At 68.0% G+C, this 54,449-nt stretch carries 61 protein-coding genes and 1 riboswitch (1 of these 62 running past the window's edge); of the genes, 42 read left to right on the top strand and 19 right to left on the bottom strand.

Annotated elements, in window-relative coordinates; all coding sequences use genetic code 11:
* On the bottom strand, positions 1 to 438 hold the 5' portion of the coding sequence (locus ACLML9_RS04785) for a TetR/AcrR family transcriptional regulator (RefSeq protein ID WP_411944327.1). It extends 135 nt beyond the left edge of the window; only the first 438 of its 573 coding nucleotides appear in the window; its start codon is at positions 436 to 438; the stop codon falls past the left edge of the window.
* Positions 438 to 860, bottom strand: a complete 423-nt coding sequence (locus tag ACLML9_RS04780) for a VOC family protein (RefSeq protein ID WP_411944326.1) — start codon at positions 858 to 860, stop codon at positions 438 to 440. Before ACLML9_RS04780 ends, ACLML9_RS04785 begins: the two co-directional genes overlap by 1 nt.
* Before the next feature lie 289 nt (positions 861 to 1,149).
* Between ACLML9_RS04780 and ACLML9_RS04775 the strand changes: the two genes are divergently transcribed.
* Positions 1,150 to 1,827, top strand: a complete 678-nt coding sequence (locus ACLML9_RS04775; protein WP_411944325.1) for an NPCBM/NEW2 domain-containing protein — start codon at positions 1,150 to 1,152, stop codon at positions 1,825 to 1,827.
* A gap of 223 nt (positions 1,828 to 2,050) precedes the next feature.
* Positions 2,051 to 2,914, top strand: a complete 864-nt coding sequence (locus ACLML9_RS04770) for a hypothetical protein (protein ID WP_411944324.1) — start codon at positions 2,051 to 2,053, stop codon at positions 2,912 to 2,914.
* Between the two features lie 21 nt (positions 2,915 to 2,935).
* Here ACLML9_RS04770 and ACLML9_RS04765 read toward each other — a convergent pair whose 3' ends face one another.
* Positions 2,936 to 3,235 (bottom strand): DUF1540 domain-containing protein, encoded by a 300-nt coding sequence (locus tag ACLML9_RS04765; protein ID WP_411944323.1) that lies wholly within the window; start codon positions 3,233 to 3,235, stop codon positions 2,936 to 2,938.
* A gap of 399 nt (positions 3,236 to 3,634) precedes the next feature.
* Here ACLML9_RS04765 and ACLML9_RS04760 point away from each other — a divergent pair, with 399 nt between their 5' ends.
* Both ACLML9_RS04760 and ACLML9_RS04755 read left to right on the top strand, forming a co-directional pair.
* Positions 3,635 to 4,858, top strand: a complete 1,224-nt coding sequence (locus tag ACLML9_RS04760) for a cytochrome P450 (protein ID WP_030525665.1) — start codon at positions 3,635 to 3,637, stop codon at positions 4,856 to 4,858.
* Positions 4,855 to 5,589 (top strand): TetR/AcrR family transcriptional regulator, encoded by a 735-nt coding sequence (locus tag ACLML9_RS04755; protein WP_411944322.1) that lies wholly within the window; start codon positions 4,855 to 4,857, stop codon positions 5,587 to 5,589. Before ACLML9_RS04760 ends, ACLML9_RS04755 begins: the two co-directional genes overlap by 4 nt.
* A 15-nt stretch (positions 5,590 to 5,604) precedes the next feature.
* Here the strand turns inward: ACLML9_RS04755 and ACLML9_RS04750 are convergent, their stop codons facing one another.
* On the bottom strand, positions 5,605 to 6,225 hold the full coding sequence (locus ACLML9_RS04750; protein WP_411944321.1) for a putative quinol monooxygenase: 621 nt from the start codon (positions 6,223 to 6,225) through the stop codon (positions 5,605 to 5,607).
* Positions 6,226 to 6,472: 247 nt separating this feature from the next.
* Between ACLML9_RS04750 and ACLML9_RS04745 the strand changes: the two genes are divergently transcribed.
* From ACLML9_RS04745 to ACLML9_RS04735, 3 genes are all read left to right on the top strand, one after another.
* Entirely contained in the window at positions 6,473 to 7,276 is an 804-nt protein-coding gene (locus ACLML9_RS04745) for a lipase family alpha/beta hydrolase (protein ID WP_411944320.1), read from the top strand.
* 59 nt (positions 7,277 to 7,335) lie between these two features.
* On the top strand, positions 7,336 to 7,800 hold the full coding sequence (locus ACLML9_RS04740) for a GntR family transcriptional regulator (protein ID WP_411944319.1): 465 nt from the start codon (positions 7,336 to 7,338) through the stop codon (positions 7,798 to 7,800).
* Between the two features lie 142 nt (positions 7,801 to 7,942).
* The gene (locus tag ACLML9_RS04735; RefSeq protein ID WP_411944318.1) at positions 7,943 to 9,142 is read left to right on the top strand and encodes a cytochrome P450 family protein; all 1,200 of its coding nucleotides are present in this window, start codon (positions 7,943 to 7,945) and stop codon (positions 9,140 to 9,142) included.
* Here the strand turns inward: ACLML9_RS04735 and ACLML9_RS04730 are convergent.
* Entirely contained in the window at positions 9,139 to 10,110 is a 972-nt protein-coding gene (locus ACLML9_RS04730) for an AraC family transcriptional regulator (RefSeq protein WP_411944317.1), read from the bottom strand. The genes ACLML9_RS04735 and ACLML9_RS04730 overlap by 4 nt on opposite strands.
* Before the next feature lie 309 nt (positions 10,111 to 10,419).
* On the opposite strand from ACLML9_RS04730, the gene ACLML9_RS04725 reads away from it, so the two are divergent.
* The 4 genes from ACLML9_RS04725 (at position 10,420) to ACLML9_RS04710 (ending at position 13,187) form a co-directional block, all read left to right on the top strand.
* Positions 10,420 to 10,995 (top strand): RNA polymerase sigma factor, encoded by a 576-nt coding sequence (locus tag ACLML9_RS04725; RefSeq protein ID WP_411944316.1) that lies wholly within the window; start codon positions 10,420 to 10,422, stop codon positions 10,993 to 10,995.
* Positions 10,976 to 11,308 (top strand): hypothetical protein, encoded by a 333-nt coding sequence (locus tag ACLML9_RS04720; RefSeq protein WP_411944315.1) that lies wholly within the window; start codon positions 10,976 to 10,978, stop codon positions 11,306 to 11,308. The genes ACLML9_RS04725 and ACLML9_RS04720 overlap by 20 nt, the downstream gene beginning before the upstream one ends.
* Before the next feature lie 162 nt (positions 11,309 to 11,470).
* Positions 11,471 to 12,133 carry an O-methyltransferase gene (locus ACLML9_RS04715; protein WP_411944314.1) on the top strand — a complete coding sequence of 221 codons (663 nt, stop codon included), beginning with the start codon at positions 11,471 to 11,473 and terminating at the stop codon, positions 12,131 to 12,133.
* Between the two features lie 610 nt (positions 12,134 to 12,743).
* The gene (locus ACLML9_RS04710; protein WP_063130795.1) at positions 12,744 to 13,187 is read left to right on the top strand and encodes an NUDIX hydrolase; all 444 of its coding nucleotides are present in this window, start codon (positions 12,744 to 12,746) and stop codon (positions 13,185 to 13,187) included.
* Positions 13,188 to 13,639: 452 nt separating this feature from the next.
* On the opposite strand, the gene ACLML9_RS04705 is transcribed toward ACLML9_RS04710, so the two are convergent.
* The 3 genes from ACLML9_RS04705 to ACLML9_RS04695 form a co-directional block, all read right to left on the bottom strand.
* Positions 13,640 to 13,972, bottom strand: a complete 333-nt coding sequence (locus tag ACLML9_RS04705; protein WP_411944313.1) for a DMT family transporter — start codon at positions 13,970 to 13,972, stop codon at positions 13,640 to 13,642.
* 2 nt (positions 13,973 to 13,974) lie between these two features.
* Positions 13,975 to 14,289 (bottom strand): DMT family transporter, encoded by a 315-nt coding sequence (locus tag ACLML9_RS04700; protein ID WP_411944312.1) that lies wholly within the window; start codon positions 14,287 to 14,289, stop codon positions 13,975 to 13,977.
* A 10-nt stretch (positions 14,290 to 14,299) separates the two neighbouring features.
* A riboswitch (guanidine-III (ykkC-III) riboswitch) is annotated at positions 14,300 to 14,366 on the bottom strand.
* 56 nt (positions 14,367 to 14,422) lie between these two features.
* The gene (locus tag ACLML9_RS04695) at positions 14,423 to 15,478 is read right to left on the bottom strand and encodes a DMT family transporter (RefSeq protein ID WP_411944311.1); all 1,056 of its coding nucleotides are present in this window, start codon (positions 15,476 to 15,478) and stop codon (positions 14,423 to 14,425) included.
* On the opposite strand from ACLML9_RS04695, the gene ACLML9_RS04690 reads away from it, so the two are divergent.
* Positions 15,477 to 16,925, top strand: coding sequence for a PLP-dependent aminotransferase family protein (locus ACLML9_RS04690; RefSeq protein ID WP_411944310.1), 1,449 nt, complete (start codon positions 15,477 to 15,479; stop codon positions 16,923 to 16,925). The two genes, ACLML9_RS04695 and ACLML9_RS04690, sit on opposite strands and share 2 nt — an antisense overlap.
* A gap of 99 nt (positions 16,926 to 17,024) precedes the next feature.
* Here the strand turns inward: ACLML9_RS04690 and ACLML9_RS04685 are convergent, their stop codons facing one another.
* On the bottom strand, positions 17,025 to 17,231 hold the full coding sequence (locus ACLML9_RS04685; protein WP_411944309.1) for a FitA-like ribbon-helix-helix domain-containing protein: 207 nt from the start codon (positions 17,229 to 17,231) through the stop codon (positions 17,025 to 17,027).
* 286 nt (positions 17,232 to 17,517) lie between these two features.
* Here ACLML9_RS04685 and ACLML9_RS04680 point away from each other — a divergent pair, with 286 nt between their 5' ends.
* From ACLML9_RS04680 to ACLML9_RS04655, 6 genes are all read left to right on the top strand, one after another.
* On the top strand, positions 17,518 to 18,690 hold the full coding sequence (locus ACLML9_RS04680) for an aminoglycoside phosphotransferase family protein (protein WP_411944308.1): 1,173 nt from the start codon (positions 17,518 to 17,520) through the stop codon (positions 18,688 to 18,690).
* Positions 18,691 to 18,983: 293 nt separating this feature from the next.
* Positions 18,984 to 20,267, top strand: coding sequence for a cytochrome P450 (locus tag ACLML9_RS04675; RefSeq protein ID WP_411944307.1), 1,284 nt, complete (start codon positions 18,984 to 18,986; stop codon positions 20,265 to 20,267).
* A gap of 173 nt (positions 20,268 to 20,440) precedes the next feature.
* Positions 20,441 to 21,667, top strand: coding sequence for an acyl-CoA dehydrogenase family protein (locus ACLML9_RS04670; protein ID WP_411944331.1), 1,227 nt, complete (start codon positions 20,441 to 20,443; stop codon positions 21,665 to 21,667).
* Between the two features lie 364 nt (positions 21,668 to 22,031).
* Positions 22,032 to 22,376: a hypothetical protein gene (locus tag ACLML9_RS04665; protein WP_411944306.1), complete on the top strand. Its 345-nt coding sequence runs from the start codon at positions 22,032 to 22,034 to the stop codon at positions 22,374 to 22,376.
* Between the two features lie 376 nt (positions 22,377 to 22,752).
* Positions 22,753 to 23,403, top strand: a complete 651-nt coding sequence (locus tag ACLML9_RS04660) for a TetR/AcrR family transcriptional regulator (RefSeq protein ID WP_411944305.1) — start codon at positions 22,753 to 22,755, stop codon at positions 23,401 to 23,403.
* Positions 23,404 to 23,436: 33 nt separating this feature from the next.
* A complete protein-coding gene (locus ACLML9_RS04655) occupies positions 23,437 to 23,655 on the top strand; it encodes an SAM-dependent methyltransferase (protein ID WP_411944304.1) in 219 nt (72 codons plus the stop codon).
* A gap of 51 nt (positions 23,656 to 23,706) precedes the next feature.
* On the opposite strand, the gene ACLML9_RS04650 is transcribed toward ACLML9_RS04655, so the two are convergent.
* Positions 23,707 to 24,570 (bottom strand): SDR family oxidoreductase, encoded by an 864-nt coding sequence (locus tag ACLML9_RS04650; RefSeq protein WP_411944303.1) that lies wholly within the window; start codon positions 24,568 to 24,570, stop codon positions 23,707 to 23,709.
* Between the two features lie 136 nt (positions 24,571 to 24,706).
* On the bottom strand, positions 24,707 to 25,108 hold the full coding sequence (locus ACLML9_RS04645) for a hypothetical protein (RefSeq protein ID WP_411944302.1): 402 nt from the start codon (positions 25,106 to 25,108) through the stop codon (positions 24,707 to 24,709).
* 488 nt (positions 25,109 to 25,596) lie between these two features.
* Between ACLML9_RS04645 and ACLML9_RS04640 the strand changes: the two genes are divergently transcribed.
* From ACLML9_RS04640 to ACLML9_RS04610, 7 genes are all read left to right on the top strand, one after another.
* Positions 25,597 to 26,205, top strand: coding sequence for a hypothetical protein (locus ACLML9_RS04640; RefSeq protein ID WP_411944301.1), 609 nt, complete (start codon positions 25,597 to 25,599; stop codon positions 26,203 to 26,205).
* On the top strand, positions 26,202 to 26,927 hold the full coding sequence (locus ACLML9_RS04635; RefSeq protein WP_411944300.1) for a hypothetical protein: 726 nt from the start codon (positions 26,202 to 26,204) through the stop codon (positions 26,925 to 26,927). Before ACLML9_RS04640 ends, ACLML9_RS04635 begins: the two co-directional genes overlap by 4 nt.
* Positions 26,928 to 27,012: 85 nt before the next feature.
* Positions 27,013 to 27,519 (top strand): PhoD-like phosphatase N-terminal domain-containing protein, encoded by a 507-nt coding sequence (locus ACLML9_RS04630; RefSeq protein WP_411944299.1) that lies wholly within the window; start codon positions 27,013 to 27,015, stop codon positions 27,517 to 27,519.
* Positions 27,516 to 27,752 (top strand): hypothetical protein, encoded by a 237-nt coding sequence (locus ACLML9_RS04625; protein WP_411944298.1) that lies wholly within the window; start codon positions 27,516 to 27,518, stop codon positions 27,750 to 27,752. Before ACLML9_RS04630 ends, ACLML9_RS04625 begins: the two co-directional genes overlap by 4 nt.
* 99 nt (positions 27,753 to 27,851) lie before the next feature.
* Complete coding sequence (locus ACLML9_RS04620) at positions 27,852 to 29,633, top strand: GMC family oxidoreductase N-terminal domain-containing protein (protein WP_411944297.1); 1,782 nt, start codon at positions 27,852 to 27,854, stop codon at positions 29,631 to 29,633.
* A 240-nt stretch (positions 29,634 to 29,873) separates the two neighbouring features.
* Positions 29,874 to 31,244 carry an MFS transporter gene (locus tag ACLML9_RS04615; protein WP_411944296.1) on the top strand — a complete coding sequence of 457 codons (1,371 nt, stop codon included), beginning with the start codon at positions 29,874 to 29,876 and terminating at the stop codon, positions 31,242 to 31,244.
* A gap of 24 nt (positions 31,245 to 31,268) precedes the next feature.
* Positions 31,269 to 31,730 (top strand): PaaI family thioesterase, encoded by a 462-nt coding sequence (locus ACLML9_RS04610; protein ID WP_411944295.1) that lies wholly within the window; start codon positions 31,269 to 31,271, stop codon positions 31,728 to 31,730.
* A gap of 69 nt (positions 31,731 to 31,799) precedes the next feature.
* Here the strand turns inward: ACLML9_RS04610 and ACLML9_RS04605 are convergent, their stop codons facing one another.
* Positions 31,800 to 32,168, bottom strand: a complete 369-nt coding sequence (locus tag ACLML9_RS04605) for a hypothetical protein (RefSeq protein ID WP_411944294.1) — start codon at positions 32,166 to 32,168, stop codon at positions 31,800 to 31,802.
* A 110-nt stretch (positions 32,169 to 32,278) separates the two neighbouring features.
* Between ACLML9_RS04605 and ACLML9_RS04600 the strand changes: the two genes are divergently transcribed.
* Positions 32,279 to 33,385 (top strand): CobW family GTP-binding protein, encoded by a 1,107-nt coding sequence (locus ACLML9_RS04600; RefSeq protein ID WP_411944293.1) that lies wholly within the window; start codon positions 32,279 to 32,281, stop codon positions 33,383 to 33,385.
* Here ACLML9_RS04600 and ACLML9_RS04595 read toward each other — a convergent pair.
* From ACLML9_RS04595 to glp, 3 genes are read right to left on the bottom strand one after another with little or no spacing between them, the layout of a single operon-like run.
* Positions 33,337 to 33,807, bottom strand: a complete 471-nt coding sequence (locus ACLML9_RS04595) for a molybdenum cofactor biosynthesis protein MoaE (RefSeq protein ID WP_411944292.1) — start codon at positions 33,805 to 33,807, stop codon at positions 33,337 to 33,339. The two genes, ACLML9_RS04600 and ACLML9_RS04595, sit on opposite strands and share 49 nt — an antisense overlap.
* On the bottom strand, positions 33,800 to 34,897 hold the full coding sequence (gene moaCB, locus ACLML9_RS04590; protein ID WP_411944291.1) for a bifunctional molybdenum cofactor biosynthesis protein MoaC/MoaB: 1,098 nt from the start codon (positions 34,895 to 34,897) through the stop codon (positions 33,800 to 33,802). The genes ACLML9_RS04595 and moaCB overlap by 8 nt, the downstream gene beginning before the upstream one ends.
* On the bottom strand, positions 34,894 to 36,117 hold the full coding sequence (gene glp / locus ACLML9_RS04585) for a gephyrin-like molybdotransferase Glp (RefSeq protein WP_411944290.1): 1,224 nt from the start codon (positions 36,115 to 36,117) through the stop codon (positions 34,894 to 34,896). Before glp ends, moaCB begins: the two co-directional genes overlap by 4 nt.
* A gap of 177 nt (positions 36,118 to 36,294) precedes the next feature.
* On the opposite strand from glp, the gene ACLML9_RS04580 reads away from it, so the two are divergent.
* The 3 genes from ACLML9_RS04580 to ACLML9_RS04570 all read left to right on the top strand — a co-directional run bounded on the left by ACLML9_RS04580 (position 36,295) and on the right by ACLML9_RS04570 (position 38,658).
* On the top strand, positions 36,295 to 37,197 hold the full coding sequence (locus ACLML9_RS04580) for an IS5 family transposase (protein WP_411944289.1): 903 nt from the start codon (positions 36,295 to 36,297) through the stop codon (positions 37,195 to 37,197).
* 167 nt (positions 37,198 to 37,364) lie between these two features.
* On the top strand, positions 37,365 to 38,423 hold the full coding sequence (moaA, locus tag ACLML9_RS04575) for a GTP 3',8-cyclase MoaA (protein WP_411944288.1): 1,059 nt from the start codon (positions 37,365 to 37,367) through the stop codon (positions 38,421 to 38,423).
* Positions 38,416 to 38,658, top strand: a complete 243-nt coding sequence (locus tag ACLML9_RS04570; protein WP_411944287.1) for a MoaD/ThiS family protein — start codon at positions 38,416 to 38,418, stop codon at positions 38,656 to 38,658. Before moaA ends, ACLML9_RS04570 begins: the two co-directional genes overlap by 8 nt.
* Positions 38,659 to 38,838: 180 nt before the next feature.
* Here ACLML9_RS04570 and nadE read toward each other — a convergent pair whose 3' ends face one another.
* Together nadE and ACLML9_RS04560 are read right to left on the bottom strand one after the other, a co-directional pair.
* Positions 38,839 to 39,663: an ammonia-dependent NAD(+) synthetase gene (gene nadE, locus ACLML9_RS04565; RefSeq protein WP_411944286.1), complete on the bottom strand. Its 825-nt coding sequence runs from the start codon at positions 39,661 to 39,663 to the stop codon at positions 38,839 to 38,841.
* Between the two features lie 11 nt (positions 39,664 to 39,674).
* Complete coding sequence (locus ACLML9_RS04560) at positions 39,675 to 40,280, bottom strand: TetR/AcrR family transcriptional regulator (RefSeq protein WP_411944330.1); 606 nt, start codon at positions 40,278 to 40,280, stop codon at positions 39,675 to 39,677.
* A gap of 211 nt (positions 40,281 to 40,491) precedes the next feature.
* Between ACLML9_RS04560 and ACLML9_RS04555 the strand changes: the two genes are divergently transcribed.
* The 6 genes from ACLML9_RS04555 to ACLML9_RS04530 all read left to right on the top strand — a co-directional run bounded on the left by ACLML9_RS04555 (position 40,492) and on the right by ACLML9_RS04530 (position 45,345).
* Positions 40,492 to 41,061, top strand: a complete 570-nt coding sequence (locus ACLML9_RS04555; RefSeq protein WP_411944285.1) for an NAD(P)H-dependent oxidoreductase — start codon at positions 40,492 to 40,494, stop codon at positions 41,059 to 41,061.
* Between the two features lie 533 nt (positions 41,062 to 41,594).
* Complete coding sequence (nrdH, locus tag ACLML9_RS04550) at positions 41,595 to 41,825, top strand: glutaredoxin-like protein NrdH (RefSeq protein WP_030521995.1); 231 nt, start codon at positions 41,595 to 41,597, stop codon at positions 41,823 to 41,825.
* Between the two features lie 121 nt (positions 41,826 to 41,946).
* The gene (gene nrdI / locus ACLML9_RS04545; protein ID WP_411944284.1) at positions 41,947 to 42,396 is read left to right on the top strand and encodes a class Ib ribonucleoside-diphosphate reductase assembly flavoprotein NrdI; all 450 of its coding nucleotides are present in this window, start codon (positions 41,947 to 41,949) and stop codon (positions 42,394 to 42,396) included.
* Positions 42,393 to 44,552, top strand: coding sequence for a class 1b ribonucleoside-diphosphate reductase subunit alpha (nrdE, locus tag ACLML9_RS04540; protein WP_411944283.1), 2,160 nt, complete (start codon positions 42,393 to 42,395; stop codon positions 44,550 to 44,552). The genes nrdI and nrdE overlap by 4 nt, the downstream gene beginning before the upstream one ends.
* A 126-nt stretch (positions 44,553 to 44,678) precedes the next feature.
* Positions 44,679 to 44,933, top strand: coding sequence for a type II toxin-antitoxin system Phd/YefM family antitoxin (locus tag ACLML9_RS04535; protein ID WP_411944282.1), 255 nt, complete (start codon positions 44,679 to 44,681; stop codon positions 44,931 to 44,933).
* Positions 44,926 to 45,345, top strand: a complete 420-nt coding sequence (locus ACLML9_RS04530) for a type II toxin-antitoxin system VapC family toxin (protein ID WP_411944281.1) — start codon at positions 44,926 to 44,928, stop codon at positions 45,343 to 45,345. The genes ACLML9_RS04535 and ACLML9_RS04530 overlap by 8 nt, the downstream gene beginning before the upstream one ends.
* Positions 45,346 to 45,418: 73 nt before the next feature.
* On the opposite strand, the gene ACLML9_RS04525 is transcribed toward ACLML9_RS04530, so the two are convergent.
* Positions 45,419 to 46,414: an LLM class F420-dependent oxidoreductase gene (locus tag ACLML9_RS04525; RefSeq protein ID WP_411944280.1), complete on the bottom strand. Its 996-nt coding sequence runs from the start codon at positions 46,412 to 46,414 to the stop codon at positions 45,419 to 45,421.
* A gap of 183 nt (positions 46,415 to 46,597) precedes the next feature.
* Between ACLML9_RS04525 and ACLML9_RS04520 the strand changes: the two genes are divergently transcribed.
* The 4 genes from ACLML9_RS04520 to ACLML9_RS04505 all read left to right on the top strand — a co-directional run bounded on the left by ACLML9_RS04520 (position 46,598) and on the right by ACLML9_RS04505 (position 50,937).
* Positions 46,598 to 47,392, top strand: coding sequence for a MerR family DNA-binding transcriptional regulator (locus ACLML9_RS04520; protein WP_411944279.1), 795 nt, complete (start codon positions 46,598 to 46,600; stop codon positions 47,390 to 47,392).
* Complete coding sequence (locus tag ACLML9_RS04515) at positions 47,389 to 47,988, top strand: hypothetical protein (RefSeq protein ID WP_411944278.1); 600 nt, start codon at positions 47,389 to 47,391, stop codon at positions 47,986 to 47,988. Before ACLML9_RS04520 ends, ACLML9_RS04515 begins: the two co-directional genes overlap by 4 nt.
* A gap of 299 nt (positions 47,989 to 48,287) precedes the next feature.
* A complete protein-coding gene (gene mgtE / locus ACLML9_RS04510) occupies positions 48,288 to 49,652 on the top strand; it encodes a magnesium transporter (protein ID WP_411944277.1) in 1,365 nt (454 codons plus the stop codon).
* Between the two features lie 166 nt (positions 49,653 to 49,818).
* Positions 49,819 to 50,937, top strand: coding sequence for a Fic family protein (locus ACLML9_RS04505; RefSeq protein WP_411944276.1), 1,119 nt, complete (start codon positions 49,819 to 49,821; stop codon positions 50,935 to 50,937).
* Positions 50,938 to 51,016: 79 nt separating this feature from the next.
* Here ACLML9_RS04505 and ACLML9_RS04500 read toward each other — a convergent pair whose 3' ends face one another.
* Complete coding sequence (locus ACLML9_RS04500; RefSeq protein WP_411944275.1) at positions 51,017 to 51,964, bottom strand: hypothetical protein; 948 nt, start codon at positions 51,962 to 51,964, stop codon at positions 51,017 to 51,019.
* Between the two features lie 355 nt (positions 51,965 to 52,319).
* On the opposite strand from ACLML9_RS04500, the gene ACLML9_RS04495 reads away from it, so the two are divergent.
* From ACLML9_RS04495 to ACLML9_RS04485, 3 genes are read left to right on the top strand one after another with little or no spacing between them, the layout of a single operon-like run.
* Positions 52,320 to 52,871, top strand: coding sequence for a DUF3558 domain-containing protein (locus ACLML9_RS04495; protein ID WP_411944274.1), 552 nt, complete (start codon positions 52,320 to 52,322; stop codon positions 52,869 to 52,871).
* A gap of 39 nt (positions 52,872 to 52,910) precedes the next feature.
* Complete coding sequence (locus ACLML9_RS04490; RefSeq protein WP_411944273.1) at positions 52,911 to 53,381, top strand: hypothetical protein; 471 nt, start codon at positions 52,911 to 52,913, stop codon at positions 53,379 to 53,381.
* The gene (locus tag ACLML9_RS04485) at positions 53,378 to 54,409 is read left to right on the top strand and encodes a hypothetical protein (RefSeq protein ID WP_411944272.1); all 1,032 of its coding nucleotides are present in this window, start codon (positions 53,378 to 53,380) and stop codon (positions 54,407 to 54,409) included. Before ACLML9_RS04490 ends, ACLML9_RS04485 begins: the two co-directional genes overlap by 4 nt.
* Positions 54,410 to 54,449: the final 40 nt, after the last annotated feature.

Genomic DNA, 54,449 nt, shown 5'->3' with positions numbered 1-54,449 from the left:
GGTGCCCGGGTCGATCTCGCCGCGGTCGATCGCGGCGCGCAGGGCGCGGGCCGTGGTCTCGCGGCGCGGGCCGAACACGGTGGACCACAGCTGTTCGCGCAGTCCCGGATCGGCGGCGAGGTCGGCGACCAGGGCGGGCAACACCCGGCCCAGCGAGGTACTGCGCAGGGCGGTCACCAATTCCCGCATGGAGCGGGTCAGATCGGCGCGGAGCTCGCCGGTGTCCGGGGTCGGTTCGAGCCCGAGCAGATCGGCCACCACCGCGGCCACCAGATGTCGTTTGGACGGCCAGCGCCGATAGATCGCCGGGCGATGGATACCGGCGCTCGCGGCGACCTGCCCGATGGTGAGGCCCGTGTAACCCTTGGTGTCGAGCAGGGTTCGCGCGGCCGCCAGGACGGCGATGTCGATCCGTTCGTCGCGGGTGCGTCCCGGCATCAGAACACCGGCCGCGGGACGAGTACGACCTGCCAGCCGTCCGGGTCCGGGAACGCCAGGGCTCCGTGGGCGGCCCAGTAGGGGTTCTCCGTGGGGACCGGTTCGGCGCCGAATTCGCCGAGTCGTCGGACTGTCTCGAACATCCGCGCCTCCGATTCGAAGTACAGCACCAGCAAATTCTCGTTGCTCGGCGCGTCACCGGGGCTGCCGTCGGCGTGGGTGGTGAATTCCAGGTGGTAGCCGGTGCCGGGGAGGCCGAGCATCACCCCGTCGTAGCCGGCGTGATTAGCGAACCGGTAGAGCTCGCGCAAGCCGAGCCCTTCGACGTAGAAGCGGATCACCTCATCGAGCCGGTCGGTGGGGCGGGCGAATCTGACCTGGGCCACCCCCAGGTTGCCGGGCCAGGCGTTGTCAGCGATCACGACGGATAAAAGTACGGTACGTACCGTATCGAATAGCGGTGTAGTGGTCCGCCGGTTTCCGGCGTGGGGTGTGCGGCCGCGGGGTTCATCCGGTCCGGACCGGATGAAAACTCGTAGGTCGCCGCTATTTTCGGAATCCCATGGTCGAGCACCGGAAATTCGAATCACGCACCGGCGGGCAGAACAATCCGGCGCAGCGCTCCAATTCCATCACCCCGCCCGGCGTGGTATATCTCTGCTGCGGCGCCCGGCCGGGCTCCGTCGAGTTACGTCGAAGAAGAGTGTGCGCGTGTCCAATCCAACCGAACCCACTCGCGGGCCGAACCCGCGCTCCCATTCGCCGGCGACCGGCATCACGACTTCCAGGAGTGCCCGGGACGCCGAGCGTGGGGTGATGCTCGTCTCGGGGGCGGGTATCGCGCTGGCCGTCGTCGGATTGGTGGTCACCCTCCTCGTCGGGTCCGGTTCCACGGACGCGGAAGCCGATAGCGCACAGGCGATTACGACGAGCGAGAGTGCGGCACCGCCCGTGGCGCCGGCACCGGCCCCCGCGTCGCTGCCCAAGCGGTACCTGGCCGATATGTCGCCCACCACCGGTACCGCGTATACCGGCACGATATCGGTCAACGGCGTCTCCTACCCGCATTCGATCTATCAGCAGTTCAGCGGCTGCGATACCGAGGTCGGCCACACCTACAACCTGAATCGGGAATGGTCGCGGTTCAGCTCGACTATCGGTATCGCCGACGGCGGCAATTCCCAATCGGTGCTCCAGTTCGAGGTGATCGCCGACGGAAAATCGATCTATTCCTCCGGCAACGTTCCGGTGGGGCAATCGCCGACGGTGGATGTGCCGGTCGCGGGTGTCCAGAACCTGACGATCAGTTTCCTGTTCGTCGGCGGGAATATGGAGAGCTGCAGTCAGGCGGGTAACGGCGTGTGGGGTGACGCGGGGCTCACGAAGTAGGCGACCCGGGTGGCCCGCCCTGTGCGGGTCATCGCAGCCCGGCGGCCGGACGGCTGCCGACCGGGCCCCGGTAGGGGGGAAGCCGGGCCGGGCGCCGACGGTCGCGGGCGGGAATCGGACAGTTCGTTTCGGCGGCCGGCGCTGCGAAACCTGTCTACTATGCGGTGGTCCCCATCGCACCGGGCCGCGGTCGGGCCTATATCGGAGCCGGAGGACCGAGTTGTTGCGCCGGGTTCTTGCCGAGATGCACAGGCGCGGGCATGCGGCCGTAGCCGGTTTCGGGCGTGCCTCCGAGCAACCCCTTCGGAAGACGAGTGATGCTCTCGATCTGGCGGCCGACACGCTGGAAGGCAGCGCACGCGGGATCCCGGGCAGTGGACCCGGACGGCAGGATGACGCTCTGGAGGGGGCGCCCGGCCGGGGCTCGCCGGAATCCATCCCGGGAACCGCGGACCCGGCCCTGATCGTCGCCGATGAACTGCATCGGATCCATCTCTCAGGGGCCCAGGCGATGTGGACCAACTTCCTGCCCCGGTTCATTTCCCTCCGGAAGTTCGAGCAGTGGATCACCGCGCGCGCCGAGGGCCCGCTGCCGCGGCTCGACGCCGGGTCCGGTTGGAACTGCTGGGAGATGATCCTGTGGGTGGCGGCGGACAAGGGCGTGCTGACGCATGCGCAGATCCGGAAACAGTACGCGTCGATCCTGGGCCGGAGAGCGCAGCGGAATCGGCAGCAGGGATTCCTGCCGCAGGACTTTCCGAAGCAGATGCAGAAGGCAATGCTGCCGCACGGAACGCAGGACCTCGACATGAGCGACCCCGACGGCCCGCGGCCCGGCCGCGGCGATCTGCTCGTCTGGCACGGGCTGGGTGAAGGCAACGCTCATACCGCGATGGCGACCGGGCGGCTGATCGGACCGGAGCGGGACCCGGAGGTGTACTCGTTCTGGCCGCCGCCCACCGGGCCGCTGGTGCCCGGGACGGTGACAGACGCGGTACAGATCACCACCGTCAACGCGTTGACGCCTTATGCCGACGGCCAGGGCGTTCCGGCACAACCGATCCGGTACGGCCGAGGTCCCTGGTAGCCGCGGAACGGTGCGGCCGGGTCAGCGCGGGGAGTAGGTCTTGCAGTGGGCCGTGTGGTCGGTGCTACCCGGGCCGACCCGGACCTCGCCGGCGGTGCATTCGAGGTCGGTGTTGTGGGCGCAGTCGGTGCGCTGGCAGGCGCCGACCATGCTGGTGACGGTGTCGAGGCCGCCCTTGGTCGCCAGCGGTATGAAGGTGCCGCAGTCGGCGCTGCCGTTGTGCCCGGTGACGTTGATCGCGTACGCGTGGCATCCGTCGTGGTTGTACGAACAGCTGTTCACTGTGCATTCGCTGACATGCGGCATTTCCATGGTGGTCATATGCTGCGTCCTCCGGAGGTGTTCGGGAGTTTGCTCATGCGGATGTCGCCGTAGACCGGTTGTTGTGGGCCGAAGTTCTCATTATTGCGCTCTGGGCGCGGTTCGTGCGGCGTATTCGAGGGCGGCGGCAGAACGTAGCGAAATGGTTGCCGAAGCGGATGTTCTCTGTTGCCGTTCGATTATGTGAACGGCATTTACTAAAACCTGTTCACAAAATGCGTGTGGTGTGGTTCACTCCTCGGGAGAGAGTTCCTGCGAGGGGGTGCGATACTTCCGCCTTCGCTATGGCCTCCGCAGGACCGCATGTAACAGCTCTACAAGGAGGCACAATGATGCGATACCTCCGCCTTCGCTGCGGCCTCCGCGGACCGCATGTACCGGCTTCATAAGGAGGCATCAATGACCACTGGTCTGTCCCACGACTTCGATTTCACCGATCCCGACCTCTTGGCGGCCCGGCTGCCCATCGAGGAATGGGCCGAACTGCGCCGGACCGCGCCCGTGTGGTGGGTCGATCAGCCGAACGGAGTGAGCGGGTTCGACGACGGCGGCTACTGGGTGGTCAGCAAACTCGAACACATCAAGGAGATCTCGAAGAACTCCGAGGTCTTCTCCACCCACGCCAATACCGCGGTGATCCGCTTCAACGGCGATATCGCCCGCGAGGAGATCGATATCCAGCGCGCGATGCTGGTCAACACCGACCCGCCCGAGCACGACAAACTGCGCCGCATCATCTCCCGCGGCTTCACCCCGCGCGCCGTGCAGAGCCTGCGCGACGCCCTGCACGAGCGGGCCGAGCGGATCGTGCACGAGGCCAAGCGGACCGGTGGCGGCGACTTCGTCCAGCAGGTCGCGTGTGAGTTGCCGCTCCAGGCCATCGCCGAACTGCTCGGGGTACCGCAGGAGGACCGGGGCAAGCTGTTCGAGTGGTCGAACCAGATGATGGGCTACGACGACCCCGAATACGCCGACAGCTACAAGATGGCCAACGCGCAGGTGATGGGGTACGCCTGGAACCTGGCCGAAGAGCGCCGCGGTTGCCCGGCCGACGACATCATCAGCCAGCTGCTCAGCGCCGATATCGACGGCGAGGCGCTCAGTTCGGAGGAATTCGCCTGGTTCGTCATCCTGCTGGCGGTGGCCGGTAACGAAACCACCCGTAATGCCACCACCCACGGTATGAAGGCTTTCGTGGACAACCCGGAACAGTGGGAGCTGTACCGGGCCGAGCGTCCGCGCACCGCACCCGACGAGATCGTGCGCTGGGCCACCCCGGTCATCGCATTCCAGCGGACCACTCTGCAGGACACGGAGATCGGCGGGCAGGCCATCGCCAAGGGGCAGCGGGTGGGCCTGTTCTACGCGTCGGCCAACTTCGACGAGGACCACTTCACCAAGCCGTTCGAATTCGATGTCACCCGCAACCCGAACCCGCACGTCGGCTTCGGCGGCACCGGTACCCACTACTGCGTCGGCGCCAACCTGGCCCGCCTGCAACTGGACCTCATCTTCAACGCCATCGCCGACGTGATGCCGAACCTGCGTCAGGTCGCCGAACCCGTTCGGCTACGGTCGGGTTGGCTGAACGGAATCAAGAACTGGCAGGTCGCATACGAATGACACAACCCGCCCGGCGGGGCCGGATGCCCGCGGTCAGTGACGCGGACATCCGGCGCGTGGCTGTGGAGCTACTGGTCGCACAGGGAGCGGAGGCGCTGACCCTGCGTGCCATCGCGCGGGAACTCGGGATCACCGCGCCCGCCCTCTATCGCTACTACCCGTCGCGCGAGGACCTGCTGGTCGCGTTACGGCGCGATATCTGTATCAGGCTGGCCGAGGACCTCGGGGCGCAGGTGGCCGAACTACCGGACGACGGGGTGGTCCGGTTGTTCGCCATCTGCCGGGCGTTCCGGCGCTGGGCGCTGGCCCACCGCAACGAATTCACCCTGGTGTTCGCCTCGCCGACGGCCGGCGGCCCGGGTACCGTGCGGCGTTTCGACGAAGCGTTCGGGCTCGTGTTCCTGGAAGCCGCGGGCAAGCTGCTCGCGGCCTACGATCTGGCGACCCCGCCGACCGAATCGATTCCCGAGGCGCTGCGTACCGATCTGATCGCGTTCCAGAACGAGCTGCTGGGGCTGCTCGCCGGATCGGAGCAGAAGTTCCCGGCCGAGAAATTCGACCTCGGGGTGGCGTATCTGATGATGACGGTCTGGGTCCGGCTCTACGGCCACGTCACGCTGGAAGTGTTCGGCAATTACCCGATGCCGGTGAGCGACCCGGATGTGCTGTTCGACGCGGTACTCACCGACCTCGCCGCCGGGATGGGGCTCACCACCGGCGAGGCGAGGTAGGCCGGTTCGCCCCGGTCAGGCCATTTCCGGGACCCGCAGATGGGCGAGTGCCAGTTCGAACTCCCGCACGTCGAGAGCTTCGACACCGGTCCGCCGGGCCGCGTCGACCCGCAGCGACGCCGACTGCTCACGGCCGGCTCGCATCGCCGCGGCGCTGTCGTAGCCGGTGCACGAGACGGCGCGGCCGGACTTCCGGTTGACCATCAGACTCGCGCTGCAGAAGCCCTCCAGGCCCTCCATGGCGGGCAGGGTGTCGGATTTGTAGATCTCGACGGCCGAATCGAGACGGCTCGGATCGGTTTTCACCCAGGTCGCGCGCACGCATGCGCCCTCGTCCGCGTGATGAGCCCGATGCAGACCCGCGATCTCCCATTCCTCGACCTGTGCGCTGCCGACGAATATCGCGAGTGCGCGGTCACGAATCGGACCGACCTGGTCCCGGCTGCGGTGCATCGCGTCCTCGGACTCCCAGGCACTGGTGGCGATACAGTGCCCGTTGTCCCGGTCGACCAGCAGCGACAGCCCGATACACCCGGGCATTTCCCGTAAGGCGGGCAGCACGACATCGCGCATATGCGAGATCCCGGCGTCGATAGCGGAGGGTTGCGCCTGAATAGTGGTGGATCGCGCGAACACGAGCGACCCCCTCTCTGCTCGAGGCGGCGCCCCGGTGGCGCCACCGGTGTCCCCAACCCTGCTCTCCCGTCGCCGCGGTGGCAAGAGGGTGGCCCCTCGCCACCGCGCACCGTGCCGCGGGCGATCGGGCTCTCGCGCGGACCCCACCCGGCTACACTGATCACCCGTATCACCTGTGCGGCGCTGCGCGTGTGCGCGCCGAACTGCTCGAATTCGTGAAAGACCGAACGAGACGGGACAGGGACCGATGACCATCATTCGCACACTGCGTACCGCTCTGCTGAGCCTGATCCTCGCCCTCGTCGCGACGGCCGCCGTCGCGATGCCCGCCTGGGCCGCGCCGCGGCCCACCGTGGTCCTGGTGCACGGTGCGTTCGCCGACCCGACCAGTTGGAACGGGGTCGCCGCGCGACTGCGCGGGCAGGGTTACGAGGTGGTGACTCCGGTGAACCCGCTGCGCGGCCCGGCCCACGATTCCGCGGTCGTCCAGCGCACCCTCGACACCGTCGACGGGCCCATCGTGCTGGTCGGGCACTCCTACGGCGGGACCGTGATCAGCAATGTGCACGACCCCGACGTCGTCTCCATGGTCTACGTCGCGGCCTTCGCGCCGACCCAGGGTGAAGTCGCGCAGCAGGCACTGGACCCGGTGCGCTTCCCCGGTAGTCGGCTGCTGCCCCCGGCACTGCAGGTGAAGGTTGTCGACGATCCGCAGGGCATCGCGGGACGCAATCTCGACGGCTACGTGGCGCCCGAGTACTTCCACGACGTCTTCGCGCAGGATGTCGACGAGGCCACCGCCGCCGATATGCTCGCCCACCAGCAATCGATCGCCCTGGCCGCCAATCTGGAACCCTCCGGTGCGCCGTCGTGGTCGAGCGAGCGCACCTGGTACCTGGTCTCCGCGCAGGACCAGGTCATCCCGCCGGCCTCGCAGCGTTTCATGGCCGGCCGGATGGGCGCGCAGACCAGCGAACTCGACGCATCCCACGCCTCGCTGGTCTCGCAGCCGGACGCGGTGGCCACGGCGATCGTGACCGCGGCGGGCTGATCTCCCGGGCCGGGCGGCCCGGCCCGGATTGCCCGGACCGGCGCTCAGACCAGCGCACCGTGGAGATCGCCCGCCGCGGTGCCTCGGCCACCACGGCGGCCCTGCGGATGGAGGAGCGGGCGTCGGTGATCGAGGTGCTGCGGCTGCGGCTGCTCGATGGTGCGCTGGTGATGGCGGAACGCGCCGCCTTCGTCGAGCACATCGGGCGGCTGCTGCTCGATTTCGATCCGGATACCGCGTCGCTCTACGCCCACCTCGCCGACCGCGGTGTGGATCTGCAATCGGCCCGGCACACTATCGACGCGGTCGGCGCGGACGAGACCGACGCGGCGCTGCCGGGGGTTGCCCCGGGGGCCCCGCTGCTCCGGGGACGGCGGCACACCTCGTCGGCGGCCGGGGACCCGCTCGAATACGGCGAGGACCGCTACCGGCCGGACCGGGTGACCTTCACCATCGACAACGCCCGGCCGGCCGCGCCGGCCGCCGGACAGGACCTCCGGGTTCGCAAACACGTCGCAGGGTGAGATCGCCGTCCGCCCGGCCGCGCGGAATTACGTTCCGGCGCGGCGGAATATCGGTGCGGGGCATGATGCGGTGGTTCGATTGTGCGGCCCGTCCCGGCATCCCAGACTCTCCCTGTCGCATCGAAAAACGCAGGGAGACAGCATGTCCGAATCAGTCATCCAACTTCCGACCCCCGGGGAGTCGATGTACGAAACGCTCGAGCGGATAATTCGTGCGGGTGAGGTCGTGCCCATCGAACTGCTCGGCGGGGTCGGTGCCTACATCGCGGTCAGCCACCGTGCCGCCAACGAGGTCCTGGACGACAAGGTCTTCGCCAAACACCCGTCGAACTGCCCTGCATTGCGCGACGGCCGCATTCCGGCCGATTGGCCACTGCGCGCCCTGACCGACGCCGAACATATGCTGAACCAGGACGGAGCCGCGCACCGCCGGCTGCGCCAGACGATCAACAAGGCGTTCACACCGGCCCGGATCGCGGCGCTGGAACCGCGGATCCAGCAGATCGCCGACGATCTCATCGGCGATTTCCCCGACTCCGAGGAAATCGACCTGGTCGCCAATTACACCGTTCCCTTGCCGGTCCGGGTGATCTGCGATCTGTTCGGGGTGCCGCTGGATGCGCAGTCGCAGCTCAAGGACTGGACCCTGACGATCGTCTCGGCGCACAGCACCGGCGAACAGACCCAGGCGGCCATGGCGGCGATGAGCGGCTATTTCGTCGAACTGATCGCCCACAAGCGGGCCGAGCCGGGAGAGGATCTGACCTCGGCGCTGTTGCAGGCCAACGCGGCGAACGAGCTCACCGAGGAGGAGCTGATCGGTGTCCTGTGGCTGGTCATCGTGGCCGGGCACGAGACCACGGTTCATCTTCTGGGCAACGCGGTGGTCGCGTTGCAGGACCACCCTGCGCAGCTCGCGCTGGCGCAGGCCGAGAATCGCTGGGCCGATGTGGTCGAAGAAGCTCTGCGTTACCGCTCTTCGGTGGTCGGTGCGCTCATGCGCTACCCGCTCGAGGATGTGACGGTCGCCGGTGTCGATATCCCGGCGGGCACGCCGACGCTCTGGTGGGGCGGCGCCGACCGGGACCCGCTGCTCGTCCCGAACGCCGAGGTATTCGATATCGACCACGAGCACCGCGACCAGCTCGTGTTCGGCCGCGGACCGCATTTCTGCCTGGGCGCACCGCTGGCCCGGCTGGAGAGCCGGATCGCTCTGCAGACGCTGTTCACCCGCTTCCCGCAGCTGACCCTGGCCGTGCCCAGCACCGAGGTCGAGTATGCGGTGCAGATCAGCACGGTCGGTCCGGAGAAGCTTCCGGTGCGGTTGAACCCGGGTTCCTAGGCAGGGTTCGGCCCTGCCGGTTCACCTGTGCCGGTCCTGGACTCGGCACGTCTGCTGCGCCGGAACTCCCGCGGCGTCACACCGAACCGCTCCTTGAACGCCGCCGAGAACCAGGCGGGGGTGAAACCGCAGCGGGCCGCCAGTTCCGCGATGGTCAGGGTGGCGCGGGGGTCCGCCAAGAGTTCGCGTGCCACCCGCAGGGCTTCGTCCCGGCGCAGGTCCCGGAAGGTCGTCCCGGTCTCGTGCAGCACCACCTGCAGCTGCCGGGGCGACCAGCCGAGCGCGTGCGCCACCGCGGGCAGCCGTACATCGGATCGGCCGATGTGCTCGCGCAGATACCGCCGGATGCTCTCGGCGACCTCCGCATGGTGGGTCACCTGCGGGCCGGTCTCGCCGGCGGCCATCATGCACAGCAGTTCGGTGACCCGGTCGCAGACCGCGTTGAACTCGCGTTCGCTCAGCCCGGACTGTTCGGCGTGGACGCCGCGGATCATATCGCCGGCGACCCGGCCCAGACCCCGGTTCATATCGAGGACGACGTTCATATGCCGGTGCGGCCGGACCCGGGACTCGAACTCGGTGCGCGGCACCTGGAATCCGTAGGCCGCCGCATCGGGAATGTGCAGCCGGCACGGTACCTCCAGTCCGGCCACGACCGCGTGTCCGCGCGGGACACGGGTCACCTCGTCGTGGAAACGGATGGCGAAATCGCCGCGATCGGGGACGACGACCCAGAAGAAGTCGTCGCCGGGAACGCGGCGGATATGGCGGCGGGTCCGGTGGCACAGACGACTTCCGTGCTGGTCCCAGCGCAGCAGGGTGTAGGTGCCCGACTCCTGGGCGGTGAGTCCGGCGTGCCAGTTCTCGTGGGCGCCGAATTCGTGTGTCATGGGGACGAAACCGTCGGCGAGCTCGGAAAAGGATTCGGGTCCGCAGGCGGCCACCTGATACCAGCGCATAGTCACCATCCCCTCGATCGGACTCGGCCGCCCCGTATCACCGGCCGATACGATCGGCGTCCTCACCATACTGGTCCCGGCCGGGCCGGGCCGGGAGCGTTGCGGCCGCGGTCGCGGGCATGCGGCCGGCGAAGCGTGCCGAAAGCGAGTGGCTCGGGCCGCGCTCGAATCCTTTTCCGGAGTTCGCGCCTCTCATATATGTCCCGGCAGACGCCGGGACGGAAGAGGAGGTTGTCGTGATCATCGGTATCGGAATCGCCGGCGGGCTGGTACTGCTCTGTACGTGCATGTTCGTCCTACGGCGCAAACGAGCCGGCCGTGGCTGAGGTGACCTGGCCCGGGGAGCAATTGATCGCCGCCGCGCAGGGCGGTGACGTCGACGCGATCGCCGCGGTGGTGTCGGCCGCCCACCCGAACATCCAGCGTTTCGCCCGGACCCTCTGCGCCGACGCGGAGGACGCCCAGGACGCGGCACAGGAGGCCCTGATCATCCTGTACCGGAAGATCGGGATGCTGCGGGCCACGGGCGCGCTGGCGTCGTGGATGTTCCGCATCGTCCGCAACGAATGCCTGCGACGCGCGCGGCGACGGCTGTACGAGTACACGCCGGTGCCGGACGTCGCGGTGACCGCCTCGGCCGAGTACGAAGTACTGCAACGACTGGAAGCGGGCCGGGTAGCGGCCGCGGTCGCCGCCCTGCCTCCTGATCAGCGCCGGGTGCTGATCCTGCGCGATATCCAGGGCTACAGCGGGCGCGTGGCCGCCGAGGTGCTGGGGATCGGCCCGGCAGCGATGAAATCGCGCCTGCACCGAGCCCGCGCCGCGGTTCGGCACACGCTCTGCGCCACCACGGAATCGAGTTACGGAGGCCATGATGAGCAGAACCACACCTGACGGTCCGGATTTCGCGAGCGCCTCCCCGGCCGAGCACATGGTGCGCGGTGTGGTGGGCTTCGGCGCGCTGGTCGGCGCGGTGGCACTGATCCCGGTCGTCGGACCGATCTCCCTGGTGCTCCTGCCCGTCGGCCTGATCGCGCTGCGCGGCTGCCCGATGTGCTGGACGATCGGGCTGGTGCAGACCATTTCGCGCGGCCGGCTACAACGCTCCTGCGGGGACGGCGTGTGCACACTGACCGTCGCCGACCGGGAAGGCGCCCAGCTGGCGGCGCTGGCGGCAGCGCTGGGCGGAGCCGCCCGTGCCGAGTGAGTACGGCTGACCATGCTCGGCACACCCGGTGAGTTGCCGTTCCCGGCTTCGGTATTCGGCGAAACGATCGCCTCGTTCTTCGGGAAGCCGATCGGCGTGCGGTAGCGCCGGGACATGGTCGCGGGTCCACCGCGCGGGCCCGGAGGGTGGCAGACTGCGGATATGAGCACACCGGATTGGGCTGATGTGGACCGGTACGTGGTGGATCACCTGGCGCGCGACGGCGAGGCGAGCGCGACGCTGCGGGCCAACGCGGACGCGGGTCTGCCCGCCATCGACGTCTCCGAGGCGCAGGGCAAATTCCTCTACCTGCTGGCCCGGTCCATCGGGGCCGGGCGGGTACTGGAAATCGGCACACTGGGCGGATTCAGCACACTGTGGCTGGCCCGCGGGGTCGGGGCCGAAGGCCGGGTGACGACGCTGGAATTCGAGGAACGCCATGCCGAGGTCGCCCGGGTGAACCTGGACCGCGCCGGTGTCGGCGACCGCGTAGATATCCGGGTCGGCGCGGCCCTGGACAGTCTGCCCGTGCTGGCCCGGGAACAACCCGAGCCGTTCGACCTGGTGTTCATCGACGCGGACAAGGTCAACAACTCGAATTACGTGCAGTGGGCACTGCGGCTGACCCGGCCGGGCGCGGTGGTCGTCGTCGACAATGTGGTGCGCGGGGGCCGGCTGGCCGACGAGAACGCCACCGACCCCGCGGTGCTGGCGAGCCGGGACCTGGTGCAATTGCTGTCCGACGAACCCCGCCTGGACGCCACCGTGCTGCAGACCGTGGGCGCGAAGGGCTGGGACGGGTTCGCCTTCGCGGTCGTGAACTGAGCGCGAAACAGCGCGGCTGCACCAGCCGCTGTCCGCAGAACACTCCCGCCACACAACCCGGTCGTGCGGATCACCGCCGGGCCGGCGGGGCCCGGTCCCGGGCCCCGGCGAGGTGACCCGTGCGGCCGCACCCGCTCCGCCGCCCACGCTGTCGTCGACGGCGCCGCGGCACGGCGGCCGGGGCGCCGGCGGGGTCCGGCGGCGCCCCGGCGACCTCTCCGGAGCGTGGTGGCGCCCGCCGTGGGCGCAGGTTCCGCCGCGGTCATCGATTCCGTCACGGCGAGGTGTCCGTCACAAGTGGATGTCATCGACAGCGATCACGGTGAGCGCGGATCCCGCTCGGTCACGTCGTCGGCAACGGTATCGCCGGGAGGTCGTCGGGACGCCGGGATACATTGTCGAGCAATTGAATTCGCCCTCGTAATTCTCCGGTGCGGACGCGTTTCCCTGCTGCCGGACAGGTGCGGGCGGGCGGTCCGGACGGCACTGTTGTGCCGGTCACTACGGTCGATCCGCTGTCATCCGATGGTCACGACGCGGTAATATCGAAACGCTCGCCTATGGCGTGACCGAGGCGAGTCCGCCCGATCGAAGGTTGGTGAAACCGCGTATGTCGGTATCCATGTTCGACGAGACCCTGCCACGTGGCGAGCGGGACGGGGTCGGACTGCGGGTGGGCGCGATCATAGACCGGGGTGGGGAAGTCCTGCTACTCGAACTGCCCAGTACCGGACCGATCAGCCCCACCTTGAAACTGCCCGGCGCGACCGTCGAACCGGGAGAATCGGTGACCGGAGCCCTCGTTCGCGGGGTGCAGGAGGAGACGGGGCTGACCGTCACGGATGTCCGGCACCATATCGGTGATTTCGACTATCTGTCCCCCGCCGGGAAACCGGTGCGGCGATTGCACTTCGCCGTCGAGGTGGCGGCGACCGGTCCGGTGGTGCTGAGCGCGCACGCCGGCTACGAATGGGCGCCGCTCAACGGCGAGTTGCATGTCACCTCCTCGATCCAGAAGATCCTCGACACCTATCGCGAGCTGGTCTATCCCTGAGCCCGAGCGGAGTCACCGGTCCGGCTGCGAACGAGATCCGCGTGCCGGCATCCGGCGCGATGTGCGCTCCGCCTTCCCGAGCCCACGGCTCTTCGGTTCCACGGTGTCCGCCTACTTGTCGCTCGGGCGCCGCCGAGTGGCAATACCATCCCGCTGGGAGAGGTACCGCCGCCGTGTGGAGGGACCGCTACCGTACTCTGAGCGGGCGTTGCTGCGGCTCGACGTACTGCCGAGGTTTCGTCGGTCGTTCTGCAACAGGCGCTGACCGATCCGAACACCGCCTACCGGACTTCCTGTCCTCGCTCACGGGGAAACGCAAGGGCGCTCGGGTCGGTCCTCCGAAGTCGGAAAGAAACCATTGCAAGTCGGAATTCGGACGTGCACGTGCGGCGCCCTCCACGACACACTGTCTCGCAGGAGGAATCCCGGCCCCTTTCAGGGCCGGGAGGACGTCAATCCTCTCGCTTCTCGTGCGGGACCAGTTCGAGTCCGATGACCGCGACCACGATCCCGGTCAGGCAGACGACCTTCGCGAGCGTGACCGCCTCGCCGCCCGTGATCATGGCGTAGGCCACCGTCAGGGCGGTGCCGACGCCGGTCCAGACGGCGTAGGCGCTGCCGATCGGAATATCACGCACCGCCCGGCCCAGCCCGAGCATGCCGGCCGCCAGCGCGACGAAGAAGACGGTCGCCGCCACCGGTTCGGTCAGGCCCGCCGATCTGCCGAGCGCGGTCGCCCAGACCGCTTCGCAGACAGCGCTTGCCAGCAGGATGATCCACGCCATGGTCAGCTCACCGCCTTCAGGCCCACCACGGACACGATGAGCAGCGAGAGCAACAGCACGCGAGCGGTATCCGCGCGTTCGCGGCCGGTGACGACAGCCCACCCGACGGTCAATGTCGCGCCGGTACCCACCCAGACGGCGTAGGCGGTGCCGGTCGGCAGATCGATCATCGCCCAGGCGAGACCGGCCATACTCAGGCCCAGCGCCGCGATGAACAGAGCAGTGGGTTTCCACCGGCGGAAACCGTGTGAGGCCGACAGCGCGGCGGCCCAGACGGCCTCCAGCACTCCCGACAGCAGCAGGACGACCCAGGACATGACAAAACCTTCCGAGTCAGTCTTGTCGCGATGCGGGTACTGCTCCCTCGTCCGCGAGCCCGATCGCCGGGCTCCACTGCGCTAACGAACGGGGTGGACGCGGGATTCCCGGGGGTGAGCGGAACCACCACCATCACCGGACGGCTCGCGCCGGCGTAGTGCTCCGCCGCTGTGCCGTGGACCCGTTATCGGCCGCCTGGTCGGCAGTTCTCGCCCGGTTGCGGCCGGCGAGTGGTATCGGGTCGGTGCGAGCCGGCCCGGAACCGCGGTGCCCGAGCCGGGTCCGGACGGCGCTGCCGGCGCATGCGATGACCGCGAGCGTGCCCAGTGTGGTCGACCAGGTCAAGGATTCGCCGAGGAGCAGCGCGGCCCAGCCCAGGGTCAGCACCGGCTGGACCAGCTGGATCTGGCTGACCTGCGCCATCGGACCGTATGCCAGTCCGCGATACCACGCCAGGAAGCCGAGGAACATGCTGACCACGCCGAGGTAGGCGAACGACGCCCACTGTGCCGGGGAACCGGTCGGCGCTCGGCCGGCGACCGCGATACCGGTAAGCGCGACCATCGGCGGCGCGGACAGGACGAGTGCCCAGGAGATGGTCTGCCAGGGCCCGAGTTCGCGGGCCAGCAGTCCGCCTTCGGCGTACCCGGCAGCGGCCGCGACGACCGCGCCGAACAGCAGCAGATCCGCCCAGTGCAGACCCCCGAACCCGCCCCCGCCGAACACCGCGAAGCCCACGGCCGCCACCGCTCCCGCGGCCGCGGCACACCAGAACGCGCGCGGTGGTCGTTCCTCGGTGCGCAGGACCGCCAGGACGGCGGTGGCCGCCGGGAGCAGCGCGATCACCACCGCGCTGTGACCGGCCGAGGTGGTGGTGAGCGCGAACGTGGTGAGCAATGGGAAGCCCGCGACCACACCGGCCGCGACGATGCCGAGCCGGAGCCATTGCCCGCCGCGGGGCAGTGGCCGACGGGTGACGAGCAGTGCCGTGGCGGCCAGGACGGTGGCGACCACGGCCCGGGCGCAGGCGACGAACAGCGGAGACATTCCGCCCCCGGCCACGGTGATCCGGGTGAGCGGGACGGTCAGCGAGAATGCCGCTACTCCGAGCAGCCCCCAGGCCGGGCCGATCCGAGTAGGCGATAGCAGTCCCCTGCGCTGATGAGTAGCGCTACTATGTTCCTTCATGTCTGACGATAGCAGTTCGCGGATCGTCGCGGACCTCCGCGCGTGGATCGCCACGGCCCCCGCCGGGGCCGGGCTGCCCTCCACCCGCACCCTGGTCGCGCGGTACTCGGCGAGTCCGGTCACCGTCCAGAAGGCGTTGCGTGCGCTGGTGGCCCAGGGGTTGGTGGAGAGCCGGCCGGGGGTCGGCACGTTCGTCCAGGCGGTGCGCCCGGCCCGGCCGGCCGACTACGGCTGGCAGACCGCGGCCCTCGGTGCACCGCGCGGCCGGCGCGCCCAGATGTCCACCGTCCTGCGGACGGTGCCCAACGACCGGATCGCCCTTCATTCGGGCTACCCCGACCGGGAACTGCTCCCGGTCCGCCTGGTCCGCGCCGCCTTCACGCGGGCCGCGCGCAGCGATGCCGCGATCGGCCGCCCACCGACCGCGGGGGCCCCGGAACTGCAGAGCTGGTTCGCCACCGAACTGGCGACGGTGACACCGGCCGGTGTGCTGCCGCCGGTGCCCAGCGATGTGATCGTGTTCGGCGGCAGCCAGAGCGGTCTGAACACGACCTTCCAGTCGCTGGTCGGTCCCGGCCGGCCGCTGCTGGTGGAATCGCCGACCTACTGGGGGGCGCTGATGGCCGCCGAGCGGGCCGGGGTGCGGGTGGTGCCGGTGCCGAGCGGGCCGCAGGGTCCACAGCCGGCGGAACTGGCCCGTGCGTTCGAACAGACCGGGGCCCGCGCCTTCTACGCGCAACCCCATTTCGCCAATCCCACCGGCGCCCAGTGGGCTCCGCAGACCGCCGCGCGGGTGCTCGAGGTGGTGCGCGAGTACGGTGCCTTCCTCATCGAGGACGACTGGGCGCACGATTTCGGCATCGACTCGGTGCCGGTCCCGCTGGCCGCACGGGACGACAGCGGGCATGTGATCTATCTACGGTCGCTCACCAAGAGCGTCTCCCCGTCGGTCCGGATCGCCGCCGTGGTCGCGCGCGGGCCGGCGCGCGATCGGATCCTCTCCGATGCGCAGGCCGAGTCCATGTACGTGAGCGGGCTGCTGCAGGCGGTCGCGCTCGATGTGGTGTCTCATCCGGGGTGGCGGACCCATCTGCGCGGCCTGGGGCAGCGGTTGGCCATCCGCCGCGACCTGCTGCTGACCGCGCTCCGGGAGCACGCCCCCGACGCGGTCCCGGAACTGGTGCCGCGGGGCGGACTCAACCTCTGGGTCCGGTTACCCGAGCACACCGAGCTGACCCGGCTCGTGCGGGATTGCGAGGCCGGGGGCGTGGTGGTGGCTCCCGGCGACGAATGGTTCCCCGCCGAGCCCACGGGCGCCTACCTGCGGATCAACTACTCCGGGCCGAATCCGGGCGCGTTCCCCGACGGCGCCCGCGTCATCGGCCGCGCGCTGGCCCGGCAGCATCCGGGCCGGCACCCGGCCGGCGGTGCGGACCCGGACCGGTAGCGGCGGATCGGGCCGGCCCGATCGAGACGGTGCCGCGGCAGACCGGGGTCCGGGCGGCGGGGCACCACCGGTCGGGACGAGCGGGGCCGCGCGGAGCGGTCACGCGTCCGGTTCGGCGTCCTCCCGGTTGTCCGCCGGGGACTCCCCGGACAGCACCTTCCCCAACCGGACTCTTTCCGGGGAGCGTGTCACGACCTCCTCCAGGATGGCGAGGATCTCCGCCTCGATGCTGCGGCCGTGATTGTCCGCGCGGATCCGCAGTGCGCGGTACACCGCGTCCGGTACATGCCGAACAGATAGCGTCACCATGGTGGGCGTCTTTCGTCGACAGTGGTCGGTGACCTGATTATATTTCGCGTTCCGGCAAACTTCCGGTGCCGGTGGCGCCTCGTTCCGATATATGCCGCGCGGCCTGCTCGGGCGGGCCGGGCCGGGCTCATTCGCCTCCTCATCGTAAAGTAATCGGCCGAAACCCGTTCCAGCGCAGCGAATATGGCGCAAAATCGAAAATCGTCTGGGCGAAGAAAAGGTCCGGACCGGACGGTTCGGCACGGTGTGCGTGTTTCACGCGCATCCGGAAAGTGAGGCGGAAATGAATCACAAGCTCTGGTTGCTCGGCCGGCTCGCCGCGGTGGGCGGCCATATCCTCGGCGAGAAACTCACCGGGCACCGGGCCCGCGCGATCGACGATGTGCCCGCGTCCGGCGCCGCGCTCACCGCCGAATGGCTGACCGCGGTGCTCTGCCGGGACACCCCTGGCGCCGAAGTGGTCTCCTTCGACACCACGGGTGGCAGCAGCGGCACCTCCACGCGGGTGGCGATCCGGGTGGAGTACAACGAGGCGGGCCGGGCGGCCGCGCTACCGGAGGCATTGTTCGCCAAGACCACGACGTCGCTGAGTCAGCGGATTCTGCTCGGCGGCGGCAAGATGATCGACGGCGAGACCCGGTTCTTCCGCGATTTCCGGCCGAGACTGGAGATTCAGGCCCCGCTCGGCTATTGGGGGGCGTCGGATCCGGCTTCGTGGCGGTCGATCGCGCTGATGGAGGATATCGCCGTTACGCGGGGTGCGGTGTTCAGTGAACCGACCGCCCCGATCGGCCGGGCCGAAATGGAGGATCTGGTCCGCAATCTCGCCCGGCTGCACGGGACATTCTGGGAGGATCCCTCCATCGAGGTGCTCAAGACCACCAATGAGGCGTTGCAGGCCTATCTCGCGGCCATCGATATGAAGACCCGCTGCGCGGTGGGTCTGGGCCGGGCGGCCGAAGTGGTCCCGGAAAGCCTGCACGGGCAGGCGGACCGGTTGTGGTCCGGGGTCGAGCGCGCGGTCGACCTGGCCACGACCGAACTCCCGCATACCCTGCTGCACGGCGACCCGCATATCGGCCAGACCTACCGGACCGCCGAGGGGCGGATGGGTTATGTGGACTGGCAGGTCGTGATGCGCGGCGGCTGGGGGCACGATTTCGCCTATACGGTCAATTCCGGGTGCGAACCGGAGGACCGCCGGGCCTGGGCCGAAGAGCTGCTGCGGGCCTATCTGGAGGAATTGGCCGAGGCCGGTGGTGTGGCGCCCGATTTCGACACGGCCTGGTTGATCTACCGGCAGCAGTCGATGTTCGCCTACGCGGCATGGGCGTTCACGATCGGCCGGGCCGCGTATCAGCCGGAGATGCAGTCGAAGGAGACCTGCCTCACACTTTTGCGGCGGATCACCGCGGCCATCGACGACAATCGATCACTGGACGCGCTCGGCGTGTGAGACCCGTCGCGCCGGCCGGGCTCGGGATTCGCCGAGCCCGGCCGCGTCGCGGTGGCGGAAAAGTCCGGTGAAATTTCCGGACCAGACCGATCGACAATGTGCGGACCGGTCCAACGAAAACACGAAAAAGACGGCTGTACAACTTGTTTCACAATCGATCAGAGTTCGTGACCATGTCGTATCATAGCCTGGTTCCGGCTCGAGTCAGGAGATTCCTGCAGGAGGAGCCTCGCGCCGGGATCGGCCGGTGGAAAACCATCGGCTCCGCCACCGGACGGTATGGAGTTTCGTTCTTGACTACCTCGGATTTCCGAAGCACCGCACAGGCCCACGTGCACGGTTCGCCGATCGATTCCGATGATCCGCGGATACCGCTGTACCTGCCGGAATTCGCCGCCGATCCACACCGGATCTACCGCGAGATGCGCGCTCGGTACGGGTCACTGGCGCCGGTGGAACTCGCCCCCGGCGTGCCCGCCACCCTGGTGATCGGATACAATACCGCCCTGCGGGTGCTCAACGATCCGGATCGTTTCCCCGCCGACCCCCGGGTGTGGCAGAAGGATATTCCGGCCGAGTGCCCGATCCTGCCGTTGCTGGAATGGCGGCCGATGGCCAGCCGTTGTGCCGGGCAGGAATTCGTGCGCTATCGGCAGGCGATCACGGCGAGCATGGACGAAGTGGACATGTACGCGATCCACACGGTCGTCGAGAACATCGCGGTCCCGCTGATCAACTCGTTCTGCGAGGACGGCCAGGCGGAGCTCATCCAGCAGTACGTGTTCCCACTGGCCTTCCAGGTGATCAACTATCTGCTGGGCTGCCCGCCGGAGATCGGTCAGCAGGTCGCGGCCGGGACGGCCGCGCTGCTCGAGGGGGTGGACGCCGAAGCCGGCAGCCGGATGCTGGGCGAGGCCCTGATGAACCTGGTGCTGCTCAAGCGCGAGGAGCCGGGCAGCGATATCACCTCGGTGCTGCTGCAGCATCCGGTCGAGCTGTCCGAGGAGGAGGTCTCCCATCACGTTTCGCAGGTGTACGGCACCGGGATCGAATTCGAGCTGAACCTCATCGTCAACACACTGCTGCTGATCCTCACCGACGAACGGTTCGGCGGCAGCGTCCTCGGCGGGAACCTCACCTCCCGGGACGCCCTGGACGAGGTGCTGTTCAACGATCCGCCGCTGGCGAATCTGCTGATCACCTATCCGCGGATGCCGATCCTGCTGGACGATGTGTGGCTGCCCGCGCACCAGCCCGTGGTGATCAGCATGGCGGCCTGCAACAACGACCCGGCCATCCGCACCTCGGAGCTGACGGGTAATCGCGCCCACCTGGCGTGGGGCCTGGGCCCGCATGCCTGTCCCGCCCAGTCGCTGGCCTATATGGTCGCGGAGGGCGCCATCGATCAGCTGCTGGACGCGATACCGGAGATGCGCGCGGATTTCCCCGACGGCGAGGCGGTCTGGCGGCCCGGCCCCTTCCATCGATCGCTGGCGGGCCTGCCGGTGACATTTCCCCCGCAGGCCCCCCTGCCTGGACACGAGGACACCGCCGCCCGGCCCGCCGTCCGCGCCTGAGCGCAGCGGTCGGCCGCTCACGACAGGGCCCGAACCCCTCGGGTCCGGGCCCTGCCGTGCTCGTCCGGGGTTCGCCGGTTCCGCGGGGCCGAAGTACTTGAATACGGATTCAAGTTCGGGCTACCGTCGGACGGGCATCGAGCCGCGCCCCGACGATCGGAGTTCTCGTGGAACTGTTCGCCTCGACCGAGCGTGCCCGGGAGTATCGGCGCACCCTGCTCGCGTTCATGGACGACAGCGTGTATCCGGCCGAGCCGGTCTACGCCGAGCAGATGGCCGCGGCGGGCGATCCGCATCATCACCCGCAAATCCTCGAGGATCTCAAGGCCGAGGCCAAAGAGCGGGGATTGTGGAACCTGTTCCATCCGCATCCGGAGTGGGGCCCGGGCCTGTCCAATCTGGAGTACGCGCCGCTGGCCGAGATCATGGGCCGCAGTCCGGCACTGGCTCCCGAGGCGTGCAACTGTTCGGCGCCCGATACCGGCAATATGGAAGTCTTCACCCTCTTCGGTACCGAGGAGCACAAGCAACGCTGGCTCGAACCGCTGCTGGCGGGCACCATCCGGTCGGCGTTCGCGATGACCGAGCCCGGGGTCGCCAGTTCCGATGCCACCAATATGGAGATGCGGATGGAACGCGACGGTGACGAGTACGTGCTCAACGGCCGGAAGTGGTTCGCCTCCAACGCCATGCACGCCAATTGCAAGGTGCTCATCGTGATGGGCAAAACCGATCCGGACGCGCCCAAGCATCGGCAGCAGTCGATGATGGTGGTGCCGATCGACGCGCCGGGCGTCACCGTCGTCCGCAATCTTCCGGTGTTCGGTTATGTCGATCGGGAGGGGCACGCCGAGATCGAGTTCACCGATGTGCGGGTCCCGGTCACCGATGTACTGAAGGGCGAGGGGGAGGGTTTCGCGATCAGCCAGGCCCGGCTGGGCCCCGGCCGCATCCATCACGCCATGCGCGCGATCGGGAAGGCCGAACGCGCGCTGGAACTCATGTGCGCCCGGGCGGATTCGCGGACCACATTCGGGCGCAAGGTCAGCGAACGGGCCAATATCCGGGACTGGATCGCCGAGGCCCGGATCGATATCGAACAGGCGCGGCTGCTCACCCTGAAGACCGCCTGGATGATGGATACGGTCGGCAACAAGGAGGCCCGCACCGAGATCGCCGCGATCAAGATCGCCGCCCCGGTGATGGCCTTGCGGATCGTCGACCGCGCCATCCAGGTGTACGGCGCGGCGGGCGTGACCGAGGATTTCCCGCTCGCGAGCATGTACGCCCATCTGCGTACCCTGCGGATCGCCGACGGCCCGGACGAGGTGCACAAACTGACGATCGCCCGGGCCGAGCTCGGTAAGGCCCGCGCGGCGGCCGAAGCCGCCGGCAGTTAGTGGTTCCCGCCCGGCCTCGGGGACGTGGCCCGGGCGCTCCGGCTCGCCGCCCGATACGTTGGACCTGTCCGGTCGGCGCCCGGCTGTTCCCCCGGCGCGCCCCGGGCGGGCACGAGGAGGCAAACCATGACGGTCGGGACCGGAACCGCGCCGCGGCGGCAGCACATCCTGCTGGAGCTGGGCTTCGCGACAAGGCGGGCCGGCGAGGTGCGGGCGGTGGGGCGCAAGATCAAAGCGGGGCGGTCGGTGTTCGTCGCGGAGGTCGAATGGACCGTCGACGACGAACCGTTCGCCTGCGGCGGCGGATCGTTCATGGTTTCGCCCGACGCGGACCTGCGGCTGCCCCGCGGGGTTGAGCGTCGATATGCCGGTATCGGCCCGGCTGCTCGAGGTGCCGCTCGCCGAACGGGCGGGGTGTGTGCGCAGCGCCCCCGGTACCGCGGTGCTGCCGCGCACCGACGACGGCCTGAACGCCTCCCGCACCGTCAACGGCGGACTGATCGCTCTCGCGGCGGAGGAGGCCATACTCTCGCTGGCGCCCGGGTCCACGCTGAGCACCCTCGGCCTGCGGTACCTGCAACCCGCCCGGGTGGGGCCGGTGGTCGCCGACGCGACACTGCGGGCCGACGTCGGCCGGGCGACGCTGCGCGATACCGGGAACTCCGATCGAATCACCACACTGGCGACAGATCGCCTGTTCCCGGCGTGAACGCAATATCCGAACGTGTTCGCGTCAGCCGCCACCCGCTTCCGCATTCCGGCCGACCTGCGGTGGCGGAGTTCATCCGCGCCCGTCGCCACCGGCTTCCGCATTCCGCCCGGCCTGCGATGCCGGAGGTCATTCGCGGTCGCCATGACCGGCTTCCGCGATCCGGCCGGCCTGCGATGACGGCGAGTGACCGGTGAACGCCCGGCAGGAGCGCGAAGGCGGTCGGCCACAGGGCCCCGTGGTCCAGGTTGGCCGCGTCGTTGAAACCGAGGGTGGCGTAGCGGGCAGCACCTCCGCGGTCCGAAAGACCGGCGGCGGAGCCGAGAATCTATCCGCGGGCAGGAAGCCCGGGGAGGGAACTGCGCCGGAGCTCGCGGTGGCCGGTCGTTCGGCCCGGCCCGCCCCGAAGAGCCGCCGCGGGATCCGCACCCGCGCGGCGCTCCTCGCGGCGGCCCGTGCGGTTTTCGAGGCCGACGGGTTCGTGGATGCGCGGATCAGTGACATCACCCGGGCCGCCGGGGTGGCGTCGGGGTCGTTCTACACCCATTTCGACAGCAAGGAAGAAATATTCGCCGCGGTCGTCGAGCAGGTCCGGGAGGAGATGCTGCATCCGCACGTCCGGGCGCGCGCCGGTAGCGACGATCCGCGCGACTGGATCGCCGCGGCGAACCGGGAGTATCTGCGGTCCTATCGGCGCAACGCGCGGCTGATGGCCGTGCTGGAGCAGGTGTCCCGGGTCGACCCGCAGTTCGCCGCGCTGCGGGCCGAGCGGGCCTCGGCGTTCATCGATCGCAATGCGGCGTTGATCCGCGATCTGCAGGAGCGCGGTCTGGTCACGGCGCGGTTGGACGCGCGGGTGGCGGCCCTGGCGTTGTCGAGCATGGTGAGCAAGGTCGCGTATCTGGTGTTCGTGGAGGGCGAGCAGATCGAATTCGACACCCTGCTGGAGACGCTCGACCGGATCTGGTGCAACGCTCTGCAGCTGTCCGAATCACGCGGCGCGGCAACTGATCCCGATCGTCTATAACAGTGCGTTGCGCGGTTCCGCTCCGCGCGGCCGATGGCGCTATGGGGGAGCTGTGGTCGTATCGAGGTGTACCGGCAGAGCGGGGTGTTCGCGCGGTCCCGGAGCCGGGCGGAATCCGCCCGTTTCTTCGACGGGCCGGAGTTGCTGGAACCGGGAGTCGTCGTGGCCGATCAGTGGCGTCCGGCGGGTGAGTCGCCGGAGTGGCTGGATACGCAGGTGAACTGCTGGGCCGGGGTGGCGCGGAAGCGTTAGCCGGCCCGGGTGGCCGGCCGGTGACACGTATCCAGCGCGGACAGTCCGTGGTTACTCCGCACGTGGGGTCGCGGAGAAGCCACGGAACCGGCGCAGGTAGCCGACGATGCGGCGCAGCGGCACCGCGCGCGGCCAATCGTCCGGACGGAAGTAGGCGTCGGTGCCGCCGTCGACGAAAACAATGCTGCCGCAGAGGAATTCGGCGGACGGCGACAGCATCATGCAGACCCAGTCGGCGATATGTTCCGGCTTGCCGAAGCCGCCGGTGGGGACCGGGAAGGCGTTGATCGCCTTGGCCTCGGCGGGGGAGGCGAGCTGGCGTTCGAGCAGCGGGGTGAGGATCGCGCCGGGGGCGATGACATTGAGCCGGATACCGGCCCCGGCCCATTCCGGCCGGACGGCCCGGCGCCGCACCCAGCGACCGACCGCGATCTTGGATGCCGCGTACACGAACGGCGCGGCCTGTTTGCCGAAGATCTTCACCGTCCGGACGGCGCGTTCGGTATCGCCGGCCAGGAACGCCGCCACCGTCCGGCGCGGCACCGCGGGGACCGTGGTGGCGGAATTGCTGCCGAAGGCGACGACCCGAGCGGATCCGGTCGCCGCCAGTGCGGGCCGCCAGCCCTCCAGCAACTCGACCGTGCCGAGATAGTTCACCGCGGCGATCACCGGCAACCGGGCGGGATCCGGTACCGGTCCGAGCCCGGCCGCCAGTACGGCGCCGTCGAGGCGGCCGTCCGCGGCGTCCAGTACCGCCTCTATCGCGCTGCGCCGGCCCGCGGCGGTGGCGAGGTCGGCGACGATATCGGTCTCCTGGATATCCACCCCGATCACACGGTGGCCCGCGGCCGTCAGCTTGTCGGCGACCGCCCTGCCCATCCCCGACGCCGCACCCGTGACCGCGTAGACACCCATCCGAAATCCCTTCGTCCGGCCCGCGACTGCCGGCCCGGGACCATTCGACGGAGTCTGTCAAAAGTACGGAGTCTGTCAAGCGGCCTGGAGTGATCCCGGCGGCGATGGCGACCGGCCGCCGGTCCGTACCGCCCGGTCAGCCGGGCAGACTCAGATAGTCGGGCAGGGTGAAGCAGACGATGCCGAAGTCGTGTCCCTTCTGCACATACACCTCGGTGCCCGCACCGTCGGCCGATACCGAATGCCGACCGGACACCGCCGGCGCCCAGTCCGCGGTGAACGTGCCGGGGCCGGCCTGCTCGATCGGCCCGAAGGTGCCGCCGGGTTGCCCGTCCATCCGGTCCTCCAAGGTGCCCACCCTGTCGCCGCTGATTGTGACGGTGTAGGTGCAGCCGGTCCCGTACTGGACGAAGCCGAGGCCGAAGCCACCGGAGACGCTCACGTTCGATACCGTGGCCGAGGCGCCGGGTGCGGGCCCGCACGCGGTCGTGGCGGCGAGGGCGCAGGCAGTGAGCAGCGTGTGTGCGGCGGTCGTCATGGCGCGTGCTCCGGTCGGATCGACGGTGGGGACACGGTGGAACGTCCTGTAAGTAGTGCAGCACTCCGGGGTCGCGCGGCACAGGCCCTGTCGATCACGAAGTAGTTCCGGTCGACGCGGGCGAAGCCGCCGGACCCGGCCGCCGACCCCGCGACGACCGGCGCATTCCGGCGGGTGTGTAACAGCTCGAGGCCTCCCGGTGAATAACCGGGCGTAAAAGTTATGGCCACTGGACGATTGCCGGCGGAATGCTGTCGGGGCCGCTGCTGGTGCCACGGTGATATCGCAGAGTCGTATAACCGTTGACCGAGACGAGTATTGCGGAATTGCCGCCGAACGCCGCGGTTATTGACCAGCAATTTAAAGGATTGATTTTCCGTTTAATTACTGATATGCACTCGAACTCCGAATATAGGTATGGTCCTGTGCGCGAATGAAATCGCAGCCGCCCGGCCCAGGGTCGGTTCACGTGAGAAGGAATGAACGTAATGAAGTTCGGCACTTTCGCCGCTACCGCACTTCTGTCCGTCGCCGCTGTAGGGATTTCCGCCGGCGTGGTGCACGCCGAACCCGCGGCTCCGGCTCCGGAGATCAAGAGCGAGGGCGTCGACCAGGGCGTCGCCTACGAGACCAGCGTCGACCAGAAGACCCAGACGATCACCACCGAGGTCCACGACGGGCGGTTCGAACTGACGCCGGACGGCGCCAAGGCCGTACTCAAGGCCGTCAGCGGTGCCGTGGTGGCCGAAGTGCCGCTGCAGTACGAGATCTCGGGCAGTGAGATGGCGGTGGCCCACGAGATCAGCGCGGACGGGACCACCCTCGAGCTGACGCCGACGGTCACCGCCGATAACATCGGCGAGATGCGGCCGGTCAGCTCGATGGCCCGGCTGACCACCGAACTGCAGGAGAACGTCGTCGGCGTCGCGGCGGGCGCGGTGCTCGGCGGTCTGCTCGGCGCGCTCGTCGGGCTCGGTTTCCTCAGCATCATCACCGGTCCGATCGGTCTGGTCGTGGGTGCGGTGGCCGGCGGTTACATCACCGGCGGGCAGCCGTTCGTCGACGCGGTGACCGCCGTCCTGCGCGGCGAACCGTGACCCAGCCGGGCCCGGAGGAGGACGGCGGGAACCCGCCGCTCTCACCGCAGGACAAACGCGCCCGGGTCGGCGCCGCCGCTGCCGCGATCGCCATCGCGGCGGTGGTGACCTCGATCGTGCTCGGCATCGGCGTGGCCGCGCTGCTGGCCACCGCCGGCAGCGACGAGACGACCGAGGACCTCGCCGCGCCGGCCGCCGTCGAGACGACGGCCGCCACCGGCATGACCGAGACCTCGCCCGCCCCGGTGGCGCCGCCCTCGGTGCTGGTGCCGTCGACGGTCCCGCCGACCACCACCCCCTCCGCAGTCGGTATCGCCGGTTCGGCCAACAAAGAGGCGAAACAGGCCCCACCGAAGGTCGAGGTCGCGGCGGGGGAGTGCCTGAGCGCGCTGGGGGAGAAGGAGGTCACCAAGGCCGCCTGTGGCAGCGCGGAATCCCGGTACAAGGTGGTCGCCGCCCGTCCGGCGGGGACCGCCTGTCCGTCCGACGCCGACTCGGGCCACACCATCGGCGAGACGACCCTGTGCCTCGATATCGACTGGGTCGTCGGCAGCTGTGTGGATGTCTCGGGCGATCAGCCGCAACGTACGGAATGCGGGCCGGGCGGGGTGCAGGTGATCAGCATCCTGCCGGACACGGTGAACGTGAACGCATGTCCGTCGGCCGACCGCGGGTTCGTCTACGACGAACGCCGGTTCGTGGTCTGTATCGGCGATCGATAGACCGATCCGGTCGCCCGGTGACCGGACCGGGCGACCGGACTCCGCCGTGGTCGGTCCGGCGATTCGGGCCGGGTTGAGCTGATTCATGGCTCTGTCCCGGCGTCGGTTACTGCAGGCGGGCACCGCCGGTGCGGCCGCGCTCCTGGCCGGCGCGGGTCTCGCGAGCAGCGCTCCGTACCGGGCGCCGCGATGGCTCGGCGATCCTTTCACCCTGGGGGTGGCGTCCGGCGATCCATTGCCCGAGGGGGTCGTACTGTGGACCCGGCTGGCCCCGGACCCGTTCGCGCCCGATGCGCTCGGCGGCACCGCCCGGGCGCCGGTCACCGTCGAGTACGAGGTCGCCGAGGACGAGCATTTCCGCCGGATCGCCGCCCGTGGCAGCGCGCTCGCCACCCGGGAACTGGCCCACAGTGTGCATCCGGAGGTCCGGGAACTGGCCGGGCGCCGGAATCGATATCCATCTGCTGCCCGCCCTGTTCCGGCGGCGTCGCACGGCCGCGTTCCGGGCGATGTACGAACATCTGCCGCTGCGTATCGACCAGCTGCCCGCCGGAGCCTACATCCGGATGCACCGTCGCTACGCCTTCGGTGATCTCGCCGAGCGGTCAGCGGGGTTATGTCCAGGTGGAGGTCGACGGACGGCTGTGGCGCAGCGACTACCGGGTGGTGCCCTATGTCGGCCGGCCCGGGGCGCCGATCCGCACCCGGGCCCCCTATGTCGTGGAGCACGGCCGCCCCGGTGCGCAGGCCGACCGGGACCCCGGCGCCGCCCTGCCCGAGGCGGCGGTTCCCGATCCGGCTCCGGTGGCCGGGGCCGGCCGGTGAGCGGGACGGGGCCGGGCGCGGGCAGGTTGGCCGAAAGTGCCGATTTCGTGTCCGCGGGTATGTGCCCCCGGCGGTGACCCAGGCCATAGTCTCGGAAAGATGTCCAGTTCCGCAACGAGCACCGGCACCGGCGCCGGGCCCGGCCAGACCTTCGATTACGACGTCCTCGTCATCGGCTCCGGATTCGGGGGCAGCGTCAGCGCCCTGCGGTTGACCGAGAAGGGATACCGGGTCGGCGTCCTCGAGGCCGGTCGCCGCTTCACCGACGACGAATTCGCCAAGACGTCCTGGCGTGCCAGGCAGTACCTGTGGGCGCCGTATCTCGGCTGCTTCGGGATCCAGCGGCTCGCACTGCTGAAGAACACTCTCATCATGGCCGGGGCGGGGGTCGGCGGTGGCTCCCTGGTCTACGCCAACACCCTCTACGAGCCGCCGGAAAAGTTCTTCCGCGACGGCCAGTGGGCCGGTATCACGGACTGGAAAGACGAGCTCACGCCCTACTACGACCAGGCCAAACGCATGCTGGGCGTGACCACGAATCCGGCGACCACGCCGACCGACCGGGTTTTCCTGGAGGTCGCCGAGGAATTGGGCGTCGCCGATTCCTATCAGCGGACGCCGGTCGGCGTCTTCTTCGGCGGTCCCGGAAGCCGACCCGGCGAAGAGGTGCCGGATCCCTATTTCGGGGGCGCCGGGCCCGCGCGCCGCACCTGCACCCACTGCGGCGAATGTATGACGGGCTGCCGTCACAACGCCAAGAATACCCTGGTCAAGAACTACCTGTACCTGGCCGAGCAGGCCGGTGCCACCGTGCACGCCCTGCGCACCGTCACCGATGTGAAACCGCTGCCCGGCGGCGGCTACGCCGTGGCCACGGTGACGACCGGGCGCTGGCTGCGCAAGAAACGCACCACCTTCACCGCCGAGCAGGTGATCTTCGCCGCGGCCTCCCTGGGCACCCAGCGGCTGCTGCACACCCTGCGCGATTCCGGGTCGCTGCCCGAGATCTCCGGCCGGCTGGGCTTCCTGTCCCGGACCAATTCCGAGGAACTGCTCGCGATCCGCAGCCGGGACAAGACCAGCGATTTCACCAAGGGCGTGGCGATCACCTCCTCGATCCATCCCGATCACGACACCCATATCGAACCGGTGCGCTACGGCAAGGGCAGCAATGTCATCTCGCTGATGGGCAGTGTCATGGTCGACGAGGAACCGGGTGTGTCCAAACGCCGGCTGTGGTTACGCGAGATCTGGCGCAACCGTCGCGATCTGCCGCATCTGCACAACCCGCGGGGCTGGTCGGAACAGATGATCGGACTGCTGGTGATGCAGTCGGTGGACAATTCGATCACCACCTACACCACACGCGGGCTGTTCGGCCGCAAGATGACCACCCGGCAGGGTGAGGGCGCCCCCAACCCGACCTGGATCCCGGCCGGGCACGAGGTGGGCCGCCGGGTCGCCGACAAGATCGACGGTATCGCCGGCGGAGCCACCAGCAGTGTGTTCAATATTCCGATGACCGGCCACTTCATCGGCGGCTGTGTGATCGGGGAGAGCCCCGAGACCGGTGTCGTGGATCCCTACCAGCGGCTCTACGGCTATCCGGGGCTGCACGTGATCGACGGTTCGACCATTTCGGCAAACCTCGGTGTCAACCCCTCCCTCACCATCACCGCACAGTCCGAACGCGCGGTGGCGATGTGGCCGAACAAGGGCGAGGCGGACCCCCGGCCACCGCTCGGCGCGCCCTATCGGCGGGTCGCCCCCATCGCCCCGGTGTCGCCGGTGGTGCCGGAGTCGGCGCCCGCGGCGCTGCGGCTGCCGCTCATCGAAGTGAACCATCGGCCCGCCACTGTCGGCGGCGAGGAGTCGCGCTGAGCGGCCGGGAACACCGGCCCGCGGACGGCCGCCGCAGGCAGGTCCGGGCCGGTTCTCCCGCGGGTGTGAGCGCCTTCACATACGCTGGTGAGTAGCTGATGAGAGGGCCCGGTGCCCGGGCTCCGGTGCTGTGAGCGTTTACCCAGGGAAAATCGCGGGTAACGGATTGAGGTCGATACTCGCCGGAACCCGGTCGCCGGCGAGCGCGACGTCATGGGTCGGCCGGGCCGACACGGACGCATGCGCCGGAGAGGACTGACCGTGACGGACCAGAAGCCGGAACCAGACCAGGTCGAAGCACCGCAACTCAAGAGGTCGGTGGCGGCCTCGGCAATGGGCAATGCCACCGAATGGTTCGACTACGGTGTCTACGCCGCAACCGCCACCTACCTGACCGACGCATTCTTCCCCGGGGAACTCGGCACCCTCGGCACCATGCTCGGCTTCGCCGTTTCCTTCGTCCTGCGGCCGGTCGGCGGCATGGTCTGGGGCCCGCTGGGCGACCGGGTGGGCCGCAAAGTGGTGCTGGCCACCACCATCCTGCTCATGGCGGCCGCCACCGGTTTGATCGGCGTGCTGCCGACCCACAGCCAGGTCGGGGTGCTCGCCCCCATCCTGCTGATCCTGCTGCGCGTGGTGCAGGGTTTCTCCACCGGCGGCGAGTACGGGGGCGCGGCCACCTACCTGGCCGAATGCGCGAGCGATAAGAAGCGCGGCTTCTTCGGCAGCTTCCTCGAGTTCGGCACCCTCGGCGGTTTCGTCGGCGGTTCCGCGGTCGTGCTGCTGTGCCAGCTCATCCTCGGTTCGGACGCCATGCACGATTGGGGCTGGCGTCTCCCGTTCCTGATCGCCGTCCCGTTGGGCGCGATCGGCTGGTACCTGCGGACCAAGCTCGACGAATCGCCGGTGTTCACCGAGGTCAACGAGCAGGAGCATCCCGAAGGCGGGCTGCGGGTGCTGATCACCACCTACAAGCGCGAGCTGCTGACCCTGTCGGGCCTGGTCATCGCGCTGAACGTGGCGAACTACACCCTGCTCACCTACCAGCCGACCTATCTGCAGAACACCATCGGCCTCGGCGAGTCCACCACCACCGCCATGATGCTCGTGGGCCAGGTGGCGATGATGGCGTGCGTCCCCTTCTTCGGCCGGTTGTCCGACCGGACCGGGCGCCGGCCGCTGTGGCTGTTCTCGCTGGTCGGACTGGCGGTGCTGGCCGTACCGATGTACTGGCTGATGGGTGTGGGCACCGGCTGGGCGATCGTGGGCTTCGTCGTGCTGGGCCTGCTGTACGTTCCGCAGCTGTCCACGATCAGCGCGACCTTCCCGGCCATCTTCCCGACCCATGTGCGCTACGCCGGATTCGCCCTGGCCTACAACGTGTCCACGGCTGCGTTCGGCGGTACCGCTCCGCTCGTGAACGAGGCGGTGATCGAAGCCACCGGATGGAGCCTGTTCCCCGCCCTCTACATGGTGGCCGCCGCGTTGATCGGTCTGGTGGCATGGTATTTCCTGCGGGAGACCGCCGGGACGTCGTTGCGCGGCACCGAGGTGCCCGATGCCGCCGAACCCGACCCGCCGGCCACCGAAGAGAAGCAAATCGTCGCGTGATCCATCGGAAGGGCCGACCCTGATATGAGTGATGTCCGCAACCCGCCCATCGCCGAGGTCGTGAACTCGGCGCTGGAACAGACCATTCCGGTGGCGCACCGGATGGGGGTGCACGCCGAGGAGGTGCGTCGCGGGTACGCCGCTGCCACGGTGCCCGTCGAAGGCAACGGCAACCATTTCGGTGTCATGTACGCGGGGGTGCTGTTCACCGTGGGCGAGATCCTGGGCGGAGCCATCGCGGTGGCCAGTTTCGACACCACACGGTTCTATCCGCTGGTCAAGGACCTGCGGATAGTGTTCCGGAAACCGGCGACCACGGCGGTCCGTGCCCAGGCCACCCTGGACGACGCCGAGATCGACCGGATCGCGGCCGAGGCCAGGGCCAACGGTAAAGCGGATTTCACGCTGCGTGCGGTGCTCAGCGATGCCGACGGTGTGGTCGTCGCCGAAACCGAAGGGCTGTACCAGCTGCGCGCCCACCGGTGACGGGCCGCCGCGGCGCTACCGGCCCGGTCTCCCCGTATTCGGGGGAGCCGGGCAGCGGTCGGTCGCGGGTCAGCGCCCGGCCGAACCGCTCGGCGCGGGCGGGACCATGCGCCAGGGACCGCAGTTCTCGGTTTTGAAGCCCGCGTCGGTCGGTTTCACGGTGACCCGGATCGGGCCCAGCTTGGTGTAGTTGTTCTCGATGAGGTAGCTCATATCCGTGTTGTCGCCCTCGACCAGCCGCAGCCGCCGCCAGTCGCAGCTGCGGGCGGGATCGACCGGTCCGGGCGATTCCCAGGTTCCGGGCCGGATATCGATGCCGACCCGGTAGACGCCGTCGTGCGATATGTGATCCGCGGGCTCGGCCGCCGCGATACCGCCGCCCAGCACGGTCGCCGCCGTCAACACCGCCCCGGCGATCAGGAACGTGCCTGCACGCATTCGTTCTCCTCGGTATTTCTCTGTTTCTCGATACAGCGAGATCCTCCCGATCTCCCCGGCACGTGGGGCCTCGACCCCGCGCGCCGAAGACGCGCCAATACTATTGCCCGGTGGCGGAGCGTATACCCGTGGTGATCGTGGCCGGCTTCCTCGGTGCGGGAAAGACCACTCTTCTCAACGACCTGTTGCGCAACAACCGCGGCACCCGGATCGGGGTGGTGGTCAATGATTTCGGTGCCGTGAATATCGACGCGATGCTGGTGGCGGGCCAGGTCGACGCCATGGTGTCGCTGGGCAACGGCTGTGTGTGCTGCGCGGTGGACGTCTCCGAACTCGACGAGCTGTTCACCCGGTTGACCGATCCCCGCGCCGGTATCGATGTGATCGTGGTGGAGGCCAGCGGTCTGGCCGAACCGCGCAATCTGGTGCGCATGGTGGTGGGCAGCGAGAACTCCCGGATCCGCTACGGCGGCCTGCTCGAAGTGGTGGACGCGGGGGAGTTCGCCGGGAGCCGGGCGCGGCATCCGGAACTGGCGAGCCATCTGCGTCTGGCCGATCTGGTGGTGGTGAACAAGGCCGACCGGGTCGGTGCGGAGCAACTGGACGGGTTGCGCGCCGAGATCACGGAACTGACCGCCGGCGCACCGGTGTACGCGACCACGCGCGGACGGATCGACCCGGGTCTGCTGTTCGATCCGCGCCGCCGCGGCGAACCCCGGATCGGCGAGCAGCTGAGTCTCGACGAACTGCTGCGCGAGGAGCACGCGCACGACGAGCACGACGGTGACCACCGGCATCTGCACGACGATTACACCAGTGTGGTGTTCACCGAGACCGCGGCGCTGCATCCACGCCGGCTGGTCGATTTCCTGGAGAAACCGCCCGCCGGACTGTTCCGGGCGAAAGGTTTTGTCACCTTCGCCGCGCCCGGGCCCGGCCGCTTCCTCCTGCACGTGGTCGGCCGCGCGATCACCCTGGAACCGGTCGACCGGGCCCCCCGCGGCACCGGGACGGAACTGGTGCTCATCGGCACCGGTCTGGATACCGACGCGGTACTGGAACGGTTGCGCGCGACCGTGCACAGCGGGCCCGAGAGCCTGGACGATCAGGAGATGCTCGCGGTCTGGCGGTACGTCCCCGATATCGCGCGCGAGGTGGCGGACGACGACTACCCGCAGGCGTTGACCCATTCGGAGAGCCCGTCGGCGAACAGCTGACGTTTCCAGATCGGCACTTCGTGTTTGATCCGGTCCACCAGCGTCGAGCATGCCGCGAAGGCCTCGGCGCGATGCGGTGCGGCGACCGCCGTCACGATCGCCAGATCACCCACCACCAGGTCGCCGACGCGGTGCACGGCCGCCACCGGTAGACCGCTCGATTCGGCGACCGAGGCGCAGCATTCGCGCAGAAAACGGATCGCTTCCGGATGTGCCGAGTACTCCAGCGCCGAAACCGCCTGGCCGCCGTCGTGATCACGGACCACGCCGGTGAACAGCACTACCGCCCCGTGGTGCGGTCCACGGACGGCCGCGTCGACGACGGCGGGATCCAGGGCCCGGTCACTGATCTCGGCGAGCCGTACTCCGCCGACCGCCGCGGGGTGCTCGTGGCCGGGGGTTCCGGTGGACAGGTCAGGCATGTGCGCTCTCGTTCCCGATATTCTTCTCCCGCGGCGCGCCGGAGGTCTTCCGCGCACTGTCGTTCTCGTGTGCACCGCCGCCGGCCACCTGCGCGAGCAGATGCGTGAGCAGCGGTTCCAGTACCGCGATACCGTCTTTCACCCCGCCCGGGGAACCGGGCAGATTCACCACCACCGAACGGCCGGCCAGTCCCGCGACGCCGCGGCTGAGCGCCGCGAGGGGAAACTTCGCCGTGCCGCGCTGCCGGATCGCCTCGGCGACCCCGGGCAGTTCCCGGTCCAGCAGGGCCGCGGTCGCCTCCGGGGTGTGGTCGGTGGGGGAGGCGCCGGTACCGCCGGTGGTCACCACCAGGTCGGGGGTGGTGTGCAGCGCGTCGGCCAGGCCGTCGGCGATCTCGGCGTCGGCGTAGACGAGGGGTCCGCGGACGGTGTACCCGAGATCGCGCAGCCAGGACACCAGCCGTGGTCCGGTGGTGTCGGTCCGGGTTCCGGCCGCCGCGCCGGTGGAGGCCACGAGCACCACCGCAGTGCCGCTGATATCGCTTCGTGGAGTGGCCGCATGCGTTTCCGCTTCGGAGTGCGGCACCGGATGCGGGGCGGTCCCGGGATCGGCCGGTGCCTGCGCGCGGGTCCAGTGGCCGCGTTTTCCGCCCTCTTTGCTGAGCAGGCGTACGCCGTTCAGCTCCGCCGCCGGGTCGACCGCCTTCACCATGTCGTGCAGGGTGAGTCCGGCCACGGCCACCGCCGTCAGTGCTTCCATCTCCACCCCGGTGGGTCCGGTGGACTTGGCGGTGGCCTCGATGGTGATGGTGGAGTCGGTGAAACCGAATTCGACCTTCACCGAGGACAGCGCGAGCTGATGGCACAGCGGAATGAGTTCGGCGGTCTTCTTGGCACCCGCGATTCCGGCCAGCCGGGCGGTCGCGAGTACATCGGCCTTCGGCATATCGTCGGCGCGCACCAGCGCCACCACCTCCGCAGTGGTGCGCAGCTCCCCGCCCGCGACGGCGATCCGCGCGGTATCGGCCTTGGCGCTCACATCCACCATGCGGGCGCGGCCTTCGGCATCCACATGTGACAACTTGCTCATAGTTCCCACACTCGCACAGTCGCGCCGGGCGCGAGTTCGGTGACCGCGGCCGGAATATCGATCAGCACGTCGGCCGCCGCCATACTCGCGACGAGATGGGAACCGGGTCCGGAAACCACCTCCACGGCGTGCGGCCGCGTGCCGTGGCGGACCAGACGGCCGCGCAGGAACTGGCGGCGGCCCTCGGGCGAGCGGCACACCGCGCCCAGCAGTGGAAGCTCGTATTCGGGTACCGGGTCCAGCCCGGAGAGGTGCCGCAGGATCGGCCGGGCCAGCACCTCGAACGACACCACCGCGCTCACCGGGTTCCCCGGGAAACTCAGCACCGGCACACCGTCGACGACCGTGAGGCCCTGGGGGCCGCCCGGTTGCATGGCCACCGAGCCGAACTCGCCGCCGAGCGGGATGAGGACCTCCCGGACGACTTCGAAATCGCCCTTGGACACCCCGCCCGTGGTGATCACCAGGTCGGCGGCGGCGGTCGCGGAGCGGAGCAGCTGCCGGAATTCCGCGGGTTCGTCACCGCAGTGCTCGACAGCGGTCACCGCGACACCGTTGGCGGTGAGCGCGGCCGCCAATGCGATTCCGTTGGAGTTGTAGATGTGCCCCGGCCGCAGCTCGGTTCCGGCGGACACCAACTCGCTTCCGGTGCTGATGACGACCGCCCGCACCGGTGCGAACACCGGCACCCGGCCCACGCCCGCCGCGGCCAGCGCCGCGATATGACGTGGGGCGAGCACGGTCGCGGCGGGGACCAGTTCGGCACCCGCCCGGATATCGCTGCCCGGCTCCCGGACGAATTCGCCCGCCGAGCGGCCACGGGTGATCCGCACCGAGTGTTCGTCGGCGGTCGTATCCTCCACCGGGACCACACAGTCGGCGCCGTCCGGGAGCGGCGCCCCGGTCATCACCTTGCGCGCGGTCTCCGGTGGCAGCGCTTCGTGGCCGGGATCACCGGCGGCGATCACACCGGTGGTCGGCAGGGTCACCGGGGTGACCGCGACATCCTGCGCGCGCACGGCGTAGCCGTCCATGGCGGAGTTTCGGAAAACGGGCAGATCGATCGGCGCGTGCTGATCCTGGGCGAGCCGGCGGCCGAGCGCCTCGGCCACCGGGACGTATTCCACCGGCCGGGCGGCCAGCGGCCGCAACAGCTGTTCGATGGTGTCGCGGTAGTCGTCCGCCGACCGGACCGGACGACTGGCGGGCCGAGAAATCATAGGGCCAGACTAGCCCGTGTTTTGAAAGTGGTCTGTGTTGAGGTCGCCGCTGAGCGGCGCCCTCAACAGGGGTTTCGGGAGGGCTGTGTCTGTGTTGGCGTGTCGGTGACCCGATGAAGTGAGGTCTCCGGTAAATGGTTCAGCGACGAAGCAAGAACCAGAAGTACCGGAGACCTCGTGCCCAGCGTAGTGGTGACGAGGCGAGCGGATCTGACCGATGCCCAGTGGGCGCGGTGGGAGCCGTTGCTGCCTCGCGGGAAGAAGGCGGGCCGCCCGCCGAAATGGACGAAACGGCAGCTCATCGACGGGATCCGATGGCGTACCCGGGTGGGTTCCCCGTGGCGGGACGTGCCGGAGTGCTACGGGTGCTGGCAGACGGTGTACGGGTTGTTCCGCCGTTGGCAGCGCGCGGGAGTGTGGGCGTTGATCTGGAAGATGCTGCAGGCGTTCTCCGACGCGTCCGGACGCATCACCTGGCGGGTGAGTGTGGACTCCACCATCACCCGCGCGCATCGGCACGCCGCCGGAGCCCGCCGTGACGGACACAGCCAGGCCGAACCGCCGGGCGGGGCCGATATCGAACCAGACGATCACGCATTGGGACGTTCACGTGGTGGCTGGACCACCAAGACGCATTTGGCGTGCGAGCAGGGCCGCAAGGTGCTGTCGCTGCTGCTCACCGCCGGTCAGCGGGCCGACTGCCCGCAGTTCACCACTGTGCTCGACGCGATCTCGGTGCCGCGGCTGGGCCGTGGACGCGCACGGACCCGCCCTGACCAGGCGCTGGCCGACAAGGCCTACAGCTCCCGCGCCAACCGCACCTACCTGCGTGAACGCGGGATCAAGGCCACGATCCCGATCAAGAAGGACCAGGCCGCCAACCGACGCAAGAAAGGCTGCGCTGGTGGCCGGCCACCAGCGTTCGACCCCGAACAATACAAGGACCGGCACGCCGTCGAGTGCGGCATCGGCCAGCTGAAGGAAAACCGTGCCATGGCAACCAGATACGACAAACTCGCCGTCCGCTACCAAGCAACCGTCCACATCACAGCCATCAACCAATGGCTCCGACACGGGTGAGGACGGGCACACCCCCGCCCTACCCACTTTTGAAACACTGGCTAGTAGCGCGCACCGGACGATCGCCGCCGGTCGTGGCCTACGGCGACGCGCGGGCCGGGTTCTCGATACCGGCCGATACCGCGGAGGCTCGATATCGAGGTGGACCCGGCGTACATAATGGAGGGGTGACGCTGGTCGAAATGGGGATCCCCACCGTGCGGTCCGGGCGCCCTTCCTTCGATGGACGTCCGGAAACGCCGCTGCTGGTGGATCGATTCGGCCGGACCGCGCGGGATCTGCGGGTGTCCATCACGGAGAAGTGCTCGCTGCGCTGTACCTACTGCATGCCCGAGGAAGGGCTGCCGGCCATCCCGCCCGCGGAGTTGCTCACGGCGGCCGAGATCGTTCGCCTGGTCACGCTCGCCGTCCGCGATCTGGGTGTACGCGAGGTGCGGTTCACCGGCGGTGAACCGCTGATGCGCCGCGATCTGGAGGAGATCGTGGCCGGCTGTCACGCGGCGGTACCGGAGGTGCCCCTGGCCATGACCTCCAACGGGGTCGGCCTGCGGCATCGCGCCGCCGGGCTGGCGGCCGCCGGGCTGAGCCGGGTAAATATCTCCCTCGATACCGTGGATCGGGCCGATTTCGCCCGGTTGACCCGCCGGGACCGGCTGGATTCGGCGCTGTCGGGTATCCGTGCCGCCGGCGCGGCCGGGCTGGCGCCGGTGAAGCTGAACGCGGTCCTCATGCGGCAGACCCTGCACGGTGCCACGGACCTGCTGCGCTGGTGCCTGGACGAAGGGTGTGAACTGCGGTTCATCGAGGAGATGCCGCTGGACGCCGACCACGAATGGGCGAGGACCGATATGGTGACCGCCGCCGAACTACTGGAGGTGCTGGGCGCCCGCTTCCGGCTCACCGCCGTCGGCCGCGACGATCCGGCCGCACCCGCGGAGACCTGGCTGGTCGACGGGGGCCCCGCCACCGTCGGCATCATCGCCTCGGTGACCCGCAAATTCTGCGATACCTGTGACCGCACCCGGCTCACCGCCGACGGTATGCTGCGGTCCTGCCTGTTCAGTGATCAGGAGTTCGATCTGCGCGCGAGTCTGCGCGCCGGGGTGAGCGATGCGGAACTCGCGCAGCTGTGGCGCGGCGCGATGTGGCAGAAATGGGCGGGCCACGGTATCGATGCCGAGGATTTCGTCCCCCCGGAACGCACGATGGGAGCAATAGGTGGTTGAGGTCCGCTACTTCGCCGCCGTGGCCGATGCGGTCGGCAAGGACACCGAGACCCTGGACCTGCCCCCCGGCGCCACGATCGCCGACCTCCGTTCCCGGTTGAGCGCGGTCTACGGTCCGGAACTGGACAAGATGCTCGGTGTCTGCGCGTACCTGATGGGTGACGAGCTGACCCGGGACAGCGGTGCGACACTGACCGCGCGCGTCGATGTCATGCCACCCTTCGCGGGCGGCTGATCAGCGCCGCCCGGGGTGATCACTGCGTAGGCGCGCGACAGCCGGTCGCCCGGCTCCGGACGAGAACTTGCGCTACGGGCCGGTGCGTGACTCCTGGAAACCGTATCGACTCCGCGCTGACTGTCCGGGGCCGGGGCCCGCACCGGACAGTGCATGCGGGCCGCCGTGGCGGACAGGTGCTCAGCGCCACCAATCGTCGAGCGGAGACACCGGAACCGTGCGCTTGTGCCGGGTGGTCCGGTAGACCGTTTCGAGGCGCTTCGCCACTTCCTCGGTGACGTCCTTGCCCTCGAGGTAGTCGTCGATCTCGCTGTAGCGCAGGCCGAGCGCTTCCTCGTCGGGCAGCGCCGGACGGTCGTCCTCCAGGTCCGCGGTCGGCACCTTGGAGGACAGGCGCGCGGGTGCGCCCAATTCCTCGAGCAGTGCGGCACCCTGCCGTTTGGTCAGACCGGACAGCGGGGTGACATCCACGCCGCCGTCGCCGTACTTGGTGAAGAACCCGGTGACCGCTTCGGCGGCGTGATCGGTACCGATCACCAGCAGGTTGTCCTGACCGGCGATGGCGTACTGGATCACCATCCGCTCGCGGGCCTTGATGTTGCCGCGCACGAAATCTCGTAGTTTGCCGACCTCGAGGGCCGAAGCCACCTCTGCCGCCACGGCGTTGGCGCCCGGCCGGACGTTCACCACCACCGATTCGTCGGGCGCGACGAAGGTCATGGCGACGCGGGCGTCGGCTTCGTCGGATTGAACACCGTAGGGTAGCCGCACCGCGACGAAGCGGACCTCGTGACCTTCGGCGCGCAACTCTTCGACGGCCAGCTGGCACAGCCGTCCGGCGAGGGCGCTGTCCTGGCCCCCGCTGATGCCGAGCACGAAACCCTTCGCCGGTGTGGCGCGCAGATAGTCCTTCAGGAAATCGACGCGGCGCCGAATCTCGTCCTTCGGCTCGATGTTCGGCAGCACACCCAGTTCGGAGATGATCTGTTCACGCAGGTTGCCCATGCCGGATCACTCTACTGCTCGGTGGAAACGGCCACGCGACGAACAAGGGCTTCCCAGTTGTCGCCGATCTGCTCGCGCGTGTAACCGAGTGTGCGGAGCTGGTGCAGGACGAGCGCGGCGCCGAGCGCGGCCAGCAGGATGTCGGCCAGCAGGGCGGGATCACCCGGGCTGCCCGCGTCGCGCAGCAGCATCGCCACATGGGTTTTCAGTACGAGGTAGGGCCGGCTGCTGAAAAGGTCCTCGGAGGAGCCGAGTTCGGCCGCCCGATGCAGTTCCCCCGCCACCTCGAGATCCAGCAGCCGGGCCCGCCCGAAGGCGACGAGCCGCTCCACCGGCGGCGCACCCGGCCCCAGCGGCGGTGGGCCGAAGATGAATGCCTCCTGCGCCTGGGTCTCGGAATGGTCGAGCAGCGCGTACATCAGGCCGGTCCGGTTGCCGAACCGCCGGAACACCGTACCCTTGCCGACCCCGGCCCGTTTGGCGAGCGCGTCCATGGTGAGGGCGTCCACGCCGTGGTCGCGGACGAGTTCCTGTGCGGCGTCGAGCAGCCGGCGCCGGTTGCGCGCGGCGTCGGCGCGTTCGGCGGGTTCGGCGGTACCGGGTAGTTCGGGTCCCACCCCCCGGCGCGGCGGCCGGATCCGCAGTGCGAGCGGCTCGGCCGACGCGGGGTTCGGTCGCGGGTCGCCCGGGGGTCCGGATTCGGCGGAATCCGGACCGAGTGTGTCGTAGTTCACGGCGCTGTGCGTCCCTCCGGAGGAATGTAGCGGACCGCGGTCCGGTTAACCTGGGTAGTGCGATCGTCACACAACTAGTACCGCAGGAGTGAACATGAGCCAGACCCGTATCGTCGCCCTCGTCGGCAGCCTTCGCGAGGCCTCGGTCAGTCGGCAGGTCGCCGAGGCGGCGGCCTCGACCGCGCCCGCGGGCGCCGAGGTCTCCCTCTACGAAGGTATCGGTGATATCCCGTTCTACAACGAAGATATCGACATCGCGGGTTCGGTACCGGCCGCCGCCCAGGCGCTGCGCGACGCGGTCGCGGCGAGCGACGGTCTGCTGTTGGTCACTCCGGAATATAACGGCACCCTGCCGGCGGCACTGAAGAATGCGATCGATTGGCTGTCCCGTCCCTACGGCGTGGGCGCGATCAGCGGTAAGCCGGTGGCCGTCCTCAGTGGTTCGATCAGCCCCAACGCCGCCCGGTGGGCGCACGCCGACGCGGTCAAGTCCGTGGGTATCGCCGGCGGGAAGATCGTCGAGGAAGCGCACCTGCACTATGCCGCGTGGGGCGAGCGCTTCGCCGCCGGCCACCCGCGTGAGGACGCCGAGGCGCAGCGCGAACTGACCGAGTCGGTGAAGGTTCTGGTCGCCGCGGCCAGCGGGGAGCTCGTCTCCGCCTGATTTTCAGCGCATCGCGAGGGCCGCTCCGTCGACGACGGAGCGGCCCTCGCGTTTCCGGTCGGTCGGTTTCCTACGGGACCCGAGGGCCTGCTGGGACCCGGAGCGACTGGTGTGACAGACGTAGCCTCCTGCGTTTGCTGAAAGAGAACTGGCCCGGCCGCTTTGTGATCTGGGCCACGGCGAATACGGCGTGTCGAGTTGCTGTCCTGCGGCTTACAGCGGTGAAATCACATGGTTGTGACTCGCAACATCTCGTGTTGTTTCTTTCTGTCGGCCACTAGGTGTAGTGTCATCGATGCCTGGAGGCGGCGGCGCAATCGGCCCGCCGGCACCGGGTGGAACCGGCCCGGACGTGGCGTTTCAGGGTCGGTCCTCGGAGTTTGCGCAGATCATCCGATCGTGCCGACACACCGCACAACACAGACGGGTCACCGGCTGGATCAGGCATGCGGTGAGCTCGGCCCGGAGGGCGGCGGACCGTCACCACGAAGGACCGCGAACACCGCACATAGGCACAGGAGAGAGGGACTCGAATGATCACCGTGTACACCAAGCCCGCTTGCGTGCAGTGCAACGCCACCTACAAGGCCCTCGACAAGGCCGGGGTGGAATACCAGGTCGTCGATATCTCCACCGATGCCGATGCCCGCGACTACGTGATGGCCCTCGGCTACCTGCAGGCCCCCGTCGTCGTCTCCGGTGATGAGCACTGGTCCGGTTTCCGGCCCGACCGCATCAAGGCGTTGGCCACCGTCGCAGCCTGAGTGCGTCGGGCCCGCAGGCGGCAGCGCAGCGTAACCACCACGAAGGGCCCGCGCTCAGGCGCGATGGATACAGCCTGAGCGAACAGCGCGCCCGACCGGGTCGGGGAACAGGGGAGGTGAGATGTCCGAGTCGCATACGCTGGTCTATTTCTCCAGTGCGTCGGAGAACACCCACCGATTCGTCGAGAAGCTGGATATCCCGGCGCTCCGGATCCCCCTGTACACCACCGACTCGCTGCGGGTCGACGAACCCTACGTCCTGATCGTTCCCACCTACGGGGGCGGTCGGCACGTATTCGGTTCGACACGTTCCGACAAGGAATTCGTCCCGCGCCAGGTCGCCAAGTTCCTCAACGATCCGCACAACCGCGCCCTGTTGCGCGGCGTCATCGCGGCGGGGAACACGAACTTCGGCGACACCTTCTGCTTCGCAGGCGATGTCATCTCGCGTAAATGCGGGGTGCCCTACCTGTACCGCTTCGAACTCATGGGAACCGCCGAGGACGTCGCCCGCGTCCGTGAGGGATTGGGATTGTTTTGGCAGCAACAACGACAGCACCAGCAGGTATGACCGCCCGCCTGGAGCAGCCCCCGCAGCGCGCCGGCGAGTCCGGTGAGGTCCTGGACTACCACGCCCTCAATGCGATGCTCAACCTGTACGGCCCGAACGGCGAGATCCAGTTCGACAAGGATCGCGAGGCCGCGCACCAGTACTTCCTGCAGCACGTCAACCAGAACACCGTCTTCTTCCACAACCTCGACGAGAAGCTCGACTACCTCGTCGAGGAGAACTACTACGAGTCCGAGGTGCTCGAGCAGTACAGCCGGGCCTTCGTGAAGAAGCTGTTCCAGCAGGCCTATGCCAAGAAGTTCCGGTTCCCCACCTTCCTCGGCGCGTTCAAGTACTACACCTCCTACACCCTCAAGACCTTCGACGGGAAGCGCTACCTGGAGCGTTTCGAGGACCGGGTGTGCATGGTGGCGCTGACCCTGGCCGCCGGTGACGAGGTCCTCGCGAGCAAACTCGTGGAGGAGATCATCGACGGCCGTTTCCAGCCGGCCACCCCGACCTTCCTCAACTCCGGGAAAAAACAACGTGGTGAGCCCGTTAGTTGTTTTCTCCTTCGCATAGAGGACAATATGGAGTCCATCGGGCGCTCCATCAACTCCGCGCTGCAGCTGTCCAAGCGCGGCGGCGGGGTGGCGCTGCTGCTCAGCAATATCCGTGAGCACGGCGCCCCGATCAAGAAGATCGAGAACCAGTCCTCGGGCGTCATCCCGATCATGAAATTGCTCGAGGATTCCTTCTCCTACGCCAACCAGCTCGGTGCGCGGCAGGGCGCGGGTGCGGTGTACCTGCACGCCCACCACCCCGATATCTACCGCTTCCTCGACACCAAACGGGAGAACGCGGACGAGAAGATCCGCATCAAAACCCTCTCGCTGGGTGTGGTGATCCCCGACATCACCTTCGAACTGGCCAAGAAGAACGAGGACATGTACCTGTTCTCGCCATACGACGTGGAACGTATCTACGGCAAGCCGTTCGCCGATGTCGACGTCACCGAGAAGTATTACGAGATGGTCGACGACAAGCGGATCCGCAAGTCCAAGATCAAGGCGCGCGAGTTCTTCCAGACCATCGCCGAGCTGCAGTTCGAATCCGGCTACCCCTACATCATGTTCGAGGACACGGTGAACCGGGCCAACCCGATCGCCGGCAAGATCACCCACTCCAACCTGTGCTCGGAGATCCTGCAGGTCTCCACGCCGTCGATCTACAACGACGACCTCACCTACGCGCACGTGGGCAAGGACATCTCCTGCAACCTGGGATCGCTCAATATCGCCAAGGCGATGGATTCCCCGGATTTCGCGCGCACCATCGAGGTCTCCATCCGGGCCCTGACCGCCGTCTCCGATCAGACCCATATCAACTCGGTGCCCTCGATCGAACAGGGCAACAACTCCTCGCACGCCATCGGCCTCGGCCAGATGAACCTGCACGGCTACCTGGCCCGCGAACACATCCACTACGGGTCCGACGAAGGCCTGGATTTCACGAACATCTACTTCTACACCGTCGTCTACCACGCCCTGCGGGCCTCGAATACGATCGCGCGAGAACGTGGTACGTACTTCGGCGGGTTCCCCGAATCCAAGTACGCCTCCGGTGAGTACTTCGACAAGTACACCGACCAGGTGTGGGAACCGAAGACCGAGCGGGTCGCCCGATTGTTCGCCGACGCCGGTATCCGCATCCCCACCCAGGACGACTGGCGGGAACTGAAGGCCGCGGTCATGGAGCACGGCCTCTACAACCAGAACCTGCAGGCCGTCCCGCCGACCGGATCGATCTCCTACATCAACCACTCCACCAGTTCCATCCACCCGGTGGCGTCGAAGATCGAGATCCGCAAGGAAGGCAAGATCGGTCGCGTCTACTACCCGGCCCCGTACATGACCAACGAGAACCTCGACTACTACCAGGACGCGTACGAGATCGGCTACGAGAAGATCATCGACACCTACGCCGCGGCCACCCAGCATGTGGACCAGGGCCTGTCGCTGACGCTGTTCTTCAAGGACACGGCCACCACCCGCGACCTGAACAAGGCGCAGATCTATGCCTGGCGCAAGGGCATCAAAACCCTCTACTACATCCGCCTGCGGCAGATGGCGCTGGAGGGCACCGAGGTCGAGGGCTGCGTGAGCTGCATGCTCTGACGCCCTGAACACTATTTCCATCGCGGTTGCCGGCGTCCATGTCCCTCTTATGGCGGCATGGGGCGCCGGTAGTCGTGCCCGGTAACACCGATAGCATCGGATAGCGCCGGTCGCTATATTGGAAGTATGACCAGGACGATCAGCCAAGCCGAGTTGCGCAACGGCAGCGCGGGTGTGATGGACGCGCTGGAAGCGGGCGAGGATTTCGTCATCACCCGCAACGGGCGACCTGTCGGGGAGCTGCGTCCCATCACCCCCCGGCACAGTCTGACGACTGCTGAACTGAAACGTCGACTCGCCAGATTCGCGGGCACTGCGAATGCCGTGGACGAGCGCGCGGAAATCGACGCCGCCTTCGGGGAAGACCGACTGGATGACTGAACTCGGCGGCAAGTTCCGCTATCCAGTCGGTCTGTTGGATACCTGTGTGCTCATCGACCTGGCCACAATCGATGACGCGTACCTTCCGATCCAGCCGAGAATCTGCGCGGTAACGCTCGCGGAACTGGGTTTGGGCATTGCCCTTGCGTCGGATCCGAAAACGCTCGCGCTCCGTACCGAACGACTCCTGGAGATCGAGCACGCCTTCGATGCGCTGCCGTTTTCTCCCACCGCAGCACGGCGGTTCACCTCGATGGCAAAACTGGTTGTCGCGGCGGGACGAAACCCCAAGCCGCGCAAGATGGATTTGATGATCGCTGCAATCGCCTCGGCGAACGATCTGCCGCTGTTCACCCGCAATGTGGACGACTTCAAAGGTCTGGACCCGTTACTGACGGTGGTCGCGCTCTGAAGCACGGGGCCGGCGGGACGGAGGTTCCCGGTGCGACCGGCCATCGGTGCACCGGGAACCCGGTTGCCCGGAATCAGGCCAGCGCCGGGAGGACTTCGCGTTCGAAGAGTTCGATACCGCTGGTGTCGTAGGCCGCTTCGGGGAAGTTGAAGATGGCGTAGCCCAGCCCGCGATCGCGGACGGCGGACAGTTTCTCCACGATCTGTTCCGGGGTGCCGACCGCCGCGCCGCCGTTGTTCAGGTTGTCGACGTAGGCGCGGGCCTTCTCCGCGCCCAGGATCGGGGCGATCCGCGCGGCGTGCTCGGACTTGCGCTGTTCGACCTCGGCCTCGGTGGCGCCGATGGCGACATTGAAGTTGGCGCTGCGCACGATGGCGTCGAAATCCGTGCCGACCTCGGCGCAGTGCGCGCGCAGGATCTCCGATTTGTGGGTGAACTCGTCGGGGTTGTTACCGGCGAAGTTCGTGTAGTTCGCATATTTCGCGGCGATACGCAGGGTTTTCTTCTCGCCGCCGCCCGCGATCCAGAGCGGTAGGCCGCCCTCCTGGGCGGGTAGCGGGCGCACGATCGCGCCGTCCACCTGGTAGTAGCGGCCGTCGAGGGTGGCGGCGCCGGTCTGCCAGGCCTGACGGAAGATCTGCACCCCTTCGTCGAGCCGGCCGAGCCGCTCCCCGGCGGTGGGGAAACCGTATCCGTAGGCGCGCCACTCGTGTTCGTACCAGCCGCCGCCGATACCCATTTCGGTGCGGCCGCCGGAGATCAGGTCCACAGTCGCCGCGACCTTGGCGAGGTAGGCGGGGTTGCGGTAACTGATTGCCGTACACATCTGGCCCAGCCGCACCCGGGTGGTGGTGGCGGCGAAGGCGGACATGAGGGTCCAGGCTTCGTGGGTGGCTTCCTCGCTCGGCTCCGGAACGGTGTGGAAATGGTCGTACACCCACAGCGACTCCCACACCGGGTTCGCATCGGCGCGGGCCGCCAGACCCCGCATCACCTCCCAGTGGGTAGCGGGATCGAGACCGACCAGGTCGAGACGCCACCCCTGCGGGATGAAGATTCCGAAGCGCACAGCACTCTCCTCAGATGTCGGGCCCGGGGGCCACGGCGAGATATCTCCATGTCCACTCTGTCGAGATCCCGGCGGCCGGGCAACCGTTGTGCGCTGCCCGCGCCGAATCGCGGCGCCGTTGCCGCTCCTGCCCTCATTTCCGGTGCTTGACTACGACGTAGCGTCACACCGGAAGCTGGTGCCATGAGGATCAGCGAAATAGCCACCGCCGCCGGAACGACTCCCCGCGCCGTCCGTCACTATCACCGGCTGGGCCTGCTGCCCGAACCGGTCCGCCCCGACAACGGCTACCGCGACTACGGACTGGCGGAGCTGGCGCGGCTCATGCGTATCCGCTGGCTCGCCGACAACGGGCTGCCGCTGGGCGCCGTGGCCGCCGTGTTCGAGACCGAGCGCGGAACATCGGATACCGATGACCTCCGCGCCGATCTGGCGGCCCTGCACGACGAGATCTCCCACCGCGTCGCCCAGCTCGTCCGTAAGAAGGAAGGGCTCGGCCGGATGCTGGCCGCCGTCGACGCGGGCCGGATGCTCACCGCGTTACCTGTGGAGCTCGCCGATGCGCTCGACACCGCCAGGGACCAGGCCGACGACCTGGAACGCGTCGCACTCGACCGGGAGCGCGATCTGCTGGAGATCATCGCCATCTCCGGCGGCACCCCGGATGAAATGTTCAGCTGGTTCACGCGCGCGTTCTCCGATACCTCGGCCCGGGAGAGCTACCGCCGGATGCTGCATGGCTGGGAGCGATTGAGCGGCCGGGCGGTGGAACAGTCGGGGGAGTTGATCGAACAGGTGGCGCAGGAGCTCGCCGCCGGGCTGCGTGCTGCCGACTTCGAATCGCTGACGGCTTCCGGCGCTCCCGGCGACGCGAGCGGGCCCGATCTGCCGCTCCCGGCACTCGTGCCCGACCCGGCCCAGCGCCGAGCGGTACTGCGGGCGATCGAACTGCTCACCGGCGCGGACGATCGACCATGACCGGGCGCACAACCAGGTTCCTGCGGAACCAGGGCCGGGCCTACCGTGCGGTCTGGTTGTGGTCGCGCCGGCGCACCGATTGCGACGGCCGGGAACGCGCACCGTTGCCCGGTACGCAGGGCGCGCTGGCGATGCCACTGGCCTTTCTGGCGGCGACCTTGCTGGAGATGGCGGTGCTCCACATCCTGATCCCATGGGCATGGCTGAGTGTTTCGCTGGGCGTGCTGTCGCTGTGGTCCTTGCTGCTGCTGTTCGCGATGTTCGTCGCGGATATCGCCTACCCGCACTACGCCACCGACCGTGCGCTGGTGCTGCGCCGCGGCGGCCGCGAGATCGCGACCATCGCGTTCGACCGGATCGCGGCCGTCGCCGAACATCGCCGCTACGACCACACCGGAACAGCCCTCGACGGCGACCGCCTGTTCCTCGCCGGACCGGACGGCACCACCGTCGATATGACACTCCGCGAACCGGTCGATATCCGGGTGGAGTCGCTGCTGCCCAGCGGCCGGATCTCCGCCGCGGTGACCCGGATCAGCCTGTTTCTCGACAATCCCGAGCAACTCCGTGGCACGCGGACACGCCCGGGAGTGTGAAACGCCGTGTGACGAACCTTTCGATGCGGACTTCCCGTGGTCAGGATGTATTCTGATCAAGAATGCGTTCGCATTCATAGACAGTTATCCGGTTCGGGCGTGTACCTACGTGCGTAGCGGCGACCTGAGAGGAGGTGGTGTTGCAATGCGCAGCGAACCTCCCAGTCGAAGGCCGCGCGGCGTCGTCCGCCCGCATTTCCGCTTGCAGTAACTGCCGGCGGAGCGGCCCGGCTCGGCGCCTCGCGGTGTGACTTTCCTTCGAAATCACTCGCAACTCACTGCTGTGCCGAGGACTTCTCATGTCGCAGATCGATCTCATCGAAGTGCCCACGACGCTGTCGGAATCCCTCCAGGGCGTGGTCGAGAGCCACCGCGTCGATGCCGCGCTGCACTGGCTGGACAACCATCCGCCGCACGTCATCGCCGACGAACTCGCGCGGATGGACGCCGTCGAAGCCGGGGTCGCGTTCCGATTGCTGGACAAGGATCTGGCGCTGGCGGTGTTCGAGGAACTCGAACCCGTCGATCAGCAGCAGATCCTGCAGGGCCTGCGGGACCAGAGTTTCCGCGAACTCGTCGAGGATATGGCGCCCGACGACCGGGCCCGCATGCTGCGCGAAGCGCCGGCGAAGGTGGCCAAGAAAGCCCTCGCCGGCCTGAGCCTCCGCGAACGCCGGATGACCGCCGCGCTGCTCGGCTACCCCGAGGGCTCGGTCGGCCGGTACATGTCGCCCGAGGTCGTAGCCATCCCCGGCACCCTCACCGTCGCCGACGCCCTGCGCACGGTCCGGCTCAAGGGCGGTAACGCCGAAACGGTCTACACCCTCCCCGTGGTCGACGCGAGCCGCCGCCTCCAGGGCATCGTGGAACTGCGCGAACTCGTACTCACCGGCCCCGACACCATGGTCGCCGACCTCGTCGTCACCGAACCGGCGTTCGTCCGCGCCACCGATTCGGCGGAGAAGGCCGCGCGCCTCATGCGCGAGACCAACGACATCAACCTGCCCGTCGTCGACAGCGAGGACCGGCTCGTCGGGCTGCTCACCATCGACGACGCGGTCGAGGTCATCGAGGCCGCCGACAGCGAGGACGTCGCCAAACAGGCCGGTTCGGCGCCCTGGGAAGGCCACTACATGGCTGCCGGGGTCTTCCAGCTCGCCCGCTACCGCGCGCTGTGGCTGATGCTGCTACTGGTCGCGGCGACGCTGACGGTAAGCGTGACGGGGTTCTTCGAGGCCACCCTCGAACAGGCCGCGCAACTGGCGTTGTTCATTCCGCTGCTCATCGGGGCGGGCGGTAACGCCGGGGCGCAGGCCGCCACGGCCTGTGTACGTGCGGTCGCGGTCGGCGAGGTACGCGGCGGCGACCTGTTCAAGGTCATCTGGCGGGAGTGCCGGGTGGGGTTGGTACTCGGGACCATGCTCGCGGTCGTCGGCGTGATCATCGGCGGACTGTTCGTCGGCCCCCGGGTCGCGGTGGTCGTCGGGGTCACTCTGGTGCTCATCTGTGCCTGGGCCGCCACCATCGGCGGCACCATGCCGCTGCTGGCCAAGCGGCTGCGGATCGACCCGGCGGTGGTGTCGGCGCCCATGGTCACGACGCTGGTCGACGCGACCGGGCTGATCATCTACTTCACCACGGCGAAACTGGTTCTGGGGATCTGAGCGGGGCCGCGCCGGGTCGAGTCCGGCGCTCGTGCCGGCCGGGCCTGTGCAGTGCGGAGCGATGGTTCGCGCTGTGCTTGTTATTCGACAGCGCGGCAAAGTTCGTGCGGGGAATCCAACGCCTATTCGCCGCAGAATCTGCGGCGAATAGGCGTAGTATCGCCGCATGACGTCCGGGTACCGGAAGTACATCTGGCAGCGTGCCGACTGGCCGGTGTTCGCATACGACGCCGCCCGGTTGGTTGCGCCCTTGACCGAGGTGGCCCATCAGCAGGGGCGTCTGCTGGGCCGGCTCGCCGAGACCGCCGATTCTGTGCAGGACGAGGCAAGCTTGGCTGTGCTGACCCAGGATGTGGTCAAGACCAGCGAAATCGAGGGCGAACTGCTGGACGTGGCCTCCGTGCGTTCCTCTCTCGCGCGTCACCTCGGGGTGGATATCGGGGCGCTCGCTCCGGCCGATCGGCATGTGGACGGTGTCGTCGAAATGGTGCTCGATGCCACCGCGCACCACGACCGGCCCGTTACCGCGGAACGTCTGTTCGGCTGGCACGCCGCCCTTTTCCCGACGGGATACTCCGGCCGGACCCGGATCAACATCGGCTCCTGGCGCACCGACGAGGCCGGACCGATGGAGGTGGTGTCCGGTGGCTACGGTCGACAGCGCGTGCACTTCGAGGCGCCGCCGGCCGAGCGGCTGGACGTCGAGATGCGAAAGTTCCTGGACTGGGTCGATGCCGATACCGCGGAACCGGCGATCGTCAAGGCCGGATTGGCGCATCTGTGGTTCGTGACCGTGCACCCCTTCGACGACGGAAATGGCCGCGTCGCGCGCGCCCTGGGTGATCTGTGGCTGGCGCGCGCCGACCACAGCTCCCGGCGGTTCTACAGCCTCTCCGCACAGATTCAACGCGACCGCGCGGCGTACTACCGAATCCTGGAACGCACCCAGAAGGGCTCGCTCGATGTGACGGAGTGGCTGATCTGGTTCCTCGAAGCGCTCCGGCGCGCGATCATGCACTCGGATGAGACGGTCGACAGGGTTCTGCTGAAGTCACGTTTCTGGCGGCAACGGAAGTCGATCCCGATGAACGACCGCCAGCGGGCGATCCTGAACCGGCTCCTGGACGGGTTCAACAGCAAACTCACCACTCGCAAGTGGGCGATCATCACCAAATGCTCTCAGGACACTGCGCTGCGCGATATCAATGAACTGGTCGCCCTCGGAGTATTGCTGCGATCGGACGCGGGTGGTCGGAGCACCTCCTACGAGCTCGCGGTGCCCTGAGGCCGACAGACCCCGGCGTTCATGGGTTCATCCGCCAGGGTGATACGGCTCGCCGAAGTGGTCGGTGCGTGCGCGGCCCTCAAACCAAGTCGGCGACCGGCCGGATGAGTAGCTCGGTGACATACCGGTAGTCCGACTCGAGCCACGCCCCGAAATCTGTGTCACGGTAGGCGGTCGCCAGTGTGAGCCACCCCAGGAAGAACCCGGCCCCGCCGCAGGCGGCGCTGCCTCCGTCACCACCACAGACGACGGCCGGCTCGGTGGTGAACTCGTAACGATAGGGATCCTGACCGATCACCAGACCCCAGAGGTTCGCCACCCGATGTGGCCCTGCCGAATGATCGAAGGGATAGCCGCCACCCAAGCTGTCGTCACCCCATCGAAATAGTGTGGAGGCTCCGGCACCGCACGCGTACTCCCACTCGTCCGGTGTGCTCGCCCGCACTCCCCGCGCGGCGGTCTCACGCAACGCCTGTTCGTAGGAAACCTGTTCCACCACTTGGGCGTGGCGCACCTGCCCCAACTCATCGAACTCGACCTTCAGACCTCCGTCCGGGCCCGACAGCACGACCGTGGTGCCGGGCCCAGCATCGGTTTCGGCGACCAACTCGCGGACCCGCGGATCATCGGCCGGCACATTCTCGAGGCATGGATCCAGCGCCTCCACCCCGACAAGCAGCGCTGGAAGTTCCACTATCCGATCCGGTGAGGTCATCGCGTCGACGAACTGCGTGATCGCCGGCAGGCCGTACTCGCCGGCGCTCTCGGCGAAATCGGCCGCCTGGTGGGGCGACGGGACGAACCGGCCCCCGTCGTAACCGAGGCGTACCCGACCGCCCGGGACCAGCGAGAACCGCGTACCCGCCTTGTCGAACAAGGCAATACGCTGTTGCCGGCCGACGTACTCATGGGAGTGGATACCGACAAGCTCCGCGCTGTTCTCGCGGGCTATGGCACGCGCAACCCGCATGGCCGATTCGTCGGACAGCTCCCGCCACCGCGCAGCGGTCAGATCCACATGGGTCACCCCGGCATTCTCGCGAGAGGCGTCGTACGGTGCCAAGCCAGAAGCGTAGGCCCGGTGGGAGTGGTATTCGACATAGGCCACACGACAGTCCACAGACCTGCTACGCGGGCAGGAAGCAGTGGGGAACACCGCGTTCCGGAGGCGCTCAAAGGATTTGGTCGCCGCCCGACGTGGGTCGGTGAGCAGGGTGACGAATCCGCCGGAGCGTTGACTATGCGTGCAGGTCCGGGAGGCTTGGGCGGTTGCGTCGAGTTTTTAGCGCCGGTAACGTCTGGGCGAGCCGGCAGCAGGGGGCGGAGACGCCGGTCCTCCCCAAATGGTCGGACGACTGGTGGTATCGGCGGTGGAGGTCGGGATGGTGACCGCGGGGAAGCGTAAGGCGCTGATCGCGCTGGTGGGCGGGGTGGTGCTGGTGCTGACGGGGTGTGAGGCTTCGACCGAGGGTTCGGCAACTCCGGAGACGTCGAGTGTCGCGGCGGAGGTGCCTACCGGGTTCAAACCCTGCACGGACATTCCACAGGAGACCATGAAGTCGGAGGGGCTGCGAGATCCGATGCCGGATGACGCAAGTGCGAACGGGATAAAGTGGGACGGGTGTATGTGGATACAGACCGATGGGTATTCGGCTGCTATCCGCACGACCAACATGACCCTCGAAATGATCAAAGGACAGGGGTTTCCTGGAACTCTGGAATTCGAGACCAGTGGACGGTCGGCGATCGTCTCACAGCAGGGTAAGACCCAAGCCGAGGCTTCGTGCAACGTCAACGTTGAACTTGTCGGGGGAAGCCTTGAATTCTTGCTCACCAACCCGGCGTCTCGCAGTAAGACCGGGCATCTCGACACTTGCGAACTCGCCCGAAAATTGGTTGAGAAGGTTGCGCCGAGCATCCCGGCGGACGCGTGAGTAAGTTGAGTATCGGAATCATGCTGCGGAAGGACGAAAATGGGTGACGAGCCCGCACCGCGGCCGATGGCCAACATGCTCAATGCGGCAACCAACGGTCAGACATCGGTACAGATGACACCGGAAGACTTCATATATCTTGAACGCGACTGTCAGTTCTTCAAAGATCAGATTGTGCGGATTCAAGGTAGCGCGGAGGAAATCTCTCAGTGGGATCACTGGGGCCTGGGGGAAGCCAACGACGACCTGACGTCTGCTCGGGCCATGGTCGGTCGCTACAAGGTGAAGGCGAAGGGTGCCCCGGATGGCAACGGCGTTTGGGAGATCATGGATCAGCATTACAAGATCGTCGACGATATACAGAACGTCTTCCGCATCATGCGGGACCAGATGATGCAGGCTGATAGCGAATTTGCCGCCGCGATCCATTCTTTGAGCGAGACACTTCCAGAAAGGCCGCCTGCCGGCCCGGTGCCCGACCCGAACGCCTTCCTTGGCGGCCCGGCATGAGCGATACACCGGCGTATGAAAGCCCGATCATTCCGAAGGGTGGCGAGCATCCGGACGGCTGGGATCATCCCAAGATCAGTGGCGCATTCAGTCCGCTCGATGTGAACGATGCGAACGGTCAGGCAGGGAAATATCTGCTGATGAAGCTGATGTGGGAGCAGGGTTTCGAAACGTTCTTGCGATCCACTCAGGCGTCTCTTGCACAGGCGTGGTCCGGCCCGGCCGCCGAGCAGTCGAAGCAGGCGATCCAGGACTACATCGACAAGTACGCGCGTCCGGTGACTCCCGCGCTGGAAGCGCTCGCCAACGGCATCAAGGCCGCGGCCGACGCCATTGTGGAAACCAAGGCCAGGGTGGGGGAACCGCTTGTCGCGGATGGCGCATTCCTTTCCTCCGATGGATTCAAAGGGTTTTTCAACACTTTGATCAGCGACGACGAGATCTCGCGGCGAACCGAGGTGGCGCGGGTGGCGATGCAAACCCATTACGTCGACCGGTTCGGGGAACTCGATACCCAGATCCCGGTGATTCCTGTCCCTGTCGGTCCCACCTCCACCACCGATATCCCCGCCCCGCCACCCGGCGGATACAACACCGAGACCGGGAACCCCAGCGCTACTACCCCGGGGAGCCCCACCGGTACGGCAGGGGAGACGCCTGCGGGCGAGACGCCGGGGACTCCGGAGGGCGAGACCCCCGGCGAGGAGACGACAGAGTCGACCACCACCGACCCCGGCGATACCACTGCAGACCCCGGCGATACCGCCACCGACCCCGCGTCCACGGAAAACCCCACCGGCACCACCCCCACTGTCCCGGCGGGCACCACACCGGCCGGTGTGACCACAAGTCCCGGTTCGCCGGGCGGTATACCTTCCGGAACTCCCGGTTCCCCGGGCACTCCCGAGTCGCAGACTCCCGGCCGCACGGTTCAGGGCGCACCGAATGCCGCCGCCGGCGTCCCGGCCGGTGCGTCCGCCGCCCCGGCGCAAACGGCTGCCACAACGCGGGTGAAATATGGTAAATAACAACGAAGAAATAAACTAAAAAAAAATTACAACACCGCAT

This window comes from Nocardia sp. NPDC002869 (assembly GCF_046764065.1).
Taxonomy (GTDB): Bacteria; Actinomycetota; Actinomycetes; order Mycobacteriales; family Mycobacteriaceae; genus Nocardia; species Nocardia rhamnosiphila.
Note: the sequence above shows the minus strand (reverse complement) of the source record. Positions and strands in the feature narration are given on the sequence as shown.

What these genes read in the sequence shown, in the direction of transcription:
- ACLML9_RS04765 (WP_411944323.1), bottom strand. Translation starts at nt 3,235, where the DNA reads ATGACCACCATGGAAATGCCGCATGTCAGCGAATGCACAGTGAACAGC.
- ACLML9_RS04760 (WP_030525665.1), top strand. Translation starts at nt 3,635, where the DNA reads ATGACCACTGGTCTGTCCCACGACTTCGATTTCACCGATCCCGACCTC.
- ACLML9_RS04755 (WP_411944322.1), top strand. Translation starts at nt 4,855, where the DNA reads ATGACACAACCCGCCCGGCGGGGCCGGATGCCCGCGGTCAGTGACGCG.
- ACLML9_RS04745 (WP_411944320.1), top strand. Translation starts at nt 6,473, where the DNA reads ATGACCATCATTCGCACACTGCGTACCGCTCTGCTGAGCCTGATCCTC.
- ACLML9_RS04735 (WP_411944318.1), top strand. Translation starts at nt 7,943, where the DNA reads ATGTCCGAATCAGTCATCCAACTTCCGACCCCCGGGGAGTCGATGTAC.
- ACLML9_RS04730 (WP_411944317.1), bottom strand. Translation starts at nt 10,110, where the DNA reads ATGGTGACTATGCGCTGGTATCAGGTGGCCGCCTGCGGACCCGAATCC.
- ACLML9_RS04720 (WP_411944315.1), top strand. Translation starts at nt 10,976, where the DNA reads ATGAGCAGAACCACACCTGACGGTCCGGATTTCGCGAGCGCCTCCCCG.
- ACLML9_RS04715 (WP_411944314.1), top strand. Translation starts at nt 11,471, where the DNA reads ATGAGCACACCGGATTGGGCTGATGTGGACCGGTACGTGGTGGATCAC.
- ACLML9_RS04710 (WP_063130795.1), top strand. Translation starts at nt 12,744, where the DNA reads ATGTCGGTATCCATGTTCGACGAGACCCTGCCACGTGGCGAGCGGGAC.
- ACLML9_RS04705 (WP_411944313.1), bottom strand. Translation starts at nt 13,972, where the DNA reads ATGGCGTGGATCATCCTGCTGGCAAGCGCTGTCTGCGAAGCGGTCTGG.
- ACLML9_RS04700 (WP_411944312.1), bottom strand. Translation starts at nt 14,289, where the DNA reads ATGTCCTGGGTCGTCCTGCTGCTGTCGGGAGTGCTGGAGGCCGTCTGG.
- ACLML9_RS04690 (WP_411944310.1), top strand. Translation starts at nt 15,477, where the DNA reads ATGTCTGACGATAGCAGTTCGCGGATCGTCGCGGACCTCCGCGCGTGG.
- ACLML9_RS04695 (WP_411944311.1), bottom strand. Translation starts at nt 15,478, where the DNA reads ATGAAGGAACATAGTAGCGCTACTCATCAGCGCAGGGGACTGCTATCG.
- ACLML9_RS04680 (WP_411944308.1), top strand. Translation starts at nt 17,518, where the DNA reads ATGAATCACAAGCTCTGGTTGCTCGGCCGGCTCGCCGCGGTGGGCGGC.
- ACLML9_RS04665 (WP_411944306.1), top strand. Translation starts at nt 22,032, where the DNA reads ATGCCGGTATCGGCCCGGCTGCTCGAGGTGCCGCTCGCCGAACGGGCG.
- ACLML9_RS04655 (WP_411944304.1), top strand. Translation starts at nt 23,437, where the DNA reads ATGGCGCTATGGGGGAGCTGTGGTCGTATCGAGGTGTACCGGCAGAGC.
- ACLML9_RS04650 (WP_411944303.1), bottom strand. Translation starts at nt 24,570, where the DNA reads ATGGGTGTCTACGCGGTCACGGGTGCGGCGTCGGGGATGGGCAGGGCG.
- ACLML9_RS04645 (WP_411944302.1), bottom strand. Translation starts at nt 25,108, where the DNA reads ATGACGACCGCCGCACACACGCTGCTCACTGCCTGCGCCCTCGCCGCC.
- ACLML9_RS04640 (WP_411944301.1), top strand. Translation starts at nt 25,597, where the DNA reads ATGAAGTTCGGCACTTTCGCCGCTACCGCACTTCTGTCCGTCGCCGCT.
- ACLML9_RS04630 (WP_411944299.1), top strand. Translation starts at nt 27,013, where the DNA reads ATGGCTCTGTCCCGGCGTCGGTTACTGCAGGCGGGCACCGCCGGTGCG.
- ACLML9_RS04620 (WP_411944297.1), top strand. Translation starts at nt 27,852, where the DNA reads ATGTCCAGTTCCGCAACGAGCACCGGCACCGGCGCCGGGCCCGGCCAG.
- ACLML9_RS04615 (WP_411944296.1), top strand. Translation starts at nt 29,874, where the DNA reads ATGCGCCGGAGAGGACTGACCGTGACGGACCAGAAGCCGGAACCAGAC.
- ACLML9_RS04610 (WP_411944295.1), top strand. Translation starts at nt 31,269, where the DNA reads ATGAGTGATGTCCGCAACCCGCCCATCGCCGAGGTCGTGAACTCGGCG.
- ACLML9_RS04605 (WP_411944294.1), bottom strand. Translation starts at nt 32,168, where the DNA reads ATGCGTGCAGGCACGTTCCTGATCGCCGGGGCGGTGTTGACGGCGGCG.
- ACLML9_RS04595 (WP_411944292.1), bottom strand. Translation starts at nt 33,807, where the DNA reads ATGCCTGACCTGTCCACCGGAACCCCCGGCCACGAGCACCCCGCGGCG.
- moaCB (WP_411944291.1), bottom strand. Translation starts at nt 34,897, where the DNA reads ATGAGCAAGTTGTCACATGTGGATGCCGAAGGCCGCGCCCGCATGGTG.
- glp (WP_411944290.1), bottom strand. Translation starts at nt 36,117, where the DNA reads ATGATTTCTCGGCCCGCCAGTCGTCCGGTCCGGTCGGCGGACGACTAC.
- nadE (WP_411944286.1), bottom strand. Translation starts at nt 39,663, where the DNA reads ATGGGCAACCTGCGTGAACAGATCATCTCCGAACTGGGTGTGCTGCCG.
- ACLML9_RS04555 (WP_411944285.1), top strand. Translation starts at nt 40,492, where the DNA reads ATGAGCCAGACCCGTATCGTCGCCCTCGTCGGCAGCCTTCGCGAGGCC.
- nrdH (WP_030521995.1), top strand. Translation starts at nt 41,595, where the DNA reads ATGATCACCGTGTACACCAAGCCCGCTTGCGTGCAGTGCAACGCCACC.
- nrdI (WP_411944284.1), top strand. Translation starts at nt 41,947, where the DNA reads ATGTCCGAGTCGCATACGCTGGTCTATTTCTCCAGTGCGTCGGAGAAC.
- nrdE (WP_411944283.1), top strand. Translation starts at nt 42,393, where the DNA reads ATGACCGCCCGCCTGGAGCAGCCCCCGCAGCGCGCCGGCGAGTCCGGT.
- ACLML9_RS04535 (WP_411944282.1), top strand. Translation starts at nt 44,679, where the DNA reads ATGACCAGGACGATCAGCCAAGCCGAGTTGCGCAACGGCAGCGCGGGT.
- ACLML9_RS04530 (WP_411944281.1), top strand. Translation starts at nt 44,926, where the DNA reads ATGACTGAACTCGGCGGCAAGTTCCGCTATCCAGTCGGTCTGTTGGAT.
- ACLML9_RS04520 (WP_411944279.1), top strand. Translation starts at nt 46,598, where the DNA reads ATGAGGATCAGCGAAATAGCCACCGCCGCCGGAACGACTCCCCGCGCC.
- ACLML9_RS04515 (WP_411944278.1), top strand. Translation starts at nt 47,389, where the DNA reads ATGACCGGGCGCACAACCAGGTTCCTGCGGAACCAGGGCCGGGCCTAC.
- mgtE (WP_411944277.1), top strand. Translation starts at nt 48,288, where the DNA reads ATGTCGCAGATCGATCTCATCGAAGTGCCCACGACGCTGTCGGAATCC.
- ACLML9_RS04505 (WP_411944276.1), top strand. Translation starts at nt 49,819, where the DNA reads ATGACGTCCGGGTACCGGAAGTACATCTGGCAGCGTGCCGACTGGCCG.
- ACLML9_RS04495 (WP_411944274.1), top strand. Translation starts at nt 52,320, where the DNA reads ATGGTGACCGCGGGGAAGCGTAAGGCGCTGATCGCGCTGGTGGGCGGG.
- ACLML9_RS04490 (WP_411944273.1), top strand. Translation starts at nt 52,911, where the DNA reads ATGGGTGACGAGCCCGCACCGCGGCCGATGGCCAACATGCTCAATGCG.
- ACLML9_RS04485 (WP_411944272.1), top strand. Translation starts at nt 53,378, where the DNA reads ATGAGCGATACACCGGCGTATGAAAGCCCGATCATTCCGAAGGGTGGC.